At 71.0% G+C, this 57,671-nt stretch carries 47 protein-coding genes; 17 read left to right on the top strand and 30 right to left on the bottom strand.

The window, feature by feature from the left end; all coding sequences use genetic code 11:
• Positions 1-159: 159 nt before the first annotated feature.
• The 3 genes from ONA70_RS05555 to ONA70_RS05545 are packed head-to-tail and all read left to right on the top strand — an operon-like array spanning position 160 to position 3,757.
• On the top strand, positions 160-1,305 hold the full coding sequence (locus ONA70_RS05555; protein ID WP_265005244.1) for an ROK family transcriptional regulator: 1,146 nt from the start codon (positions 160-162) through the stop codon (positions 1,303-1,305).
• Positions 1,306-1,317: 12 nt separating this feature from the next.
• Positions 1,318-2,787 (top strand): M81 family metallopeptidase, encoded by a 1,470-nt coding sequence (locus ONA70_RS05550; RefSeq protein ID WP_265005243.1) that lies wholly within the window; start codon positions 1,318-1,320, stop codon positions 2,785-2,787.
• A gap of 4 nt (positions 2,788-2,791) precedes the next feature.
• On the top strand, positions 2,792-3,757 hold the full coding sequence (locus ONA70_RS05545) for an ROK family protein (RefSeq protein WP_265005242.1): 966 nt from the start codon (positions 2,792-2,794) through the stop codon (positions 3,755-3,757).
• Between the two features lie 101 nt (positions 3,758-3,858).
• Here the strand turns inward: ONA70_RS05545 and ONA70_RS05540 are convergent, their stop codons facing one another.
• The 8 genes from ONA70_RS05540 to ONA70_RS05505 all read right to left on the bottom strand — a co-directional run bounded on the left by ONA70_RS05540 (position 3,859) and on the right by ONA70_RS05505 (position 13,991).
• Positions 3,859-4,857, bottom strand: a complete 999-nt coding sequence (locus ONA70_RS05540) for an LLM class flavin-dependent oxidoreductase (protein ID WP_265005241.1) — start codon at positions 4,855-4,857, stop codon at positions 3,859-3,861.
• On the bottom strand, positions 4,857-7,286 hold the full coding sequence (locus ONA70_RS05535; RefSeq protein WP_265005240.1) for a DUF885 family protein: 2,430 nt from the start codon (positions 7,284-7,286) through the stop codon (positions 4,857-4,859). Before ONA70_RS05535 ends, ONA70_RS05540 begins: the two co-directional genes overlap by 1 nt.
• Positions 7,287-7,314: 28 nt before the next feature.
• On the bottom strand, positions 7,315-8,316 hold the full coding sequence (locus ONA70_RS05530) for an ABC transporter ATP-binding protein (protein ID WP_265005239.1): 1,002 nt from the start codon (positions 8,314-8,316) through the stop codon (positions 7,315-7,317).
• Positions 8,313-9,287 (bottom strand): ABC transporter ATP-binding protein, encoded by a 975-nt coding sequence (locus tag ONA70_RS05525; protein WP_265005238.1) that lies wholly within the window; start codon positions 9,285-9,287, stop codon positions 8,313-8,315. The genes ONA70_RS05530 and ONA70_RS05525 overlap by 4 nt, the downstream gene beginning before the upstream one ends.
• 1 nt (position 9,288) lies before the next feature.
• Entirely contained in the window at positions 9,289-10,176 is an 888-nt protein-coding gene (locus ONA70_RS05520; RefSeq protein WP_265005237.1) for an ABC transporter permease, read from the bottom strand.
• A complete protein-coding gene (locus ONA70_RS05515) occupies positions 10,173-11,258 on the bottom strand; it encodes an ABC transporter permease (RefSeq protein WP_265005236.1) in 1,086 nt (361 codons plus the stop codon). Before ONA70_RS05515 ends, ONA70_RS05520 begins: the two co-directional genes overlap by 4 nt.
• Positions 11,245-12,825 (bottom strand): ABC transporter substrate-binding protein, encoded by a 1,581-nt coding sequence (locus ONA70_RS05510; RefSeq protein WP_265005235.1) that lies wholly within the window; start codon positions 12,823-12,825, stop codon positions 11,245-11,247. The genes ONA70_RS05515 and ONA70_RS05510 overlap by 14 nt, the downstream gene beginning before the upstream one ends.
• Before the next feature lie 128 nt (positions 12,826-12,953).
• A complete protein-coding gene (locus ONA70_RS05505; RefSeq protein ID WP_265005234.1) occupies positions 12,954-13,991 on the bottom strand; it encodes a LacI family DNA-binding transcriptional regulator in 1,038 nt (345 codons plus the stop codon).
• A gap of 164 nt (positions 13,992-14,155) precedes the next feature.
• Here ONA70_RS05505 and ONA70_RS05500 point away from each other — a divergent pair, with 164 nt between their 5' ends.
• Positions 14,156-15,415 carry an amidohydrolase family protein gene (locus ONA70_RS05500; RefSeq protein WP_265005233.1) on the top strand — a complete coding sequence of 420 codons (1,260 nt, stop codon included), beginning with the start codon at positions 14,156-14,158 and terminating at the stop codon, positions 15,413-15,415.
• Positions 15,416-15,463: 48 nt separating this feature from the next.
• Here ONA70_RS05500 and ONA70_RS05495 read toward each other — a convergent pair whose 3' ends face one another.
• From ONA70_RS05495 to ONA70_RS05485, 3 genes are read right to left on the bottom strand one after another with little or no spacing between them, the layout of a single operon-like run.
• Complete coding sequence (locus tag ONA70_RS05495) at positions 15,464-16,465, bottom strand: LLM class flavin-dependent oxidoreductase (RefSeq protein WP_265005232.1); 1,002 nt, start codon at positions 16,463-16,465, stop codon at positions 15,464-15,466.
• A gap of 20 nt (positions 16,466-16,485) precedes the next feature.
• Positions 16,486-16,830, bottom strand: coding sequence for a TIGR04076 family protein (locus ONA70_RS05490; RefSeq protein ID WP_265005231.1), 345 nt, complete (start codon positions 16,828-16,830; stop codon positions 16,486-16,488).
• Between the two features lie 28 nt (positions 16,831-16,858).
• On the bottom strand, positions 16,859-17,395 hold the full coding sequence (locus ONA70_RS05485; RefSeq protein ID WP_265005230.1) for a cupin domain-containing protein: 537 nt from the start codon (positions 17,393-17,395) through the stop codon (positions 16,859-16,861).
• Between the two features lie 222 nt (positions 17,396-17,617).
• Between ONA70_RS05485 and ONA70_RS05480 the strand changes: the two genes are divergently transcribed.
• Both ONA70_RS05480 and ONA70_RS05475 read left to right on the top strand, forming a co-directional pair.
• Entirely contained in the window at positions 17,618-17,905 is a 288-nt protein-coding gene (locus ONA70_RS05480) for a DUF3311 domain-containing protein (RefSeq protein ID WP_265005229.1), read from the top strand.
• Complete coding sequence (locus tag ONA70_RS05475; RefSeq protein WP_265005228.1) at positions 17,902-19,419, top strand: sodium:solute symporter family protein; 1,518 nt, start codon at positions 17,902-17,904, stop codon at positions 19,417-19,419. Before ONA70_RS05480 ends, ONA70_RS05475 begins: the two co-directional genes overlap by 4 nt.
• 303 nt (positions 19,420-19,722) lie before the next feature.
• On the opposite strand, the gene ONA70_RS05470 is transcribed toward ONA70_RS05475, so the two are convergent.
• Complete coding sequence (locus tag ONA70_RS05470) at positions 19,723-20,730, bottom strand: hypothetical protein (RefSeq protein WP_265005227.1); 1,008 nt, start codon at positions 20,728-20,730, stop codon at positions 19,723-19,725.
• A complete protein-coding gene (locus ONA70_RS05465; protein WP_265005226.1) occupies positions 20,625-21,131 on the bottom strand; it encodes a hypothetical protein in 507 nt (168 codons plus the stop codon). The genes ONA70_RS05470 and ONA70_RS05465 overlap by 106 nt, the downstream gene beginning before the upstream one ends.
• 413 nt (positions 21,132-21,544) lie before the next feature.
• Between ONA70_RS05465 and ONA70_RS05460 the strand changes: the two genes are divergently transcribed.
• The 3 genes from ONA70_RS05460 to ONA70_RS05450 all read left to right on the top strand — a co-directional run bounded on the left by ONA70_RS05460 (position 21,545) and on the right by ONA70_RS05450 (position 26,447).
• Complete coding sequence (locus tag ONA70_RS05460) at positions 21,545-24,025, top strand: M14 family metallopeptidase (RefSeq protein WP_265005225.1); 2,481 nt, start codon at positions 21,545-21,547, stop codon at positions 24,023-24,025.
• A 148-nt stretch (positions 24,026-24,173) separates the two neighbouring features.
• On the top strand, positions 24,174-24,833 hold the full coding sequence (locus ONA70_RS05455) for a TMEM175 family protein (protein WP_265005224.1): 660 nt from the start codon (positions 24,174-24,176) through the stop codon (positions 24,831-24,833).
• A gap of 156 nt (positions 24,834-24,989) precedes the next feature.
• Positions 24,990-26,447, top strand: a complete 1,458-nt coding sequence (locus tag ONA70_RS05450) for an acyl-CoA synthetase (RefSeq protein WP_265005223.1) — start codon at positions 24,990-24,992, stop codon at positions 26,445-26,447.
• 78 nt (positions 26,448-26,525) lie between these two features.
• Here ONA70_RS05450 and ONA70_RS05445 read toward each other — a convergent pair whose 3' ends face one another.
• The 5 genes from ONA70_RS05445 to ONA70_RS05425 form a co-directional block, all read right to left on the bottom strand.
• On the bottom strand, positions 26,526-27,671 hold the full coding sequence (locus ONA70_RS05445; protein WP_265005222.1) for an ROK family protein: 1,146 nt from the start codon (positions 27,669-27,671) through the stop codon (positions 26,526-26,528).
• 320 nt (positions 27,672-27,991) lie between these two features.
• Positions 27,992-29,299, bottom strand: a complete 1,308-nt coding sequence (locus tag ONA70_RS05440) for a sugar phosphate isomerase/epimerase family protein (protein ID WP_265005221.1) — start codon at positions 29,297-29,299, stop codon at positions 27,992-27,994.
• Positions 29,300-29,385: 86 nt separating this feature from the next.
• The gene (locus tag ONA70_RS05435) at positions 29,386-32,916 is read right to left on the bottom strand and encodes a ThuA domain-containing protein (RefSeq protein ID WP_265005220.1); all 3,531 of its coding nucleotides are present in this window, start codon (positions 32,914-32,916) and stop codon (positions 29,386-29,388) included.
• Between the two features lie 446 nt (positions 32,917-33,362).
• The gene (locus tag ONA70_RS05430; RefSeq protein WP_265005219.1) at positions 33,363-34,853 is read right to left on the bottom strand and encodes a CoA-acylating methylmalonate-semialdehyde dehydrogenase; all 1,491 of its coding nucleotides are present in this window, start codon (positions 34,851-34,853) and stop codon (positions 33,363-33,365) included.
• Positions 34,850-36,139: an aspartate aminotransferase family protein gene (locus tag ONA70_RS05425; protein WP_265005218.1), complete on the bottom strand. Its 1,290-nt coding sequence runs from the start codon at positions 36,137-36,139 to the stop codon at positions 34,850-34,852. Before ONA70_RS05425 ends, ONA70_RS05430 begins: the two co-directional genes overlap by 4 nt.
• Positions 36,140-36,264: 125 nt before the next feature.
• Between ONA70_RS05425 and ONA70_RS05420 the strand changes: the two genes are divergently transcribed.
• The 5 genes from ONA70_RS05420 (at position 36,265) to ONA70_RS05400 (ending at position 42,851) form a co-directional block, all read left to right on the top strand.
• On the top strand, positions 36,265-37,869 hold the full coding sequence (locus tag ONA70_RS05420; protein ID WP_265005217.1) for a PucR family transcriptional regulator: 1,605 nt from the start codon (positions 36,265-36,267) through the stop codon (positions 37,867-37,869).
• 181 nt (positions 37,870-38,050) lie between these two features.
• The gene (locus ONA70_RS05415) at positions 38,051-39,604 is read left to right on the top strand and encodes an NCS1 family nucleobase:cation symporter-1 (protein ID WP_265005216.1); all 1,554 of its coding nucleotides are present in this window, start codon (positions 38,051-38,053) and stop codon (positions 39,602-39,604) included.
• Entirely contained in the window at positions 39,604-40,446 is an 843-nt protein-coding gene (locus tag ONA70_RS05410) for a nitrilase-related carbon-nitrogen hydrolase (RefSeq protein WP_265005215.1), read from the top strand. Before ONA70_RS05415 ends, ONA70_RS05410 begins: the two co-directional genes overlap by 1 nt.
• Positions 40,443-41,846, top strand: coding sequence for a dihydropyrimidinase (gene hydA, locus ONA70_RS05405; RefSeq protein ID WP_265005214.1), 1,404 nt, complete (start codon positions 40,443-40,445; stop codon positions 41,844-41,846). Before ONA70_RS05410 ends, hydA begins: the two co-directional genes overlap by 4 nt.
• Before the next feature lie 12 nt (positions 41,847-41,858).
• The gene (locus tag ONA70_RS05400; protein WP_265005213.1) at positions 41,859-42,851 is read left to right on the top strand and encodes a TIGR03842 family LLM class F420-dependent oxidoreductase; all 993 of its coding nucleotides are present in this window, start codon (positions 41,859-41,861) and stop codon (positions 42,849-42,851) included.
• Between the two features lie 22 nt (positions 42,852-42,873).
• On the opposite strand, the gene ONA70_RS05395 is transcribed toward ONA70_RS05400, so the two are convergent.
• Entirely contained in the window at positions 42,874-43,167 is a 294-nt protein-coding gene (locus tag ONA70_RS05395) for a hypothetical protein (protein WP_265005212.1), read from the bottom strand.
• A gap of 652 nt (positions 43,168-43,819) precedes the next feature.
• On the opposite strand from ONA70_RS05395, the gene ONA70_RS05390 reads away from it, so the two are divergent.
• Positions 43,820-44,464 (top strand): helix-turn-helix transcriptional regulator, encoded by a 645-nt coding sequence (locus ONA70_RS05390; protein WP_265005211.1) that lies wholly within the window; start codon positions 43,820-43,822, stop codon positions 44,462-44,464.
• A gap of 18 nt (positions 44,465-44,482) precedes the next feature.
• Here ONA70_RS05390 and ONA70_RS05385 read toward each other — a convergent pair whose 3' ends face one another.
• From ONA70_RS05385 to ONA70_RS05365, 5 genes are all read right to left on the bottom strand, one after another.
• On the bottom strand, positions 44,483-45,736 hold the full coding sequence (locus ONA70_RS05385; protein WP_265005210.1) for an NAD(P)/FAD-dependent oxidoreductase: 1,254 nt from the start codon (positions 45,734-45,736) through the stop codon (positions 44,483-44,485).
• Positions 45,737-45,754: 18 nt separating this feature from the next.
• Positions 45,755-46,348: a GTP cyclohydrolase I FolE gene (folE, locus tag ONA70_RS05380; RefSeq protein ID WP_406601147.1), complete on the bottom strand. Its 594-nt coding sequence runs from the start codon at positions 46,346-46,348 to the stop codon at positions 45,755-45,757.
• 155 nt (positions 46,349-46,503) lie between these two features.
• Complete coding sequence (locus ONA70_RS05375; RefSeq protein WP_265005209.1) at positions 46,504-47,184, bottom strand: ankyrin repeat domain-containing protein; 681 nt, start codon at positions 47,182-47,184, stop codon at positions 46,504-46,506.
• Positions 47,181-47,813 carry a response regulator gene (locus ONA70_RS05370; RefSeq protein ID WP_265005208.1) on the bottom strand — a complete coding sequence of 211 codons (633 nt, stop codon included), beginning with the start codon at positions 47,811-47,813 and terminating at the stop codon, positions 47,181-47,183. The genes ONA70_RS05375 and ONA70_RS05370 overlap by 4 nt, the downstream gene beginning before the upstream one ends.
• On the bottom strand, positions 47,810-48,937 hold the full coding sequence (locus tag ONA70_RS05365) for a sensor histidine kinase (RefSeq protein WP_265005207.1): 1,128 nt from the start codon (positions 48,935-48,937) through the stop codon (positions 47,810-47,812). The genes ONA70_RS05370 and ONA70_RS05365 overlap by 4 nt, the downstream gene beginning before the upstream one ends.
• A gap of 188 nt (positions 48,938-49,125) precedes the next feature.
• Between ONA70_RS05365 and ONA70_RS05360 the strand changes: the two genes are divergently transcribed.
• A complete protein-coding gene (locus ONA70_RS05360) occupies positions 49,126-49,674 on the top strand; it encodes a GlcG/HbpS family heme-binding protein (protein ID WP_265005206.1) in 549 nt (182 codons plus the stop codon).
• Between the two features lie 97 nt (positions 49,675-49,771).
• Here ONA70_RS05360 and ONA70_RS05355 read toward each other — a convergent pair whose 3' ends face one another.
• From ONA70_RS05355 to ONA70_RS05345, 3 genes are all read right to left on the bottom strand, one after another.
• Complete coding sequence (locus tag ONA70_RS05355) at positions 49,772-51,514, bottom strand: N-acetylmuramoyl-L-alanine amidase (protein WP_265005205.1); 1,743 nt, start codon at positions 51,512-51,514, stop codon at positions 49,772-49,774.
• A 261-nt stretch (positions 51,515-51,775) separates the two neighbouring features.
• Positions 51,776-52,279, bottom strand: coding sequence for a hypothetical protein (locus ONA70_RS05350; RefSeq protein ID WP_265005204.1), 504 nt, complete (start codon positions 52,277-52,279; stop codon positions 51,776-51,778).
• Positions 52,280-52,420: 141 nt separating this feature from the next.
• On the bottom strand, positions 52,421-53,263 hold the full coding sequence (locus tag ONA70_RS05345) for an SGNH/GDSL hydrolase family protein (protein ID WP_265005203.1): 843 nt from the start codon (positions 53,261-53,263) through the stop codon (positions 52,421-52,423).
• A gap of 266 nt (positions 53,264-53,529) precedes the next feature.
• Between ONA70_RS05345 and ONA70_RS05340 the strand changes: the two genes are divergently transcribed.
• Positions 53,530-54,543, top strand: coding sequence for a LysR family transcriptional regulator (locus ONA70_RS05340; RefSeq protein WP_265005202.1), 1,014 nt, complete (start codon positions 53,530-53,532; stop codon positions 54,541-54,543).
• On the opposite strand, the gene ONA70_RS05335 is transcribed toward ONA70_RS05340, so the two are convergent.
• Genes ONA70_RS05335 through ONA70_RS05325 form a run of 3 tightly spaced genes read right to left on the bottom strand, consistent with a single transcriptional unit; the run spans position 54,426 to position 57,585 of the window.
• The gene (locus ONA70_RS05335; RefSeq protein ID WP_265005201.1) at positions 54,426-55,223 is read right to left on the bottom strand and encodes a serine hydrolase; all 798 of its coding nucleotides are present in this window, start codon (positions 55,221-55,223) and stop codon (positions 54,426-54,428) included. The genes ONA70_RS05340 and ONA70_RS05335 overlap by 118 nt on opposite strands.
• The gene (locus ONA70_RS05330) at positions 55,220-56,821 is read right to left on the bottom strand and encodes an N-acyl-D-amino-acid deacylase family protein (RefSeq protein WP_265005200.1); all 1,602 of its coding nucleotides are present in this window, start codon (positions 56,819-56,821) and stop codon (positions 55,220-55,222) included. The genes ONA70_RS05335 and ONA70_RS05330 overlap by 4 nt, the downstream gene beginning before the upstream one ends.
• Positions 56,821-57,585 carry an amino acid ABC transporter ATP-binding protein gene (locus ONA70_RS05325; protein ID WP_319956153.1) on the bottom strand — a complete coding sequence of 255 codons (765 nt, stop codon included), beginning with the start codon at positions 57,583-57,585 and terminating at the stop codon, positions 56,821-56,823. Before ONA70_RS05325 ends, ONA70_RS05330 begins: the two co-directional genes overlap by 1 nt.
• Positions 57,586-57,671: the final 86 nt, after the last annotated feature.

Below are 57,671 nucleotides of genomic sequence, written 5' to 3'. Positions count from 1 at the left end.
ACGAAAATTAACCTCTTTGTTCGGCGACTTTCGTCGGGGTACGATCAAAGTCGGCGAAGCATCGAACGATGCTCTTCGCGTGGACTCCGGAGCGCAACCAGGCTTTGGCACTGCGACACTGGGCGGCGCCGGAGGACCGCCCGAACAAGGAGAGACATCTTGGAACCACCGATCTCCGCCACCCTGCGCGACCAGACGCTCAGCCTGCTGGCCAGCGGCGCGGCAACCTCGCGCGCCGACCTGATCGAGGCGTTGCAGGTCGCCCCCTCGACCGTCACCACGGTGGTGCGCCGGCTGCTCGAGGAGGGCGTCATCCTGGAGGAGGGGGTGGGCCGGTCCACCGGTGGGCGACGGCCGCGGATCCTGCGCCTGCGGGAGACGAAGGGGGTCCTCGCCGTCGCGGAGCTGGGCGGCAGGCACGCCCGGGTGGGGTTGTGCGCGCCCGGCAGAGAGCTGGTGGCCACCGAGGAGGTGGCGATCGACATCGCCGCCGGCCCGGAAGAGGTCTTCGAGGTCGTCGCCGCGGCCTTCGCGCGGCTCCAGGCGGCGTCCGCGCCCGGCCAGGAGCTACTCGGGGTCGGCGTCGCCCTACCGGGTCCGGTCGCGTTCCCCGACGGGCGGCTGGTCGGCCCGGCCCGGATGCCCGGCTGGAGCGGCTTCGACGCCAGGCCCCACCTCGCCGAGCGGTTCCAGGTGCCGGTGGTCGTCGAGAACGACGCCAAGGCGGCGGCGATCGGCGAGTACGTCACCCGGGGCCAGGAGTCCGGCGACATGATCTACGTCAAGGCCGGCACCGGCATCGGCGCCTGCCTGGTCAGCGATGGTCAGGTCTTCCGCGGCGGCCGTGGCCTCAGCGGCGACGTCACCCACGTACGCGTGGCGGACAGCGGTGAGCGGGTCTGCTCCTGCGGCAGCCGCGGCTGCCTGGAGACCGTTGCCAGCGGCGCCGCCCTGGCCCGCCAGTTGGCCGAGCAGGGCTCCTCGGCCACCACGGTCCGGGACATCATGGCGGCGGCCAGCGACGCCGACCCGACCGTGGTGACGATGGTCCGCCAGGCCGGCCGGCTGCTCGGGGTGGCGCTCTCCGGCCTGGTCAACTTCCTCAACCCCGACGCCGTCGTCATCGGCGGCGCACTGTCCAGCCTCGACGTCTACGTGGCCGCGACCCGGGGAATGCTCTACGAGCGCTGCCTACCGTCCATGACCCAGTCCCTGACCATCGAAGCCAGCGTCGCGGGCCCGGATGCGGCCCTGGTCGGCCTCGGGCACCTGCTGCGCACGACGGCCGACGTACGACTTTCCTGAGGAGCAACACCCGTGCCCCGTCCCCTCCGCGTCGCCATCGGCGGCATCCACATCGAGTCCAGCACGTTCTCCCCCCACCTGAGCACCGCCGACGACTTCGAGGTCACTCGGGGGGACGCGCTGCTGGCGCGATACGACTGGCTCTCCCCCGCCCAGCCCTGGGCGGCCGACGTCGAGTGGATCCCGCTGGTGCACGCCCGCGCCCTGCCCGGCGGGGCGGTGGACCCGGCGACCTACCAGGCCTGGGCCACCGAGATGGTGGAGAAGCTCGGCGTCGCCGGCCCGCTGGACGGCATGCTGCTGGACATCCACGGCGCGATGAGCGTCGTCGGGCACGACGACGCGGAGGGCGACCTGGTCACCGCCATCCGATCGGTGATCGGTCCGGAGCCGTTCATCTCCGCCGCGATGGATCTGCACGGCAACGTCTCGCAGGTGCTCTTCGACGCCTGCGACCTGCTCACCTGCTACCGCACCGCCCCGCACGTCGACGTGTGGGAGACCCGCGAGCGCGCCGCCCGGAACCTGGTCGAGGCGCTGCGCCGGCAGCAGCGTCCGCACAAGGCCCTGGTCCACGTGCCGATCCTGCTGCCGGGCGAGATGACCAGCACCCGCGAGGAACCGGCCCGGGGCCTCTACGCGAGGATTCCCGAGGTCGAGGCCCGGGACGGCATCGTGGACGCGGCGATCTGGATCGGGTTCGCCTGGGCCGACCAGCCACGCTGCCGCGGCGCGGTGGTCGTCACCGGCACCGATGCCACCACCACCGCCGAGGCGGCCCGTGAGCTCGGCGGGCACTTCTGGGCGGCCCGCGACGAGTTCGCCTTCGTCGCCCCCACCGGCTCGATGGACGAGTGCCTCGACACCGCCCTGGCCGCGGTCGCCGATCCGGCCCGGCGACCGTTCTTCATCAGCGACTCGGGCGACAACCCTGGCGCCGGCGGCGCCGACGACGTCACCTTCGCCCTCGAGCGGATGCTGGCCCGCCCCGAGATCCGCGACGGCTCGCACCGTGCCGTGTTCGCCTCGCTGGTCGACCCGCAGGCCGTCGCGCAGATCGCCGACCAGCCGCTCGGCTCTCCGGTCCGGGTGACGGTCGGCGGGCGGATCGACTCCCGGGACCCGGGCCCACTCCCCCTCGACGGAATCCTGGAGGCGGTCGCCGACGATCCCGACGGCGGGCGGTGCGTCAGCGTACGGGTGGGCGGGTTGAGCGTCTTCGTCACCTCCCGCCGGATGCAGTACCGCCTGCTGGACTCGTACGCCCGGCTGGGGATCGCGGTCGACGCGGTGGATCTCGTCGTGGTGAAGATCGGCTATCTCGAGCCCGAACTGTTCGACGCGGCCGGCGACTGGCTGCTCGCGCTGACGCCGGGCGGCGTCGACCAGGACCTGGTGCGGCTGCCGTACCAGAATGTGGTGCGCCCGGTGTTTCCCCTGGACCGCGACTTCACCGCGGACCTCACCGTGGTGACCGGGTGATCGCGTGACCCAGCCCGAAGGCCGGTGCGTCCTCGCCGTCGACGTCGGGGGGACGACCATCAAGGGGGCCGTGGTCGACGCGGACGGCCAGTTCCGGCATTCGCTCGTCGTGCCCTCCCGGGCGGACGACGACCCGGTCGAGGCGGTCCGGGCCCTGTGCCGCCAGTTGCGCGACGACGCGGTCGCGCTGGGCCCCACCCCCGCCGCGATCGGCGTGGTCACGCCGGGCCTCGTCGACGAGGTCGACGGGGTGGTGCGGTACGCCGCCAACCTTCGCTTCCGCGACGTGCCGCTGCGCGCCCTCGTCGGAGACGACCTCGGACTGCCGGTGGCGGTCGGACACGACGCGCGGGCGGCCGGCGTCGCCGAGGCGGTGGCCGGAGCGGCCACCGGACTGGACAACTTCCTGCTGCTGCCGCTGGGCACCGGCATCGCCGCGGCGGTGGTGGTGCACGGCGCGCCGGTGCCGGGCGCGACCTGCTCGGCCGGCGAGGTCGGCCACATGCCGGTCTACCCCGGTGGCGAGCCGTGCAGTTGCGGCCAGCGGGGATGCCTGGAGGTGTACGCCTCCGCCGGCGGTCTGGCCCGCCGCTACGCCCGGCTCGGCGGAACACCCGGGCTGGACAGCCGAGCCATCGCCGACGCGGTGGCCACCGACCCGGTGGCCCGCGCCGTCTGGGACGACGCGACCCAGGCCCTGGGCACCGCCCTGGCCACGCTCACCCTGACCCTCGACCCGGCCCGCATCGTGCTCGGCGGTGGGCTCGCCGAGGCGGGCGCGCAGTTCCTCGACCCGGTACGCGCCGCCCTGCACGCGGCTCTCGCCTGGCGGACCCCGCCCCCGGTGCTGCGCTCCGCCTTCGGCGCCCAGGCCGCCCAGGTCGGCGCGGCCATCATGGCCCGACGGGAGGCCGGCCTGCCCGTACCGGACGGCTGGGGCGCACCCGAGCTGGTGCCGGGCGTGGTGTGACGGCGACGGGCGGCAGCCCGCGCGTCGCGGTCACTCGCCGCCGGGCGGCCGCCCGGTCGTGATGTCACCGCTGCTGTTCCGTGGGGGCGCGCACGGGCAGGTCATGTTCCACCTGTCGCGAGGGCCGGCAACACCTCGCTGCCCAGCACATCGAGCGCCTCGCGCACGTCCGGACCCAGCGGTGGCCCGAACGACAGGTGAGTGGCGCCCATGGCCCGTAGGGACCGGCAGCGCTGGACCACCTGCGCCACGCTCCCGGTGATGCCGAGCGCCAGCATCTTCTCGTCGACGAGCCGTGCGGCGGCGGCGAGACCCTCGCGCTCCAGGACGGTGGTGAGCGGGCCGAAGTCCTCGACGGCGAGGCCGGCCCGGGCCAGCAGGTACGGCGCGAAGGACGGTCCGTAGTAGGCGATCTTGGCCGCCAGTGCGAGCCGGGCGGCGTCGGGGTCGTCCGCGACCGACACCCAGAAGCAGGCGGGGATGTCGACGTCGGACGGTTGCCGGCCGGCTTCCCGCACGCCACGCATCACCTGCGCGCGTGCCTGCGTGAAGTGCTCCGGCGGGTACAGCAACGGCAGCACCCCGTCGGCCAGCCGGCCCGCCATGTGCAACATCTTCGGACTCATCCCGCCGACGTACACCGGTACCCGGTCGGTCAGCGAGAAGCGCAGCTGCGACAGGGGCCCGAACCAGTCCGGCAGCTTGCCGTCGACGTCGCCGCCGCCGAGCAAGGTTCGGGCGACCCGGACCGTCTCCGCCGTCTTCGTCAGTGGCCGTGGCCGCTCCAGCCCCGCCCAGGCGAGGAACTCGGCCGAGCCGGCCGCGACGCCGAGCAGGAACCGGCCACCGGTGGCCTCCTGCATGGTCCCTGCCATCATCACGATCTCGGCCACGTGCACGGAGTACGGGTTCATGATCCCGACGCCGAGCTTCAGCCGTTCCGTCTTCGCGGCGAGCACCCCGAGCAGCACCGGCGCGGAGCGCAGGAACAGGTCGTTGGAAACCCACAGCTGGTCGAAGCCGTACCGCTCGGCACGCTGCGCGAGGTCGACGAGGGTGGCGACGTCGAGGTCGTTGTTGACCCGTAGCGAGTAGGTCATCAGCTGACGGCCTCCGCGTCGACCTCGACCTCGACGAGGAAGCCGGGCCCGATCAGCGAGCCGACGACGTAGGTGCTGTTCGCCGGTGCCACGTCGCCGAGCACCTCCGCGTGCGCGCGTGCCGCTTCCTGCCAGTCCGCTTCGGGCGCGAGCAGCAGGCGCGTGCGCAGCACGGAGGTCCGCGCGCCGCCGAGTTTCTCCACCGCCGCCACTGCCCGGCGCAGGCACTCGACGGTCTGGGCGTACGTGTCGCCGGGGTGCAGCGCCGCGCCGTCCGGGCCGTGCGCGGTGGTGCCGCTGACCGCGATGCTGGTGCCCTGCCGGGCGGCGCGGGAGTAACCGGCCGCCTCCTCCCAGCCGGTACCGTCGCGGAACCGTGGCCCGGGCGCGGCCGTGCCGACGCCAGCGGACGCGGTGTCGGGTTCGGGCGTGCTGCCCTGGGCCGGATCGGTGTACTCCTCGATCCGTACCACCCGCCCGTGCCGCACCTCGACCCGCATCATGGCGTCGACGGCGAGCTCGGCGCCGGTGCTGCGCTCGCGGCCGCGGAACACGCAGCGCTGGACGTAGCCGTCCGGCACAACGTCGATGCGCACGTCGGTGGCGTGGAAGCCGTCGTAGTGCGCGGCGATCCGGCGCACCGCGTCGAGGCTTTCCGCCTTGTCCCGTTCGATGCCGTCGAAGTTGTGCCACACCCGGACGTCGTCGGCGTAGAGCTCGTCGACGCGGTCGACGTCACCGGTCGTGATGGCGGTGAGGAGTTCCTCGGCGAGGCGCCGCATGTCGACGGCGGCGTCGGCGCGCGCGTCGGCGCGCGTGAGGTCGCCGGGGTCGCCCAGCATCTGCAGCCGCTGCACCGCGATGGGCAGGTTGCCGTCGGCCCACAGGGCGTCGTGGAAGGCGCGCAGGTCGAACCCGTCGCGGTCCCGCCGCGCCGCGTCCGCCAGCAGGCGCAGCACCTGTACCTTGCCGACCTGGTACGACAGCCCCTGCCCGGGCGTGGCCGCGAAGAAGGCGGCCTCCTGCCGGGCGGTTTCGAGGTCGACCGGTACGAGGTCCCGCAGCATCGCGGCGGCGGTGTCGATGTCGATGTCGCCGAGCGCCAGCTTGACGTCCACCGCCACGCGGATCGCCCGCAACCGCATGAAGTTGTAGACGATGGCGCGGGTCAGCGGCGCGTCGTCGAACAGCCCGGCCTGCAGCACCATCTCCTCGTGGTAGAACGCGATCCCCTCGTTCGGCACGGAGTCGTAGAACTGCCGGTGGGCCGGTTCGGGGTGCCGCCAGGTCAGCGCGAGCTGCTGGTAGTGCACCCCCTCGTGGATGATGCCGGCCCTCGGGTCGGCCGCGTTGGCGCGGTAGAAGTACGGCAGGTCAGGACCGGGCGGCGGCACGTAGCTGACGCCGTCGCGGTCGAGTCGGTGCTCGTCGGTGAGGTCGTCGGTGACGCCGAGCCAGCGCAGCGGCGCCAGGTGGGCGGGAAGCGGCAGGTTGCGGTAGTGCCGCAGGGTGGCCGGCTGCGAGAGCAGGTTGCGGTCCTCGTAGAAGGCGCGTACCTGATGCTCGGCGACCCGCTCCGACTCGGACTGCTCCTGCGCGCTCGCCGGCGGAGCCGGCCATCGCGGGGGCCCGGACCGGGCCTGTTCGAACAGCTCGAACGCTTCGGCGCGGTCTCGCTCCTGCGCGGCGAGCGCAAGGATCTCCGCGGTCGAGTACGGCAGCAGCGCGACGCGGTGGAGGAAGAATCCGAAGGCCTCCGGGCCGACCGGCTGATGCGGCGAGAACGTCGGCAGCCGGTCGATCAGCCAGGACCGCCATTCGGCGAGCGCCTGTGCGGCCTCCGCGGCGGCAGACCGGGCGGCGTCGCGCCATTCGGCGGCGAGCAGCGGCGCCAACAGGTCGATGGCGGTGCGAAGCTGCTGCGGCGCGTCGGCGCTGTCACCCAGCGCGAGTTCGGTGAATTCGCGGATGCCGGTTCCGGCGAGGTTGCCCCGGGCGGTGTCCAGGGTGGCGGGGATCCACCGGAGCCGCTCGACGATGTCGGCGCTGCGCGCGGCGTCGAACGGGTCGGGCGACAGCAGCGCGTCGAAGATGTGGCCGACGGTCTGGTCGAGGTAGAACCACGGGTCGCGCTGCCAGCTACGGACGATCTCCAGTTCCCAGCGCACCCGTGCGGTCGCCGACGCGAGCAGCCGTCGCGGTACCTCCACCCGCGGGTCGTCCGATCCGGCGACGGCGCCGCACCGGCGCTCGATGTCGGTCACGAAGCGCAGGTCGTCGGCGACGGTCGCGGCATCCCACAGCGGGCGCCAGCCAGCGGGCCGGGGGACCCGGGGGATGTCGTCGCGGGTACGCGGTGCGCGAGCCAGCCGCCAGGCCCAGAACTGCTGCGTCAGACCGGCCAGAACCGATGTCGCCGCTGCGCTCACGCCGTGCCTCCCTTACCTCTGGTGACCGTTACTTCTGCGCCGGCGACGCCGCCGGGTCCAGTTCCCCGAGCGGACGCGCCGGTTCGCCGGCGTTCTGCAGCACGCACGCGGCCGCCCGATCCCCGGACAGGGCGACGAGCGGCGGATCGTGGCGCACGCACTCCGGCCGCGCGAGGGGGCAGCGCGGGTGGAAACGGCAGCCGGTCGGGGGCCGCGCCGGGTCGGGAACGTCGCCCGGCAACTCGACCGGCAGGACGCCGGCCCCGTCGGCGCGCGGCACGGCGGCGATCAGCGCACGGGTGTACGGGTGCGCCGGCGCCGACCAGAGCTGCTGGGTGGGTCCGACCTCGACGACGCGACCGAGGTACATGACCGCGGTGCGGTCGGCGATCTGCCGTACCACGGACAGGTCGTGCGAGATGAACACCATGCCCATGTCGAGTTCGCGGACGAGCGCGACGAGCAGGTTGGCCACGGACGCCTGCGCCGATGCGTCCAGTGCGCTGATCGGTTCGTCGGCGATGATGCAGCTCGGGTCGGTCGCCAGTGCCCGCGCGATGGCGATGCGCTGGCGCTGGCCGCCGCTGAACTCGTGCGGGTAGCGGCTGGCCGCGTCCGCCGCCAGTCCGACGCGCTCGAGCAGCTCGCCGGTTCGGCGTACCGTCTCGGCGCGGGCGACCCCGCCGAGGAGGTACCCGTCGGCGATCTGCTCGCCGACGCGCCGCCGCGGGTTCAGCGACGCGTAGGGGTCCTGGAAGACCATCTGCAGCCCGCGCAGTTGCCGAGGTCGCCTGCGCCGGCCGAGCGGGGCGACCGGGTGGCCGGCGAAGCGGATCTCGCCGGCGGCCGCGGGCAGCAGCCCCACCACGGCGCGCCCCAGCGTCGACTTGCCGCAGCCGGACTCGCCGACCAGGCCGAGGATCTCGCCGCGGTTCAGCCGCAGGTCGACGCCGTCGACGGCGCGTACGGTCGGACCGCCACGCCGGTGGTACTCGACCGCCAGTCCGGTCGCTTCCAACAGGACGCTCACGCGGCGCCTCCCAGCGGATCGGGTGGGCAGGCCGAGGTGTGTGCCTCGCCGACGAGGACCGGCGCCGGGCGTTCGGTCCGGCAACTCGGGAGCGCGAACCCGCAGCGGGGGTGGAACGGGCACCCCTCGGGTACCCGGCCCAGCGGCGGAGGGCTGCCCGGGACGGGTCGCAGCGCCGCCGCCCCGCCCTCGGGATGCGGCAGCGCGTCGAGCAGCCCTCGCGTGTACGGGTGCCGGGGCTGGTTCAGCACGTCCTGCCGCGGGCCGGTCTCGGCGAGCCGGCCGCCGTACATGACGCAGATCCGGTCGGTCACGGCGGACATCACGCCGAGGTCGTGGGTGATCACCACGACGGCGAGGTCCTGCTCGCGGCGGAGCCGGTCGAGCAGCCGCAGGATGCCCGCCTGCACGGTGACGTCGAGCGCCGTGGTGGGCTCGTCGGCCAGCAGCAGGCGTGGCTGGCAGGCCAGCGCCACCGCGATGGCGATGCGCTGGCGCATGCCGCCGGAGAACTGCGCGGGATGGGCCGACAACGCCCGTTCCGGGTCGGGTATCCGGACCGTGGCGAGCAGCTCGGTGGCGCGGCCGCGCGCCTCGGACCTGCCGAGTCCGAGGTGGTGGCGCATGTGCTCGGTCAGCTGCGTCTCGACCGTGAGCATCGGATGCAGGCTGGTCGACGGATCCTGCGACACCATGGCGATGTGCCGCCCACGCACGGAGCGCAGCTGCTTGGCGGACATCGACAGCAGGTCGCGCCCGTCGAACACCGCGCGTCCGCTGGTACGGGCGGCGTGTGGCAGCAGGCCGAGCAGGGCCATGGCCGTCATGGTCTTGCCGCTGCCGCTCTCGCCCGCGAGCCCGAAGATCTCGCCGGCGTCGACGTGGAACGAGACGTCGTCGACGGCCTTCTGCGGCCCGCGCCGGGTGGCGAGCCAGACGGTGAGGTTCTCGACCTCGAGGAGTGCGCCCATGTCAGTCCCTGATGGCGCGCGCGGTGCGCGGGTCAAGGGCGTCACGCAGGGTGTCGCCGACGAAGTTGAACGCGAGGACGACCGTGAGGATGGCGAGGCCCGGGAAGAGCCCGATCCACCACCGGTCGAAGTTGGCGGCGCCGGCGGCGACCATGGCGCCCCATTCGGCGGCCGGCGGCTGGGCGCCGAGTCCCAGGAAGGACAGGCCCGACAGCAGCAGGACGGCGTTGCCGACGTCGAGGGCGGCCATCACGAGCACCGGTCCGGCGATGTTGGGTCGCAGGTCGACGAGCATCGTCCGCAACGCGGACGAGCCGAGCAGCCGGCTGGCGGCCACGTATTCGGAGTTGCGGGCGGACAGCACGAGGCCGCGGACCAGGCGCGCGTACGAGGGCCAGGACACCACGACCACCGCCAGCACGGCGTTGCGGAGTTGCGGCCCGAGTGCCGCGGCGACCGCCATCGCCAGGATGATGCCGGGGAAGGCGAACACCAGGTCGGCCAGGCGCATCAGGATGCTGTCCACCCACCCGCCGAAGAAGCCGGCGATCGTGCCGACGACGGCGCCGAGCACCGTGGCGAGCACGACCAGCAGGCAGGCCAGTGGCAGCGAGATCCGGGAACCGTAGACGACCCGGCTGAACACGTCGCGACCGAGTTCGTCGGTGCCGAAGAGGTATTCGCCGGAGGGCGCCTGCAGCTTCGGCGCGAGTTGGTCGAGCGGCCCGTGCGGCGCCAGCAGCGGGGCGAGGAGGGCGACCAGCACCCACAGCACGACGAGTGCGGCGCCGACGATCGCGAGCGGCTGCCGCCAGGGTGACCGGACGGCGGCGCGGTCGCGGCGAGTGCTGACGGGCAGGTCCACCCGTGCGGGGTCGGTGACGGTCATGTCAGCCGGATCCTCGGGTCGATGACCCCGTAGAGGAGGTCGACGAGCAGGTTCATGACGATGTAGACGGCCGCGACCACGACGCTGACGCCCATGATGGCCGGCAGGTCGAGGTTGACCGCACTGCGGTACGCGTACTGGCCGAGGCCGGGCCAGGAGAAGATGTTCTCGACGAGGACCGCCCCGGACAGCAGGCTGCCGAAGGCGACACCGGCCACGGTGATGATGGCGACCAGGGCGGGACGCAGCACGTGGCGCACGATGACGACCCGTTCGGGCAGCCCCTTGGCCCGGGCCGCCCGCACGTAGTCGTTGCCGAGGATCTCCAGCATCGACGCGCGGGTGAAGCGCATCAGCATGCCGACGGTGTAGACGGCCAGCACGAGCGACGGAAGCACGAGGTGCAGTGCGGCCGACGAGCAGACGTCCCACTGCCCGGCCAGGGCCGCGTCGACGGTGTAGAAGCCGGTGACGTGGGGTGGGGCGTTCATGCCGGGGTCGAGCCGCCCGCCGCCGGGCAGCAGGCCGAACTTGAAGAAGAGCAGGTAGAACGCCACGAGCGCGACCCAGAACGTCGGCATCGACACCCCGCCGAGGCTCACCACCCGGAGCACCTGGTCGGGCCAGCGGTCCCGGGTGATCGCCGCGAGGACACCGAAGGCGACGCCGACCAGCAGCGACAGCACGATCGCGAAGAGCGCGAGCTCGATGGTCGCCGGCACGTACTCGGCGAGGTCCTGCGCGACCGCCCGGTGGCTCTGCTGGGACTCGCCGAGGTTGCCGCGCAGCACGTTGCCGAGATAGGTCAGGTACTGCACGGGCAGGGGCTTGTCCAGGCCGTACTTGCTGCGGAACGCGTCGACGGCGGCGGGGTCGGCGATGGCCCGTTGGCCGAGGTTCGCCGCGGCCGGGTCACCGGGAACCAGTTGGGTCAGGATGAACGAGACCAGCGTGATGCCGACGCACAGCAGCGCGGCGGCGCCGATACGCCGGGCGAGGAACCGCAGCACGCCCCGCCCGGAGCGGGCCGGCCGTTGCCGGCCCGCTGCGGACGAAGCGGCGGTCTGGTCAGCCGAGCTCACGGATGTTGACCAGCCAGACGGCGTTGGACTGCAGGTTCTTGACCGACTTCGCGCTGACGAGGATCTGCGCCGACTGGATCAGCGGCATGATCGGCCCCGACTTGTTCATCGACTGCTGGATCTGCATGTAGAGCGGGGCGCGCTGGTCGTCGTTGATCGTCGTGGCGGCCTGCTGGCCCAGCGTCTCCAACTGCGGGTCGGCGCCCTTGGCCCAGCCGGCGCGTAGACCGACGAGCTGGCCGGGCAGGAAGTTGAGGTAGTCGCTCGGGTCGGGGTAGTCCGGGCCCCACTGCCACAGCCCCATCTCCTCCTTGCCGGCCCGGTAGGTGTCCAGCGCGGCCTGCACGGACGCGGGGGCGAGGTTCACCGTGATGCCGACATCCTTGAGGTTGGCCTGCACCCGAGCGGCGAGGTCCCCGAAGTTGAGCCCGTTGACCTGGACGTCGCTGGGGTAGCTGAGCGACACGGTGGGGTTCGACAGGCCGGATGCCGCCAACGCCGCCTTCGCCCGGTCCACGTCGCGGGTGACCGCGTCACCGCTCGACAGGGACCCGAGGAACATCGACGGCACGATGCCCGGCGTCTGGACTGCTCCCTCGCCGGCGAGGTCGACCAGGCCCTTGTAGTCGATGCCGTACCGGACGGCCTCCTGGAACTTCGGGTTGCTCGTGGTCTTGGAGATCGCCGGGTTGTTGTTGGTGAACAGGAAGAACACGTTGGGCGAGGCGCCGCTGACGACCTGGAGTTGGTCGAGGCCCTTCGCCTGGTCCGGCGAGAGGTCGACCGCGATCTGCGACTCGCCCTTGACGACGTTGAGCCGCTGCACGTTGGCCTGCACGTTGCGGATGACGACCTTGGCGTACTTCGGCTTCGGACCCCAGTACTTCTCGTTCGCGGTCAGCACCACCTGGGTGGTGGTGCTGTAGCTGTCGAGGACGTACGGCCCGCTGCCCTGCGACTTGGCGTTGAGGAAGGCCTCCGCGGTGTCGGACTTGTCCGCGCCGACGGCGTCGCTGCCGCCGTTCTGCTTGACCACCTTGGAGTTCAGGATGCCCAGTGCCGGGTTCGGCACGATGAACGGCACCGCGGCGTTGGGCTTGTCGCTGGTGATCACCACGGTGTTCGCGTCCGGGGCGGTGACCGTGAGGCCGTCCATCAGGAAGGACGGGTTGCCCTTGAGGTTCTTCACCCGGTTGAGGGAGAAGACGACGTCGGCCGAGGTCACCGGCGAACCGTCGGAGAACTTCGCGTCGGTACGGAGCTTGAACGTGTAGGTCTTGCCGTCCGCGGACGGCGTGTAGGACTCGGCGAGGTCGGGAACAGGCTTCTTCACGTCGCTGCCCTTGAAGGTGAGCAGCGTGTCGTACATCGCGTGGTGGATCATCAACCCGGTCGGCTCGAAGGTGCGGCCGGGGTCGGCGGTCTTGAGTTGGAACGCGTTGTCGATGACGAGGGTGCCGCCAGCCTGCTGGCTGTTCGACGAGGAGGTCGAGCCGCCGCCGCACGCCGCGAGCGAGCCCGCCAGCGCCAGGGCAACTGCGAGCGCCCCGGCAGACCGGATCTTCATGCGGGCCTCCAAAGGGCCGGACTACAGAAGGATTGCCGGGCGGGTGTCCGGGCCGCCGTGAGCAAACGTTTCCACAACTTGCGCCACCGCCGGAGCCGCTGTCAAGAGCCCTCTCGCCGGCCGGGACGTCACGATTTGGCGACGACGCAGGAATCGCGGACCACCAGCTGCGCGCCGACCCGGTACTCGGTCCACGCGGCGGCGTCGGCGTCCGCCTTCGCGGCGATCCGTTCGAGCAGGATGTTCACCGCGAGCTCACCCATCCGGGCGGCGTTGTTGTTCATCACCGTGATCGCCGGGTCCCACCACCGCAGCAGATCCGCGTCCTCGTAGCAGAGCACGCTCAGGTCGTCGGGAATCCGTACCCGGCGCTCGCGCAGCGCCGGCAGCAGCCCGAAGGCCGCCTCGTGGTTGGTCACCAGCACGGCGGTGGGCCGCCGTCGCCCGGGAAGGGCGAGCAGTCGCGCGACGGCCTCCGCGCCCGAGGCCGGCTCCAGTGGCCCCTGAAAGATCAGCTCGTCCCGGCAGGGCACGCCGGCCTCGTCGAGGGCGAGCCGGTAGCCGGCGAACCGTTCGTAGCCCGAGGTCACCGTCGATGGACCGGCCACCAGGGCGATCCGCCGATGGGAGAGGCCCAGCAGGTGGCGGGTGGCCTCACGAGCGCCTTCGAGGTCGGCTCCCAGCACGCAGTCTCCGGCGGGGTTCCGAGGCTGCCGGGCGAGATGGACGGTGGGGATGCCGGTGCGCCGCAACTGCTCGATGGCGGCGGGATCGGATCCCACCACCATGACGCCGTCGACGTTGTGGTCGCGCAGCGTCTCCACGTACGCCCGCTCCTCCTCGGCGTCGCCTCCCGTGATGCACAGGACCAGGTGGTACCCGGCGACCTTCAGCCGGTTGTGCACGACCTCGGCGATGGTGTGGAACGACGCGTTCACCAGGTTGGTGACGACCAGGCCCACCAGCCGCGAGTGGCTCGTGCGTAGGCCGCGGGCGAGGGCGTTGGGGCGATAGCCGAGGTCCTCGGCGACCCGGCGGACCCGTTGCCGGGTGGTGTCGCTGACCCGCCCCGACCCGGACAACGCCCGGGAGGCCGTGCTGAGGGAAACCCCGCTCACCGCCGCGACCTGGCGAAGGTCCACCACCACGCCGTCCTCTCCCGGCACCGCGCCATGATTCCACGGCTATGGCGCGCCTCGGTGCCGCTGGCTATGCTGCTTCCGCGCCCGCTGCGCAAACGTTCCCACATTTTGCGCTCGGAGGCGAATGTGGGTGGGGGGTTCGACGCGTACGCGGGTTCGACGGCCACACGACGCTGAGGGGTGCGGACATGGACCACGGGTCACCGGGCTCCGCCGTACTGGTCAACTGCACCGTCGTCGACGGCCGAGCCGCCGACGGAGCCGCGCCGCTGAGCGACGCCGCGGTCTTGGTCAAGGGTGACCGCATCGCTGCGGTGGGCCCGGCCTCAAAGGTGATCCCGATGGCACGCGACCACGGGGACGCGTCACTCATCGACCTGGCCGGCGGCTACCTCACCCCCGGGTTGGTGAACATGCACACCCACCTGTCGCTGTCCCTGCCCGGTCAGGGCGGGGACGAGGTGAAGAGCATGAACGCGCACGAGCTGGCCCTCTACATGGCCGACGGAGCCCGGCGCACCTTGCTCAGCGGAGTGACCACGGTCCGCTGCGTCGCCGAGAAGGACCATGCCGACTTCGCGCTACGCCGCGCGATCCAGGCGGGGCGGGTGCTCGGGCCGCGCATCTTCACCGCCGGCCGAGCCCTGGTGTGCACCGGCGGACACGGCCATGAGGGCGGCGACACCCTGGAGTGCGACGGCGCGGACGGGTTCCGCCGCGGGGTACGCAGCCAGATCAGGGCGGGTGCCGACCTGATCAAGGTGATGATCTCCGGCGGCATCGCCGGCGAGCACGAGGCCATCCACACGCCGCAACTGTTCGCCGACGAGATGACCGCGGTGATCGAGACGGCGCACGCGTGGGGCCGGCGAGTCACCGCGCATGCCGGACCGGCATCCGTCATCGGCGAAGCGGTACGGCTCGGTCTGGACTGCGTGGAACACGGCTACCAACTGACCCCCGAAATCGCCGCCGACATGGCCGAGCGGGGCACCGCACTCGTGCCCACCCTGCTGGTCACCCGATGCAAGGAGTTCTTCGACGAGCTGGGCGTCCCGGACTGGATGCAGCAGCGATCGCTCGATGCCGGCCCGCGCCATCTGGAGAGCTATGTCATGGCGGTGAAGGCCGGGGTGGAGGTGCTGCTCGGCAGCGACATGCCCCCGTTCTGGAGCTTCGAAGGCACCAGCGCCTCGGTCCGGGAGCTGGAGTACATGTCCGAGGCCGGCATCGGCCCGGCCCGCGCCCTGTACGCCGGCACCCTCGGCCCGGCCCGGTGGCTGGGCGCCGAGGCCGACCTCGGCACGGTAGAGCCCGGCCGGTACGCCGACATGATCGTCATGGACGCCGACCCGTCCCGGGACACCTCGGCGTTCCGTGGGGTGCGCTGGATCATGAAGGGCGGCCGGGTGGTTCGCGACGACCGCGCGGGATGGAGTGCGGGGTGATCGCCGGTTAGCCGGCCTCCTGCCGGGCAGCCACCGCGGCAGCGGTGGCTAGCGACGGAGCATGGGCAGCACCGCGCTGCCGAGCAGGTCCACCCCGCGTTGGTCCTCGAGCCCGTGCGGGGTGCCGAACTCGACCCGGCGCACCCCGGCGTCGATAAGGGCCTGCGCCTGGGCGGCCACCTGCTCGGGGGTGCCGGAGAAGGCGAACAGGTCGAGCACGTCGTCGGGTACGAGGCGGCCGGCCGCCTCGTGGTCGCCGGCGTCGACGAGGGCTTTCACCCGGCCCAACAGGTCGTTCGGAAGCTCGACCGTGGGGTCCAGGTCGGCGACGACCGCGAGGTACATGGCGACCTCGGTGCGCGCCCTGGACCGGGCGGCCGGGCCGTCGCGATCGACGACGGTGACCGCGCCGAACACGATCCCGACGTCGTCGACGCGCCGGCCGACCCGCTCGGCGCCGACCCGTACCCGGTCGCGGATGACGGGGACCATGGCGGGGTTGGCGCTCCCACCGACCTTGATCTCGTCGGCGATCCGGCCGGCGAGCGCGGCGCCTTTCGGGCCCCAGGCGCCGATCAGCAGTGGCGGATCGGGGCGGTGGACCGGGTAGCGCAGGACGGTGTCCGGCGCGAGGCGGAACACCTGCCCGGCGAAGCCGCCGGTGTCGCCGCGCAGCAGCCGGTAGACGACCTGCGCGGCCTCCTCGAGCGTGGCCAGCGGCCGGGCCTGGTCGATGCCGACGGCACCCAGCCAGGTGCCGCGCGCGAGCCCGAGGTACGCGCGCCCGTGCGAGGCCAGGTCGAGCGCGGCGACCTGGCCGGCGATCTCGTAGGGCGCCATCGAGTAGGGGTTGAGACAGGCCGCGCCGAGCCGGACGCGCCCGGTCGCGGCGGCCATCTCCAGCAGCGGGAAGATCGGCGGCTGGTACATCAGGTCACTGAACACGGTCAGCACGTCGAAGCCGGCCCGCTCCGCGCTGCGCGCCAATCGTGCGTAGTCGCCGGCCCGCTTGTCGCTCTGCAGGCCCAGGCCGACCTCTGCTGCGCTCACTTCACTCCTCGGCTCCACTGTCAGGTCAGGTCGGCGGAGTTCATCCGGCGCCGGCAGGCGCGCTCCACCCGCATGATCAACCGCTCCTCCGGATCCGGACAGGCGAACAACGAATCCTGGGCCAGCCAGTCGCCGGCGGCGAGGTCCCGCTGTTTGGCGGCGAGGAACGGCAGCACCGACGCCAGCGCGTACACGCAGAAGTGGCGGCCCTCGGGCAGCCGAAGGTGGGCGCTGTTGGTGACCTCGAACCAGTCGCCGACCTGCATGCCGCACACCGAGCGGCCCTCGATCCGGTCCACGCGGACCCGCAGGTCATAGAGCTCCATGTCCCCGTCGGGCCCGGTGTCCGGCTCGTTGTCGGCCATGTGGCTTCCCCTCTCGCTGTGCCGCGGCTCAGGGCGTCGGCGGGTTGATGGCCAGCACGATCTCGGTGGTGGTGTCCGAGGTGTTGCGGTACCGGTGTGGCTGGCGGGAATCGAGGGTGATGCTCTCGCCGGCGGCGACGGTGTACGTCGCCCGGTCGACCTCGACGGTCAGCGTGCCCGCCACCACGAACGCGCATTCCAGGGACGGGTGGCTCCACGACTCCTCGCTGGAGACCTCGCCGGGGGCGAGGGTCGCGTGCAGCACCTCGAGCTGGCCGTTGCCGGGGGTGAGCCGCTCGTACCGGATCTGCCCGTTGGGGGCCCCGAGGGTCATCCGCTCCCCCGGCCGGCTGATCCAGACCGACAGGGGTGCGGGATCGGCGAAGAGCGAGGCGACCGACTCGCCGAACACCGTGGCGAGCCGGCGCAGGGTCGCCAGACTGGGCTCGGTCACGCCCCGCTCGATCTGGCTGAGCAGCGTCGCGGACACGCCCGCCTCGGCGGCCAGGGTGCGCAGGCTCAGGCCGCGCGCGGTACGCAGCTCGTGCAACCGGTCGCCGATCACCCGTGCGCCCCTTCCCCGTCTCGCGGCCCGCACATGCAGGCTCACTGCATGCCTGGCACTGGACCGTAAGCGCCCCGCGACGTGGCGTCAACCAGGGAACTTAGGAAATCCGCGGGTCTTGACGAGGCCACCGGGTGGGCCTAGCGTCGCGGCTCATCGTGCAGTAGCGCTGCACAGGCGGCTGACGGCGGCCGAACCGCCGCTCGGACTTTCAGGAGAGTCATGGCATCGCTCGATCCCCCCGAGCAAGCCCCGGCGCGTCGATCCACGGTCCACCGGTGGCTGCTCGTGATCCCGTTCATCTGGCAGGTCGCCCTCGTGCCCGTCGTCAACGACGTCAAGCTGGCGCCGATGCACATCCCGTTCCCGATGCTCTGGCAGATGCTCGGGATCGTCGCCACGACGATCATCATCGGCCTGGTGTTCCGCCTCGACCGGGCCGCCGGGGTCGACGACGAGGAGCGGCAGTTCGCCACGGCGACCGAGCCGAGAGTGGGTGAGCGGGCATGACCCTCGCGATCGTGCTGGTGATCGTGCTGAGCACGGTGGTCGGCGCCGTCGGGTACGGCCGGCGGGCCGCCCGCGCCGCCAACGTCACCGAATGGGCCGTCGGCGGCCGACGGCTCAGCACGTTGGTCTTCTGGTTCATCAACGCCGGCGAGGTGTACACCACCTTCGCGGTGCTCGGCATCTCCGGCTACGCGTGGGCGCTCGGCGCGCCGGCGTACCTGGCCTTCTGCTCCGTGTCCCTGAGCTACGCGCTCGGCTACTGGCTGATGCCCAAGATCTGGCGGGCCGGCCGGAAGCACGGGCTGATCACGCAGGGCGACTTCTTCGCGGCCCGGTTCGACGCCCCGTGGCTCGGTGTGGTCGCCGGTGTCGTCGGCATCGCGGCCCTCGTCGTGTACGTGCAGATTCAGCTGGTCAGCCTCAGTCTGATCGTGCAGCTGGCACTGGGCCGTACCATGTCGGCGACGGCAGCGGTGATCATCGCGGCGGTGGTGATGCTCGCCTTCGTCTACCTGGCCGGCCTGCGCTCCGCCGCCTTCGCCGCGGCGGTCAAGGACATCCTGATGGTCCTCGTCGTCGTGCTGCTGTCCGCGACGGTGGCGGCGAAGGTCGGCGCGGCGTCCATGTTCGACGTGTTCAAACTCGCCGAGCAGGCCCACCCTGGCATCGGCAAGCTGCCCGGCGTCGACCCCACGTCACCCACGGGACCGGTCTGGCTGATGACCTCGGCGATGAACGTGGCCCTGGGCAACTGGGTGTTTCCGCACCTGTTCCAGATGTCCTACGCCGCGAAGAGTGGCCAGGCGATCCGCCGCAACGCGGTCTGGCAGCCGCTGTACTCGCTCGCCTACTTCTTCATCATCCTGCTGGGCTTCGCCGCACTCCTGGCCGGCACCAAACCGGCGGACGGCAACCTCAACGCGGCCCTGCTGCAGTTCGTCACCGACCGGTACCCGGCGTGGGTGATCGGCCTCGTCGCCGGCACCGGCTTCCTGCTCGCCCTTGCCCCCGGCTCGGTCCTGCTGCTGACCTCCGGCTCCGTGTTCACCCGCAACGTCGTGGCGCCGCTGCACAAGAACCTCAACGAGCGTACGGCCCTGCTGCTGTCCAGGGTCTCGATGATCGGCTTCGCCGCCATCGCGGTGTGGTTGACCCTCGGGCGCAGCGAGTCGCTGGTCGACATCCTGCTCTACGCGTACTCGGCGATCGGGATGCTCGCGCCCGCGGTCTTCCTCGCCTTCCTGTGGCGGCGGGTGACCGCCATCGGCGTCCTGGCCGGCATCACGACCGGGTTCATCGCGCTGCTCGCCCCGTTCGCGAAGACCTTCTGGGCGACCCACCTGCCCGACTGGGAGCCCGGCCTGATCGCCATGGCGATCAACCTGGTCGTCACCGTGCTGGTCAGTCTGGTCACGCCACGTCCGGGCGACCGGGCCGTCGCGGTCGGGCACGCCCTGCGAGCCGAGGACGTCGCCGCACCCGGCCCGGCACAGCCCGCCACCATCCATGGCTAGCGGAACGGCGCGAGGGTGCATGACCGCGCCGGGTCCGGATCAGACCCAGCCGCGTCGACTGGCCTCGACGCCGGCGGAAATGGACTCCATCGACGCCACCTGCCCGCCTCCTCACGCTTCCCGGCCGGACCAGGCACGCGAAGCGAACGCCGATCGCCTGGTGACGGCCGAGACGCATTATGTCAGCAGGTGGCGGGCGACCTGGCCGGCGCGATCCTGATCGGGATGTGGGCGAGGGGCCCGGTCCGGTGGGACCGGGCCCCTCGCCCGGGCGGTGGATCGGCGGCGTGGGTTGTCAGGCTGTCATCGCTCGATGCCGAACGCCCTTTCGACGGTCTGCTCGACCCGGTGGCCGTTGGCGTCGGTCGCGGTGGCCCGCAGGCTCACGTAGCCCGACGAGTCGGCCACCGTCGGCGTCGTAAAGGCGGCCCCGTACGTACCGGCCGTGCCGGTCGGCGTCAGCGTGAGCGCCGTCCACGTCCTGCCGTCGTCGTACGAGGCCCACACCTTGACGTCGACGACGTCCGCGCCGCCGGCCAGCCAGGGCCGGGCGTTGACGGTCATCGTCTGCGGGACCCGGGGCTTGACCCGGTTGTCCAGACCGGCGTCGACGTCGTAGGTGACCTGCGGCATCGAGATCGGCGCGTGGGCCGCGGTGCTGCCGCCGGCCGCGAAGCTCCACGTCGTGGTCGACCGCGTCGCGAAGCCCCATCCGGGCAGTGATCGAGAGGCCTCGAGCACGGCCTCGTACTTCGCGTTGCCGCTCGGGATCCGGAAGAAGCTGTACCAGTAACTGCCCTGCCCGATCTCGGTGCCGTCACGGGTGAGCTTCATCGAGTAGGTGTCGCGGTAGTCGGCGAACTCGGTGTGGGTGGGATCGCCGTCGGCGAACGGGCGGGCCGCGAGGGTCAGGGTCGCCTGGTTGTTCCAGCTCTGGAAGCCCTGCTCGAACCACGCCGACTGGCTCGAGTCGATCCTCGGGTTGTTGACGACCTTGAACCAGTCCACCGTGCGGTGGCTCCCGGGCTGGTACGTGCGCCAGGTCTGCTCGTAGTTGAGGAACCCGGTGTCGCCGAGGGCGACGGCGCTCTGCACCTGCAGCTTCGGGTCGGCGGTCACCCACTGCTCCTGCACCGCCCCGAGCCGGGTCGGCACCTCGCTGGTCACCCAGTAGTAGCTGCCGGCGCGGCGCTTCCAGAAGACGCTCACTCCGGTGGTGACGTCGCGGGACGCGGCGAGGCGGGCCAGCGCCCCGCCGTCCTCGCCGTAGAGGGCGAAGGCAGGGGTGGCCTGCGAACCCGCCTGCGCCACCAGGCGGTCCTCGCGTCGTCGTAGCCGCTGTCGACGAGACCCTCGACGTCGAAGAGTGCCAGGTCCACGGCGTTGCTCGTGACGGCCTCGTTGGCCGCGAGCGGTACGACGTACGTCGCCTGGTCGGTGTGGGTGATCTCCGCGGTCCCGCGGGACGGCCCGGTCGGGTCGAGCCTGATCGCCGGGTGGTCGTCGCCGGGCCGGGCCGTCAGGGTAACGACGTCCCCGGTGACCAGCGTCAACCGGTGCTGGATGACGTGCTGTCCGGTGATGTCCTGCTTGGTCGGGGGCTTACCTGTCGCCGGGGCCGATGCGCTCGCGGGCGCGGCGCTCACCGTCGCCGCGAGCACGGTCATCGCGATCGTCGCCTGCGCCCACGGGCGTCTGTTGCGTGCTGACATCCTGTTCCTCTCGATCCACGCCGCCGCCGAGGAGGCGGTACGCGGTCCGAGGACCTCCGACCCGACAGCGTCCGGAACAGGCGAAAGCGCGTCACCTTCTGGAAGGTGTCCGGTTGAGGAAACGCCACCGAAGGCGCTCCACATGCGCGCCGAGGTGGGGTCGGCCGAGCGTCGCGCGGTGCCTCAAGTAATGCTCAAATCCGGTGCACGCGATCCACCGATGCCGATAACGCACATACGCTCACCGCAGCCGGCTCGCTCACGGCCCTTCCGATCCCTCTCACGACGGCGGCCATCGTCGTACCCAGGCGCACCGATCGCGAGCTCGGTGCCATCGTCCTGAATGGACTCGCTCGACCCACCCAAGGGCCGCCATCACCTCAACCACACGCCGCCAACGAAAGGAGGGAAGAATGCGACGCAGACAACTGCGCATCGCGCTTCTCGCGCTGCCCGCCCTGGTGGGGAGCGTCCTCATGGCGACCGCTCCGGCGGGCGCGGATCCCGCGGACTCGACAGCACCGGTGGGCTCAGGGCGATCCCAGCTCGAGAGCCCGGACCAGGTACGCCTCGTACGCATCCAGCTGAGCGGCGCCGACATGCTGGACAAGGTCGTCGCCGCCGGCTTCGACCTCGAGCACGGCCTCAGGCGCGTGCCGACCGGCATCGAAGCCGAGGCGGTGCTGACCGCCGGCCAGATCGCCGAACTCGAGGCGATGGGCGTCGAAATCCTCGGCGACGACGAGGGCTTCGCATGGAGCGACGAGGCCGACCCCGTCAGCCCGGCCCGCCGCGCGCAGGCGGTCCAGCCGCTCAGCCACGAGGCGACGGTACGGATCGTCCGCGCCGACTGGTTCACCACGAAGGGCCAGGGTTTCCTCTACGTCGAGGCGCGGACCACCGAAGGACAGCAGACGAACCCGATCGTCACGATGCAGCTCGAGAACGACTCGGGCGCGGGCACGTCGTTCGGCTCCGCCCGGACGATGAGCCGGTTCGTCGACTCCGGTCAGTACATGTTCCACCGGAACCTGTTCAAGCTCGACGCACGCCCGAACCAGATCCGGGTCACGAGCTCGACCGGCGGCGTCGGCACCGGCTACGTCTCCAACTGGCTGGAGGACGGCGCCCCGCCGCTGACGGCGAACCCGGCCTACAAGTGGGACTTCGTCGACGGCTACCGGCACCCGCAGCAGCTCTACCGCCGCGCCGAGGAGATCGCCCGCCAGTACCCGGACATTGCCGAGATCGTCTACCTGCCGAACAAGACCAACGGCTACCAGCGCAAGGCACAGGCCACGATCGGCGGCACCGGGCAGGCCGCGGTGGTCGCCAGCTCGGCGGCGTGGGGCCACGAGGGTGGCAACGACGTCACCGTCGAGTTCGTGGACCGGCCGGGGACCAACCTTCCGCTCGCGGTCGAGGTGGCGGGCAAGGCGGTCCGCGTCCTCCTCGCCAAGGACGCCTCCGGTGGGCTCGCGAGTACGGCCGCCCAGGTGGCGACGGCGCTGCGGACCCAGTCCCAGGGCCTGATCGACCGGGCGCACCCGTATCGCACCAACGCGGGCACCGGCATCGTCGCGCCGACGTCCGGTCCGGTCGCGCTGACCGACTTCCTCGACCAGAAGCGCGCCGGCGCACCGGAGGGCGACGTGCCACGCGGCCCGGCCACGATCCCCGTCCTGCGGATCGGCAAGCACCGCGACGGCCGGAACCCGGGCGTGCTGATCCAGGCGCAGGACCACGCCCGTGAGTGGGTGCCGGCGACGACGTCGCTGGAGGCGGCCGAGCGCCTGGTGCACAACTACAAGTCGGACTGGGAGACGAAGAAGATCGTCGACAACACCGACGTCTTCCTCATCCTGTCGAACAACCCCGACGGGGCGAACTACAGCTTCTACAACTTCGCCTCGCAGCGCCGGAACATGACGAACCACTGCGCGGACGACAACGCCGATCCGGCCCGGCGCAACTCCTGGGGCGTCGACCTGAACCGGAACTACCGGGTCGGGTCGGGCCACGACGGCTACGCGGGCGGGTCGACCAGCTGCGTCAGCGACACCTACCAGGGGCCGGAGAAGCTGTCCGAGCCCGAGTCGAAGAACATCATCTGGCTGGTCGAGAAGTACCGGAACATCAAGTTCATGATGTCGGTGCACTCCAACGGCGGCCAGCTGTTCTGGCAGCCGGGCGCCTACATCGCGGACGGGCGGATCACCACGCCGCGGCCGCCGCTGGGTGACGAGGCGTTCTACTGGCAGTCGGCCTCCCGGATCCTGTCTCAGGTGAAGGCGCACCGGCAGACCGTCGTCACGCCGGAGAACGTCGGCGGTTCGTCGGACGTCCTCTACTCCTCGGCGGGCAACGTGCGCGAGGACCTGTACCACAACTACGGGATCTACGCCTTCGGCTGGGAGGTCGGCGGCTCGGTCTACAACCCGGCCACCGGCACCTGGCAGGGCGGCTCGTTCCAGCCGCCGTGGGTGGGGACGCCGGACCTCGTCAGCGGCCACTCCGAGACGATGGAGTACGCCAACGGGATCATGGAGATGTTCCGGATCGCGGCGGAGTGGGGCAAGGACAACAAGAAGCCGACGTCCTCGCTCGTCCCCGGTGGCGGGAAGTACGCCGGGCCCGTCGACGTACGCTTCGAGACGAGCGAGCCGGCCACCATCTACTACACCACGGACGGCAGCCGGCCCACCCTCGAGTCGCCGCGCTACCAAGCGACCGAGTTCCGTGAGCCCGGGCAGGTGTTCCACGTGACCGAGACGACGACGTTCCGCTGGTTCTCGGTCGACAGCGCCGGCAACATCGAGCAGAACTACGACCCGGCGAGCAACGACACCCGTAACAACTACCGCCAGGCGACGATCACGGTCGCCGCGCAGTAGGCGTCCGCCAGGCCGCTCATCTCGTGGTCATCGCCTCGTCGGTGGGGCTCCGCCCGCACCGGCGAGGCGATGATCGCGCATCCTCGACCTGGGAGACACGACGCGAAACGGCCGAACCGAAGGGTGTCCGATTCGTCAGAATCAGGGCATGAGCGAGGAACCAGCCGGCGCCGGCCCAGGGCAACGTCCCGACCTCCACCGGCGCCGTGAGCGTACGCTGCAGCGGACAACCGCGTTCACCGACGCGGGCGTGGCGATCGCCCTGACCCTGCTGGTGCTTCCGCTGGTCGACTTCGCCGATCAGAGCACGGCCCGGAAGTCGGTGGCGCAACTGTTCGCCGAGCATGTCGGGGATGTCCTCTCCTTCGCGGTGTCATTCCTGGTCATCGCCTTGTTCTGGCGAACGCATCGGCACCTCTACGAACAACTCGTCGATTACGACGAGTCCCTGCTCATCCTCAACACGATGTGGCTGATGGCGGTGGTCTTCCTGCCGTTTCCCACCGCGCGGCTCTTCGTCGAGACGCGCCTGCGTACCGACTCCGCGGTCCTCTATCTGTGCAACATGCTGGTCATCAGCCTCCTCGCGCTCGCTCAGGTCTGGTGGGTCGTCCGCCACCCCGACCTTCGTGCACCGTCGAGTCCGCTGACCTCCCGGGCGCTGGCGCCGCCCGTCGCCCTCTCGGTGACCTTTGCCGTCGCGGCCCTGGCCGCGATCGCCTCACCGGCTGCCGGCCTGTGGGTACTCGCCTGCCTGCCGCTGGCGCAGTACCTCGCCATCCGACTCTCCAGGCCGGCCACCGGGTGAACTGCCGTCCCCCAGCCACCGCAGGGTGGTCGACACGACGATCACTCCGGACGCTTGTCGTCTGTAGACGAGGCGCGGCTCTGCCGGTAGCTTTCGCATCCGAACACCCGCCGCCTCACGACAGTGACCGGCGCCGATCAGTCCGGAGGTGGATCGATGGCCACCCGACGCACACCGCTGCTGCCGGCGCTGTCCGGGGCGTTCGGTGACGACGCCGACGCGATCCGCGTCGGGGACCAGCGGGCGTCCCGGGAGGCGGTGCTCTCCGCCGCCACGGCCCTCGCCGACCGTATCGCCGGCAGCGAGGCGGTGGCGGTCTGGGCGACGGCCAGCATGGAAACGGTGGTGGCCGTGGTGGCCGGTCTGCTCGCCGGGGTGCCGGTCGTACCGGTGCCGCCGGATTCGGGCCCGATCGAGCGGGACTACGTGCTGCGCGACTCCGGCGCCTCGCTGCTGCTCGTCCCCCCGGCCAGCGCGGGCGGCGCCCCGCTGGCGGATGCGCCGGTCCCCGTCGCCACCGTCGATCTGGCTGCCCGCTCGGCAACCGGCTATCCCGAAGCCGCGCCGGAGCGCACCGCGCTGATCCTCTACACCTCTGGCACCACCGGCGCGCCGAAGGGGGCCCTGATCCCCCGGCAGGCGATCGCCGCCGACCTGGACGCCCTCGCCGACGCCTGGTCGTGGACGCCCGACGATCTGCTGGTGCACGGTCTCCCCCTGTTCCACGTGCACGGCCTCGTGCTGGGTGTGCTGGGAGCGCTGCGGGTCGGGTCCCGGCTGGCACACACCGGCCGGCCCAGGCCCGACGCGTACGCCGCCGCCGGCGGCAGCCTGTACTTCGGCGTGCCGACCGTCTGGTCGAGGATCTGCGCCGACCCGTCAGCCGCCCGGGCCCTGTCGTCGGCCCGGCTGCTGGTCTCCGGCAGCGCACCGCTGCCCCTGCCCGTCTTCGAACAGCTCGCCGAGCTCACCGGACAACCGCCCGTGGAGCGCTACGGGATGACCGAAACGCTGATCACGGTCAGCAGCCGCGCGGACGGCGAGCGGCGGCCCGGGTTCGTCGGCACGCGGCTCGCCGGGGTGCAGAGCAGGCTGGTCGGTGAGGACGGCAGCCCGGTCGCGCCCGACGGCGAGTCCCCGGGCGAACTGCAGATACGCGGGCCGATGATGTTCCGTGGATACCTCAACCGGCCGGACGCCAACCGGGAGTCGTTCACCTCGGACGGCTGGTTCCGCACCGGCGACATCGCCACCATCGACGGCGACGGCTGGCACCGGATCATCGGCCGCGCCTCGATCGATATGATCAAGAGCGGCGGGTACCGGATCGGGGCGGGCGAGGTGGAAAACGCGCTGCTCGCCCACCCCGCGGTCCGGGAAGCCGCGGTGATCGGCGCGCCTCACCCCGACCTCGGGCAACAGGTGGTCGCCTACGTGGTCGCCGACGCGGCGACCGAGGCCCAGCTCATCGAGTTCGTCGCCGCCAGGATCTCCGCGCACAAGCGCCCGCGGCAGATCCACCTGGTCGAGCAGCTGCCCCGCAACGCGATGGGGAAGGTGCAGAAGAAGCTGCTCGCCGGCCGAACCCTCGGCCCGCCGACCGACCTGGGCTAGCCTGATCTGCCCATACCGGCGCTGCGGGCGCCGAGGTGATCGCGGAACTCGCCGACTCGCTGCCGCCGCCCGAGCCGGTCACCGAGGAAGGCGGTAAACCTGGTCGCTCACGAGTCTGGCGGCACCGATGACGCCAGCCCGTTGGCCCGCGTCGCTCATCGTGATCGGAAGATTCCTGGTGGCGAGGGGCAACGAGCGGCGATAGATCACGCTCCGCATCTCGGCGAGCAGGATGTGACCCAGCTTCGTCAGTCCGCCACCGAGCACGATGAGGCTCGGGTTGAAGAACGACACCAAGCCGGTCAGCACCTCGCCCACGCGTCGGCCTCCGTCGCGCACCAACTGCATCGCCGCGGCGTCGCCGGCGCTGACTGCCTGGCCCACCTCGGCCGCGGTCAGTGTTCCGTTGCGTTCGAGAAGTTCGCGAAGAAGGGGTGAGCGACCCGACCGGGCTGCGGCGAGAGCTTCGCGGCCCAGTGCGGCCCCGCCGAAGGACGCTTCCAGGCATCCCGTGTTGCCGCACAAGCAGGGGACATCGCATTCAGGGACTCGGATGTGCCCGATGTCCCCGGCGCATCCGTCCATGCCGCGGTAGAGCTGGCCGTTCGCCACGACGCCACAACCGATGCCAGTGCCGATCTTGACGAACAGGAAGTTGTCGACGGTGCTGGCTACCCCTGCCAGCTGCTCACCCAGGGCCATGACATTGACGTCGTTGTCCATCGCCACCGGGCAGTCGAACTGCCCGGCGAGGCGATCGCGGACGGGGTAACGGTCCCACTTGGGCATGATCGGTGGTGACACCGCGATCCCGCGACCGAAGTCGACCGGGCCGGGCACGCCGAGGCCGACCCCGAGCGGCTTGTCCACCCCTGAGCCCAGGAGGAGCTTGCGGCTCAGCTTCGTCGCGAGGTCGAGCACCGGTTCCGGGCCCTGGCGTACGTCGCACTCCGTTCGGTGCAGCGCAAGCACCTGTAGGCGACCGTCGGTCACCGCGACAGACACCGAGGTCGCGCCGATCGCGATGCCAACGAATCGCACACTGCCGGAAATATCTATGGTTGCGGAGCGGCCGCCGCGGAATCCTGCTGGCCCGATCTCCTCGACGAGGCGAAGTGCGGTGAGCCGATCGAGCTCGGCAGCGATCGCCGTACGTGACACGTCGAGATGCTCGGCCAGCTGGATACGGGATTGCGGACCGGCATCACGCAGTCGCGTCAGCACTCTGGCCGGCAGAGGCGCTTCGGCTCGACCTGGCCCCGAGGTTGCCGCCCGGTAGGTATTCCACCAGCGACCCCGTCGGCTGTCGTGGGCGCTCGAACGCCGCCTCAGACGCTGGTCGGTGCTGTCGCGGTCATCCGCCGGCATCGAGGGACGCCCCCGCACAGGCAGTCGTGGCCGGCTGAGAGCGCTGCCGGCAGGACAGCCTGCCGGCGCCGATCACACGCGAACGACAACACCGCGCCGGCGACAGTCGATCGGAGCCATCCCGGGGCACCGCCCCGCTCGCGCCGTTCAGCGCGCGAGCGGGGCGGCGAGCCGGCTCAGCCACGGAGTGCGGCCATGTTGCCGGCGCTGATCCTCGCGAAGCGCAGCGATCGGCCCGGATCGGCGTTGCCGCCCGGGGCGTTGTCCTGCTCGTAGTTGGGGTTGTGGTAGCCGTTGGCGCCGATGTTCCGGAAGAACGACTGGAAGTTGATGTCGCTGCGCGGGTCGCCGAAGGGAATCATGGTGTAGCCGTCGCCGACGCCGTCCGGCTGTGTGGTGGCGTCACCGTCCTTGGCGTGGAACAGCGCGTAGCGCTTCGTCTGCTTCGCCACCTGGGCGGTCGGGTCGAAGATGTCCTCCACCCGCCGGCCGTTTTCGTCGTAGCGCCAGCGCCACTGGTGCTGCGCGACGTGCGCCCAGTAGATGTCCATCTCGATGACGACCAGTTCAGGATCCGTGACGTCGAGGTAGTGCTGCATGAGCCGCTTGCCGGACTCCGCGCGCACCACGGTCGGTGCGATCGGCGCGCCGGTGACGCGGTCCTCGGTGACGGTGACCAGCGGGCCGTCCTGCAGGAAGTGGTACGCCGGCGAGTGGTTGTGGGTGTACATGTGAATGCCCGACTGGAGACTGATCCGGTTCAGCGCCTCCCACTTCTCCCCCGCGACCGTCCACGGCTCGATGTTGCGGTTGTTGGCGCTCGTCGGGTCGCCGCCGGTGCCCATGTAGGGCATGCCGAGGATCGCCGCGAACTCCAGTTCGGTCTGCAGCCGGTTGTAGTCCTCGGTCGACATGGCGCCGCCGGGGCTGTTCGGGCCGTCCCACGTGTTGGGGACGAACCCGTGGTTGCCGATCGCCTGGAGGCCGTACGCGTCGAGGAAGCCGCGCAGCGTGCGCGCGTAGGCCAGGTAGGCCGCCCGGGACTCGGATGTGGTCACCCCGCCCGGCGCGGGGTTGGGCGCGGCGCCGCCGGGGTTCGCGGCGTGTTGCCCGTAGCCGGCGAACTCGATCTGCTTGAACCCGCAGCCGGCCAGGAACTCGAACAGCTCCACCCAACCGCCGGGCAGCGGCACCAGCGGGCCGAGGTCGTTCGGGTCCTGGGGGAAGGTCGGGCCGCCCAGGTAGCCCATCGTCGGGGAGACGCCCATCGCGGCGCTGGCCGCGATGCCGACCCGGGTGGGCACGTCGCGCTGGCTGTACGTGATGTTGCCCAGCTTGCCGTCCGGGATGAGCCGCCCGTTCGCCGCACTCGCCAGGCTCGGCGAGAACACCGCTGCCGGGCCGAACGGGCTGAGCGCCGCGGCGGCTGCCGCGCCGGCACCGGCCATGAGTCGCCGCCGGCTGATCCTGCTGTCAAAGGCCATCGTGGTTCCTTTCTGGAAGCAGTCGATCGAAGGTGGGACGGGGGTGCGCCCGCGTGGTCGCGCGGGCGCACCCGTCCGCGGTGGGGCTAGGGGCCGCTCACCCCCTGGCCGCCGAACTCGGTCCAGTTGAGGTTGAACAGGTTGCCGCCGGTCTGACCGCCGGTGACCGACCGGAACACGAGGTAGATCTTGTGCAGGCCACCCGGATCCGTGATCGGGAACGTCTGGCTCTGCCAGGTCGCCGTGTTGCCGGTCGAGGTGAGCGCCGCGGTGGTCAGGATCGGTCCGTTGACCGCGTCGAGGTGGACTTCCACCGCGGCCATCGGGCCGCCCGCCGGCACCTGCGTCGACGTGCTCGCCACCCGGAAGGTGAGTGAGTTGATGTTCGTCAGGTTGAAGGGGCCGTTGAGCGCGATCCAGTCGCCGCTGCCGAGGCTGCCGCGGTGCTGGCTGCCGCCCGCCGGGTCGTTCGTCGTGGCGACGTTCGTCCCGGACTCTTCGACGGCGAACTCGACCTCCTGCAGCTTCTGGCGGACGTTGGTCTGGCTCACCGTGGTCAGCGCCGGCACCCCGCCCGGTCCGCCCAGGTCGGTGTAGGAGGCGCTGATGACGCCGAAGACGTTACCGCCGTGCGACACGTCGTTGGCGTCGGTCGGCAGGACCCCCGTGCAGCCGTTGACGGTCTGCTCGGCGTGCCCGTGGGTGTCGTGGCCGAGCACGAACGTCACCTCGACGCGGCTGCAGTCGATCGTGCCGTCCTCCGGGTCGGTGACCGTCACCGAGAACGGGATGCTGTCGCCGAAGGCGTACGTGCCGCCCTCCACCGGGGTGTTGATGGTCACCTTGGGGGCGGTGTTGCCCACCGTGATGGTGGTGTTCGCGGACGCGGACTTGCCGCTGGAGTCCAGCACGGTCAGCCGCGCCGTGTACTGGCCGGCAGTGGTGTAGGTGAACTGCGGGTCGGGGTCGGTGGAGTCGACGACGCCGTCGCCGGTGAAGTCCCACTCGAACCGGATCGAGTCACTCGGGTCGGGGTCGCGCGAGCCGGCGCTGGAGAACTGCACGGTCAGCGGCGCGGACCCGTTGGTCGGTGACGCGGCGAGCACCGGGATCGGCGCGCGCTGGCCCTTGACGTAGTCCCACCGGTACAGGCCGGCGTCGTTGTTGACGTTGAAGAAGCCGTCGCCGTAGCCGAGGAGGTAGAAGTGTCCCTTCCCGTCGAACTGCATGTCCATCGGGTTGTCGCACTCGAACGGTTTGTTGGTGTCCGGCACCCGCCGCGCGTTGAGGCCGGCGCAGTCCAGCAGGTCGTTGATCTTGAAGATCCGGTTCTGCGAGTCGAGCCGGACCTCGCGCAGCGTGTCCCGGGTGAACTCGCCGAAGAAGACCGCGTTGTCGTAGTACGGCGGCAGCTTCGTCGGGTCCGCGTTGTTCGGGTCGAAGTGGTACTTCGCCGAGCCCTGCGGGCCCACGCCGCCGGTGCCCAGCTCCGGGAACAGCCGCGGGCAGGTCGTGGCGCCCGAGCCGTTGTAGTACGCCAGGCACGGCGTACCGATCGGGTTGGTGGCCCGGTTCTCCGGCGTGTACGAGTACCAGATGTCCGGGTTGGTGATCGGCGGGCCGTATTCGAGCCCCGGCTCGACGCTGGGTCCGCCGTTGAGGTTCCAGCGCGAGTTGTTCTGCGGTCCGCGGGTCGGGTTGTCACACTCGAACGTCTGGGCCGGGTTGTCGAGTGGGGTGGAGGTGTTGAAGTCCCACCGGTAGTAGGGCAGGTCGGTCTTGTAGCACAGCGGCCACCCGTAGTTCGCCGGCTTGCGGACGATCTCCAACCGGCCGGTGCCCGCCGGGCCGCGGAAGTTCTGCGGCGTCTGCGAGTCGGGTGAGTAGTCGGTGATGTAGGCGACGTCGTTCTCGTCGACCTGGATCCGGAACGGGTTCCGGAAGCCCATCGCGTAGATCTCCGGGCGGGTCTTCTCCGCGCCGACCGGGAACAGGTTGCCCGTCGGGACGGTGTACGCCCCGCCGAAGTGGTTGGCCTCGCCGGACGCGATGTCGCCGCCCTTGACCGTGATCCGCAGGATCTTGCCGCGCAGGTCGTTGGTGTTCTGCGCGGAGCGCCGGGCGTCCACGAACGGGGCGTTGTACTGCCCGCTCGTGGTGAGCTGGTCGTTGAACGGGCCGAAGCCGCCGGAGTTGCCGCCGCCGGCCGGCGTGTCGTCGCCGGTGACCAGCCACAGGTTGCCGTGCTTGTCGAAGTCGATGTCGCCGGCCACGTGGCAGCAGGCACCGCGGTTGACCGGCACGCGCATGATCTCCTGCTCGGACGCCACGTCGAGGTGGGCCGGAGTGTCCGCCGTCGCGTCCACGAACTTGAAGCGGGAGAGCTGGAAGTAACCGACCCAGGGGTCCCACACCGCCGGCGAGTCGCCGGTGTTCGGGGCGTTCGCCGCCGGCGTCGTCTGCGTGACGATCTCACCGGTGGACAGCTTCACGTCCTTGACGGTCGGCGGGGCGTAGTAGAGGTAGACCCAGTGGTTGGTCGCGAAGTTGTCGTCGATGCCCGGCCCGTACAGGCCGTCCTCGCTGGCCGTGTAGACCGGGATCTGGGCCAGCACGGTGGTGGTGTTGGACTTGGGGTCGTGCAGGCGAACGCCGCCGCGGCGGTCGGTCTGGATGACCCGGCTGTCGGGCAGGACGTCGAAGCCGATCGGCTCGTTGGTGTTCGGCGGGAGCGCGACGGCGGTCTGCTGGTAGTTGGCGAGCACGGTCGCGCCGCAGTCGGAGTAGACCTGGTCGGCCTGCCCCGCCGCCCACTTGATCGCGCCGCCCAGGTGGGAGCGCAGGTTCGTCTCGCCGAAGCCGGCGGCGGTGTTGCCGAGCGCCGTGTAGAACGACCGGCCGCCCTGCCAGTCCTTGCACCAGGTGACCGGGTGGTCGGCGCCCATCGTGCCGCCCGTGATGCCGGTGACGGTGCCACCCCACGGCTGCTGCGCGAAGGTGTCCTCGACGACGGTGGCCAGGACGTGGCTCTTGCCGCGGACGTTGGACTGGAAGTTGTACCAGGCGTCGCTGCGGGTCCAGTACTCCGGCAGGTTCTTCGACGCGTCATGAACGCGGTCGGCGACCTTGATGGTGCCGGGCTGGACGTCGGTCCGGCCGGAGGCGCGGGTCCCGAGCACATCGGACAGGAACTGCCAGCCGGGCTGGGCCTCGATCGCCGAGCCGATGCCGACGAAACCGCCGCCCGCCCGGTAGTACGACTCGAACGCGGCCTGCTGGTCGGCGTTGAGCAGGTCGCCGGAGGTGTTGAGGAAGACGACCGCGCGGAACTTCTTCAGGTACGCGAGGTCGAACTTGCGGGCATCGTTGGTCGTCTGGACGCTGAACCGCAGCTGGTCGCCGAGTTCTCTGATGGCTTCGACGCCGGCGGTGGTCGCCGCCGGGTCGCCGCCCGTGGACTTGGTGAAGACCAGGACCCGGTACTGGATGCCGTCGCTGCCGGGGGCGGGTGCCGCGGCCGCGGGGGCGGACGCGGACGCCGTGCCGGCGAGCGTGGCGCCGACGAGCGCCAGCACGCCGGCGAAGGCGGTGAGGCGACGGCCGAGAGGTCTGCGCATGGAACCTCCTCGCAAAGGGCATGACCGACTGGCGGACCGTCGCGAAGAGACGGCCCGGGAACGGTGCGGTCGGGAACCGTGTGAACGGGAGCGGTGTGATCGACGCCGTGGGCCGGTACGGCCGGACAGACGGCGTTCGGGGGATAATCGGTCGCTCTGGTGGTGTGGGGTGCGCCGAGCTGCGCCTCAGTGTCGCCGGGGATGCCGCTCGGCAGGGGGTTTACCGGTTCGCGGTCTTCGGCGTGACTCTATATCTGCATGTCCGCCAAAGAAAGAGTCTGTTGCGCGGAAGTTTCCTTCCAGATCACCCGGCTTTTGTTCGCGCCGTCGGAAAGTGCAGTCGCACGTGACGGAAGAGGGCAATGCGTGACGGGGTCCTGGCGCCTCAGCGCCAGGACCCCGTTCGCAAGGCGGTGCCGTACCGCCGACCGGCGCCGTTCGGATGGTCAGGTGTTCTGTGGGAAGCCGAGATTCACCCCGCCGTGGGACGGATCGAGCCACCTGCTGGTGACCACCTTGGCCCTGGTGAAGAAGTGCACTCCGTGCGGCCCGTACGCGTGCGAGTCACCGAACAGGGAGTCCTTCCACCCGCCGAACGAGTAGTACGAGACCGGAACCGGGATCGCCACGTTGACGCCGACCATGCCGACCTCGATCTCGTTCTGGAACCGTCGGGCGGCGCCGCCGTCGTTGGTGAAGATGGCGGTGCCGTTGCCGTACGGGTTGGCGTTCACCAGTTCGACCGCGGCGTCATAGCTGGGCACCCGCACCACCGAGAGCACCGGGCCGAAGATCTCGTCCGTGTAGATGGACATGTCCGTCCCGACGTGGTCGAAGAGGGTCGGCCCGAGCCAGAAGCCGGCGTCCGCACCGTCGATCGGGTGGCCGCGTCCGTCGACCACCAGCTTGGCGCCCGCCGACCGGCCGGCGTCCAGGTACGACCGCACCTTGTCGCGGTGCGCCCCGGTGACCAGTGGTCCCATCTCGCAACCCGGGCGGCGGCCGTCACCGACGTGCAGTCCGCCGATCCGGTCGCTGATCTTGCTGACCAGCTCGTCGCCGACCGGGTCCACCGCCACGACGACGGAGATCGCCATGCAGCGTTCGCCGGCCGAGCCGAAACCGGCCGAGACGGCGGCGTCGGCGGCCAGGTCGAGGTCGGCGTCGGGCAGTACGACCATGTGGTTCTTCGCGCCGCCGAGGGCCTGCACCCGCTTGCCGTTGCGCGTCCCGGTCTCGTAGACGTAACGGGCGATCGGCGTGGAGCCGACGAAGGAGATCGCCTTGACGTCCCGATGCTCGAGGAGCCGGTCGACCGCCTCCTTGTCGCCGTGTACGACGTTGAGCACGCCGTCCGGCAGTCCGGCCTCGGCGCAGAGCTCCGCCAGGAAGTTCGAGGCGGACGGGTCCTTCTCGCTCGGCTTCAGCACCACGGTGTTGCCGCAGGCGATGGCGTTGGGCACGAACCACAGCGGCACCATCGCCGGGAAGTTGAACGGGGAGATCACCCCGACGACGCCGAGGGGTTGGCGGATGGAATAGACGTCCACCTTGGTGGAGGCGTTCTCGCTGAACCCGCCCTTGAGCAGGTGCGGGATGCCACACGCGAACTCCACCGCCTCCAGCGCCCGCTGGATCTCGCCCGCCGCGTCGGAGAGCACCTTCCCGTGCTCGGCGGTGATGATCTCGGCGAGGTCGGACCTGCGGGCGTTGAGCAGTTCCCGGAACGCGAACATCACGTTCGCGCGTTGCGCCAGCGACGCGTGGCGCCAGCGGGAGAAGGCCTCGCGGGCGGCGGTGACCGCCTCGTCGACGTCCGAGGCGCTGGCGAAGTCGACCCTGCCGGTGAGCTGACCGGTCGCCGGGTCGTACACCTCACCCGCGCGCTGCGCGATGCCGGTCCATTGTTTTCCGCCGATCCAGTGGGTGATCCTCATGCCGACACCGCCCCGATCGCCTCCGCCAGGATGCCCAGCGCCTCCTCGGCCTCGTCCTCGGTGAGGGTCATCGGCGGCGCCAGCCGGATGACGTTGCCGTACAGGCCGCCCTTGCCGACCAGCAGCCCGCGGCTGCGCGTCTCCTCCAACAGCGCGGTTGCCGCCGTGGGGTGGGGTTCGCCGGCCGGGCCGACCGTCTCGAGGGCGACCATCAGGCCCTTGCCGCGTACGTCGCCGATCAGCGGATGCGTCGCGGCGACCTCGCGGAGGCCGTGGATCAGGCGGTTGCCCAGCTTGGCGGCGTTCGCCTGGAGGTCGTGCGCAAGCAGATAGTTCAGGGTGGCCAGGGCTCCGGCGGTCGAGATCGGGTTGCCGCCGAAGGTGGAGATCGAGTTGGCCTGGAGGCTGTCCATGAGCTCCGCACGGGCCACCACCCCACCGATGGCCAGGCCGTTGCCGAGTCCCTTGGCGAAGGTCATCGCGTCCGGCACCACGCCGTGCGCCTGGATGCCCCAGAAGTGCTCGCCGGTACGGCCCCAGCCGGTCTGGACCTCGTCGGAGACGAGAAGGATTCCGTACTCGTCGAGCACCTTCTTGAACTCGCGGAACAAGCCGTCCGGCGGGGAGGCGAACCCGCCCACGCCCTGAATCGGCTCGACGATCATGCACGCCACGTCTCCGGCGGTCGAGGTCTCGATCACCTCCCGCAGGTCGGCGACGCACGCCTTGACGTAGTCGGCGTCCGGCAGATCCCTGAACGGGCTGCGGTACCGGTAACCACCGTGCACCCAGCTCACCCGGACGGGGCTGAGCGCGCTGGCCGACCAGCCGCGGATGCCGGTTATCGCGACGGTGGCGAACGCGCGGCCGTGGTACGAGTTGCGCAGCGCGAGCACCTGCCCACTGCGGCGGTACTGCGTGGCGAGCATCAACGCCGTCTCGTTGGCCTCCGTACCCGAGTTCGTGAAGAACACCTTGGCGTCCGGGATCCCGGACAGCTGCGCGATCTTCTCGGCGAGCTCCACCTGCGACTCGATCAGGTACAGCGTGGAGGAGTGCAGCACGCCGGTGTCGACCTGCGCGCGGACCGCGTCGCTGATCTCGGCGACGTCGTAGCCGATCGAGTTGGTGAGGATGCCGCCGAAGAAGTCGAGGTACGTGCGGCCCTCGCGGTCGGTCACCCGGCGGCCGTGTGCGCTGGCGATCTCGATCGGTTCCTCGTAGTAGAGGGCCAGCCATTTCGGCAGCACGGACCGGTGTCGATGCAGCAGCTCCCGATGCGCCATCGCGTCCTCCGTATCTCGTCCCTGAGCCGAGTGTCGCGAGACGTCGGCGTTCGCCGCCACCGACAACCTGTACGGGTCGGCATCGGTGGCACTACGTTGTGTGCATCCGTCGCAGGGGAGCCGCCATGTACCCCACGGTCGCCGAAGCCATCGCGTTACCCGTGGTCCGGCGCGGCCGGCCCCGCGTCGTCGCCGGGTCCGCCGGCATGCAGGGCCCCGTCCGCTGGGTGCACGTGGCGGAGGTCGCCGACATCGCCCAGCTGCTGCGCGGTGGCGAGCTCGTCCTGACCACCGGCATCGCGCTGCCGGACGACGAGGGGGCCCTGACGAGGTACGTGGAGGACCTGGCCACGGTCGGCGCGGCGGGACTCGTGGTGGAGCTGGTCCGGCGGTGGAGCGACCACGTGCCGGAGGCGCTCGCGGCGGCGGCGGACCGACACCGGCTGCCGTTGATCACGCTGGCGCGGGAGACGCAGTTCGTGTCCGTCACGGAGGCCGTCGTGGCGTTGATCGTGGACGCGCAGCTCGCCGAGCTGCGGGCCGCTGAGCAGGTGCACGAGACGTTCACCGCGCTCACGGTCGCCGGCGCGGAGCCGGCCGAGGTGTTGCGTGAGGTCGCGAGGATCTCCGGGCTGCCGGTCGTGCTGGAGACGCTCGGGCACGACGTGCTCGCGTACGACGCGGCGGGGCAGGACCCGATCGAGTTGCTGACCGACTGGGGGCAGCGGTCCCGGTCGGTGGCGGTGTCCCAGCGGACCGCCTACGACGAGGAGACCGGTTGGCTGATCACCACGGTGGGCGCGCAGGGCGCCGACTGGGGACGGTTGGTGCTGCTCTCGCCGGGCCCTCCCCCGCACCGTCACGTGGTGGTCGCGGAGCGGGCCGCGTCGGCGCTGGCGGTGCACCGGCTCGTGGCCCGGGACCGGGAGAGCCTGGAGCGGCAGACGCACCGGATGCTGCTCGCGCAGCTGCTCGGCCAGGCGCTGCCCCCTCCTGACCTGGCCGCACGGGCGGCCGCGTTGGGCGTGGTGCTGGAGCGGCGGCAACTGGTGGGGGTGGCGATCCGGCCGGCGAGCATCGCGCCGCGTGCCCCCGCACTGGCCACCCAGGAGGTGTTGCGGGATCTCGCGGAGGCCACCGCCCTGGCCGCGCGGCGGGTGAGCGTGCCGGCGCTGGTGGGCGTGGTGGACGACACCAGCGTACGCGCGTTGTTGTCGTTGCCGCCGCAGCCGGACCCGGACGCGGTCCTGCGGCGCCTGGCCAGGGAGGTGCACCGCTCGGCCGCCGGTGCAGTCGTGGTGGCGGTCGGCACGACCGTGTCGCACGTGTCCGAGGTACGGCGCAGTCTGGGCGAGGCCGCGCACGTCGCCGGTGCCGCGCTCCGCTCCCCCGGCACCCAGCTCTACCACCGGTTGGACGACGTACGACTGCGCGGCCTGCTGCACCTGCTGCGTGAGGACGAGCGCGTGCGGGCGTTCGCCCAGCGGGAACTGGGGCCTCTGTTGGCGCGCGATGACAGCCAGGGCAGCCGGCTGGTGGAACTGTTGCGCTGCTTCTGCGAGCAGGGCGGGAACAAGTCGGCGGCGGCCACCGCCGCGCACCTGTCGCGTACGGCGTACTACCAGCAGCTCTCGCGGATCTCGCAGGTGCTCGGGGTGTCGCTGGAGGACCCGGAGTCGATGCTGTCGCTGTACGTCGCGCTGCTGGTGTACGAACTCGACGACCCGTGACCCGGGCCGGGGTGGACAGACTGTGCCTTGATCATGGCAAGCGTGGACACTTTGCCACTGCCCGTGGCGGGTCCGTGACACCCACCATTCCGAGATAAAGATCGTGCTGATCCGCCCCCGCCCGCGGCACCCAATTCGGCCGATCGGCCAGTGTTGCGGCAGCGTGACAGTGAGGTGAGCGATGGCTGTTGAACCCCTCCCTCCCACCGAGACCAGAGCGGCCGACCCGGGTGCCCAGATCACCCATCCGGACGGCCGGATCGAGTTGCGTGACTTTTCCACGATCAGCGACAGCCGGTACTTCAACCACGAGCTCGCTCCGGTGCCCATCGAGAAGCGCACCTGGAGCACCTACAACTTCGCGGCGCTGTGGATCGGCATGGCGCACAACATCCCCAGCTATCTGCTCGCCGCCGGGCTGATCCAGCTCGGCATGAACTGGGTGCAGGCGTTCCTCACGATCACGCTGGGCAACCTGCTCGTCCTGATCCCGATGCTGTTGAACAGCCACGCGGGCACGAAGTACGGGATCCCGTTCCCGGTCTTCGCCCGGGCGTTCTACGGGGTTCGTGGCGCCAACCTCGCGGCCCTGTTGCGCGCCTTCATCGCGTGCGGCTGGTTCGGCATCCAGACCTGGATCGGCGGCGAGGCCATCTACGCGATCGCCGGCAAGCTGCTGGGCTCCTGGTGGGTCGACGCGGCGACGGTCATGGACCACCCGTGGACGCTGTGGGCCTCGTTCTTCCTGTTCTGGGCGATCGAGATGGCGATCATCTGGCGGGGCATGGACACCCTGCGGCGCTTCGAGAACTGGGCCGCGCCGTTCGTCATCGTGATCGCCGTCGCCCTGCTGATCTGGGTGCTGGTCGAGGCGGGCGGGCTCGGCCCGATCCTGTCCGAGCCGTCGAAGCTGGGCTGGGGCGCCGGCTTCTGGAAGCTGTTCGCGCCGTCGCTGATGGCGATGGTCGCGTTCTGGGCGACCCTGTCGCTGAACATCCCCGACTTCACCCGGTTCGGCGGCAGCCAGCGCCAGCAGGCGTACGGCCAGATCCTCGGCCTGCCGACCACGATGTCGTTCTTCGCCATCCTGTCGATCATGATCACCTCGGGCACGGCCGTCATCTACGGCGAGGCGATCTGGGATCCCATCCAGCTGGCGGCGAAGTTCGAGAACCCGCTGGTCGTCGCGCTCGGCCTGTTCACGGTCGTGGTCGCCACGCTGTCGGTGAACGTCGCGGCGAACACCGTCAGCCCGGCATACGACTTCTCCAACGCCGCGCCCCGGCTGGTCAGCTTCCGGACCGGAGGTCTGATCACCGGCGTGCTCGGCATCCTGATCCAGCCGTGGCGCCTGGTGCAGGACCCCAACATCTACATCTTCGTCTGGCTCGGGTTCTACGGAGGCCTGCTCGGCGCGGTCGCCGGCGTCCTCATCGCCGGGTACTGGGTCCGCAGCCGCACCCGCCTGCGGCTGTCCGCCCTCTACCGCCCCGAGGGCAGGTACTGGTTCGCCGGCGGCTGGAACTGGACCGCCATCGCCGCGACCCTCGTCGGCGCGCTCCTCGCGGTCGGTGGCGCCTACTCCGCGCCCGGCAAGGGGCCGTTCCCGTCCGACGGGCTCATCCCCTTCCTCAAGCCGCTCTACGACTACAGCTGGGCCGCCGGTCTCATCGGCGCCTTCCTTGTCTACCTGGCGCTGACCATGCCGCGCGCCAGCCACCCAAAGGAGAATTGATGAGCAACATCATCCGAGCCGGGCTGGTGCAGCAGAAATGGACCGGTGACAAGGAGTCCATGATCGCGAACGCGGTCGACGCGATCCGCCGCGCCGCCTCGCAGGGCGCGCAGGTCGTCTGCCTGCAGGAGCTGTTCTACGGCCCGTACTTCTGCCAGGTCCAGGACGCGGACTACTACTCGTACACGGAGGCGATCCCGGACGGGCCCACGACGGCGCTGATGCGGGAGGTCGCCGAGCAGCACGGGGTGGTCCTGATCGTGCCGATGTACGAGCAGGAGCAGCCAGGCGTCTACTACAACACCGCGGCGGTGATCGACGCCGACGGCACCTACCTCGGCAAGCATCGCAAGAACCACATCCCGCAGGTGAAGGGGTTCTGGGAGAAGTTCTACTTCCGGCCCGGGAACCTCGGCTATCCGGTGTTCGACACCGCCGTGGGCCGCATCGGCGTCTACATCTGCTACGAGCGGCACTTCCCGGAGGGCTGGCGGGCACTGGGGCTGGCCGGCGCGAAGATCGTGTTCAACCCCTCCGCCACCAGCCGGGGCCTGTCGGAGTACCTCTGGCGGTTGGAGCAGCCGGCGGCCGCCGTGGCCAACGAGTACTACGTCGGCACCATCAATAGGGTCGGGGTGGAGCCGCTGGGCGACAACGACTTCTACGGCCAGTCCTACTTCGTCGACCCGCGTGGCCAGTTGGTCGGTGAGGCGGCATCGGACACCGAGGAGGAGATCGTCGTCCGCGACCTCGACATGGACAAGCTGGCCGAGGTCCGTGACCTGTGGGCGTTCTACCGCGACCGCCGCCCGGAAACCTACGAATCGCTGGTGACGCCGTGAGCATCGTCATCCGTAACGGAACAGTGGTCAACGCGACCGGGGCGTACCCGGCCGACGTACTCGTGGAGGGCGAGCGGATCGCCGCGCTCGCCGCGGCGGATTCCGGTCTGGCTCACCAGTGGGCGTCCGGCGCCGAGCGGGTGATCGACGCCGCCGGAAAGTACGTGGTGCCGGGTGGCATCGACGGCCACACCCACATGGAGATGCCGTTCGGTGGCACGTTCTCGGCGGACACCTTCGAAACCGGAACGATCGCGGCGGCCTGGGGCGGCACGACCACCATCATCGACTTCGCGGTGCAGGCCAAGGGAACGTCGTTGCTGTCGGCGCTGGACAAGTGGCACGGCAAGGCCGACGGCAACTGCGCCGTCGACTACGGGTTCCACATGATCGTGTCGGACGTCAACGACACGTCCCTGAAGGAAATGGAGTCGTGCATCGACGCGGGCGTGAACACCTTCAAGATGTTCATGGCCTATCCGGGAGTCTTCTACGCCACCGACGGCGAGATCCTGCGGGCCATGCAGAAGGCCCGGGACACCGGGTCGATGATCCTGATGCACGCGGAGAACGGCATCGCCATCGACCAGCTCATCGCCGAGGCGCTGGCCAGCGGGCGCGTCGACCCGGTGCAGCACGGGCTCACCCGGCCGGCCGAGCTGGAGGGGGAGGCCACCTCGCGGGCGATCACCCTCGCGAAGGTCACCGGCTCACCGCTGTACATCGTGCACCTGTCCGCCGCGCACGCCCTCGACGCGGTCACCCAGGCCCGCGACACGGGCCAGAACGTGTTCGCCGAAACCTGCCCGCAGTACCTGTTCCTGTCCCTGGAGGACCTGGCCCGGCCCGACTTCGAGGGCGCGAAGTACGTCGCCTCTCCCCCGCTGCGCCCGAAGGAGCACCAGGCCCAACTGTGGCGGGGCCTGCGCACCAACGACCTGTCGTTGGTGTCCACCGACCACTGCCCCTTCTGCTTCAAGGACCAGAAGGAGCTGGGCCGGGGCGACTTCTCCAAGATCCCGAACGGGATGCCGGGCGTCGAGCACCGGATGGACCTGCTCTACCAGGGCGTCGTGCGCGGCGAGATCACCCTGCCGCGCTGGGTGGAGATCAGCTCCACCACGCCCGCCCGGATGTTCGGCCTCTACCCGCGCAAGGGCGTCATCGCCCCGGGCGCGGACGCGGACATCACCGTGTACGACCCGACGGCTCGCCAGACCATCTCCGCCGGCACCCATCACATGAACGTGGACTATTCCGCGTACGAGGGCATGGAGCTCACCGGGAAGGTCAGCACCGTGCTGTCCCGCGGTCGGGTCGTCGTCGACGACAACACCTTCCACGGCGCGGCAGGGCACGGCCGGTTCCTGAAGCGCGACCTCTGCCAATACCTGGTCTGACAAGGAGAAGCCGTGGACTTCGGTGTGGTACTGCAGACCGACCCGCCCGCTCGCGACGTCGTGGCGGGCCTCACCGCGGCCGAGGACAACGGGTTCCGCTACGGATGGACGTTCGACTCCTGTGTGCTGTGGCAGGAGCCGTTCGTCATCTACTCGCAGGTCCTCGCCGCGACCAAGCACCTGATCGTCGGACCGATGGTGACCAACCCGAGCACCCGCGACTGGTCGGTCACCGCGTCGCTGTTCGCCACGCTCAACGAGATGTTCGGCAACCGCACCGTGTGCGGGATCGGCCGCGGCGACTCGGCCCGGCGAGTCATCGGCCAGCCGCCGGCGAGCCTGGCCACGCTGAGACAGGCCATGCACGTGATCAAGCAGCTGGCCGAAGGCAACGAGGTCGAACACCACGGCACGCCGGTGCGCATCCCGTGGGTGCGGGACGGCCGGCTGGAAGTCTGGATGGCCGCGTACGGCCCGAAGGCGTTGCGGCTGGTCGGCGAGCAGGCCGACGGCTTCATCCTGCAGACGGCCGACCCCGAGATCGCCCGCTGGACGGTCGGCTCGGTACGCGAGGCGGCCACCGCCGCAGGCCGAGATCCCGGCTCGATCACGATGTGCGTGGCCGCACCCGCCTACGTCGGCACCAACCTCGCGCACCAGCGCGATCAGCTGCGCTGGTTCGGTGGCATGGTCGGCAACCACGTCGCCGATCTGGTCGCCCGGTACGGCGACTCCGGGGCTGTACCGAAGGCGCTCACCGACTACATCAAGGGCCGCGAGGGCTACGACTACGCGCATCACGGCCGTGCCGGCAACCCGTCCACCTCCTTCGTGCCCGATGAGATCGTCGACCGGTTCTGTCTCGTCGGCCCCGAGTCGGCCCACGTCGACCGGCTACAGGAGCTCAAGGAGATCGGGGTGGACAACTTCGCCCTCTATCTCATGCACGACGACAAGGAGAAGACCCTCTCCGCGTACGGCAAGGACGTGATCACCCACCTCTGATCTCCCCGCCGACGTGCTCCCGTCAGGGCCGTTTGATCGGCCCGCAGAAGCGCTTCGGCGTGAAGGGCCGACCGGGTGCCGCGGCGGCCCGCCACACCGGGTTCAGCTGGATCGCCAGGGCGGGCGCATGCCAGGCTTCCCCCAGCCGCTGGAGCAGGCCGTACTCGGAACGGGTGTGAGTGATGTTCCCGCCGGCAAGGAAGTTGATCAACTCGTGGTAGGCGGACTCCCGGCCGATGATGCCGCCGTGGAAGGCCGGCACCTCGGCCACCGGAATCGTGATCGGCTGGCCCGGTGGGGCCTCGGCCGCGGTCACCGTGGGGAGGAAGGCGACCACCCGTACCCCCGGAAGCGGGCACAGCGCCTGGTAGCGGTAGAAGGGCGCCCCGTCGAGCAGCGAACGTCATCGGGACGACCGCGGCGAACAGGAACCAGGACAGCGACACCGCCGACGCCGCGATCGAGTACGCGGCGAAGGGCAGGACGATCACCGCGCTGAGCGCCGCCACGCCGAGGTTGCGCAGCAGCAACGAACGGTACGACGGCCGGGGCGCCGGCCAGGACAGGCTGACCAGTGCCGCGGACAGCGCGGCCCGCAGCGCGATCAGGCCCACCAGGCCGAAGCCGAACATCAGCCACGAGTTGTGGTAGACCAGCAGCCAGCGCATGTCGTGGTAGGAGTCGTACGGCCAGACCGCCGTGGCCTGCGGGGCCAGGCCTTCTGCGGTGACAAACCCGATCAGCACCAGCGCGAGGACCTCGGCCATCGGGACCGCCGCGGCGATCGCGAGAAGCGCCGCCAACCGGCGGTGGGTCGGTCGCACGAGTCCTCCTTCGGCACCCGCGGCTCTGCGTCGACTCTCCCGCGTACCAGCGGTTCCGCACGGCCGAACCGCCGAATCGGCCCGCCGTCACACACCACGTCAACGGAAATTTCAACAAGATCTGCTGGTGATAAAGTTGTGCGCATGGCAACGCCCCCCTGGCAGGCGGTGACCGCCCTCGTTGACCAGGTACGACGGGCCCTGTACGACTACGTCCGCAGCCAGGACCACCCGGTGACCCGGGACGAAGCCGCCGAGGCGCAGCTGATCTCCCGCAATCTGGCGGCGTTCCACCTCGACAAGCTGGTCGACGCCGGGCTGCTACAGGCGCGGTACGAGGCACCGGCCGACCAGCCGCGCGGCCGGGGCCGAACACCGAAGGTGTACGAGGCGACGCCCGGCTGCATCACGCTGACCATCCCCGAGCGCCGCTACGAGCTGATCGGCGAGATCCTGGCCCAGGCCGTCGCCGAGGAGCCCACGGATGCCCGGTCGGCGGCGCTCCGGCTCGCTGCGGAGCGCGGCGCGGCGATCGGCCGTCAGGTCGCCGCGAGCCGGCCGGTGGTAGCGGTGCTGGCCGAGCTCGGCTTCGAACCGGCCGACGGCGAGGAGCTGATCCGGCTGCGGAACTGCCCCTTCCACGCGCTCGCCGCCCAGCAGACCGAGCTGGTGTGCGGACTGAACGAAGCCTTCATCGCCGGCGTGCTCACCGGGCTCGGCCGGGCGGACCTCCAGGCGCGGCTGGCCCCCGGTCCCGGCGTCTGCTGCGTGCAGATCCGTCCGGCCTGACCTGGCGCGTCGTCTCCGCTAGGCGAGCAGGTCACCCAACGGCACCCGCGGATCGGCGAGCCGGTCCAGGTCGACCGCCCTGCCCCGGTGACCCGCGCGCACCAAGGCCTGGATCTGGTCGGTCACGTCCCAGACGTTCGCGTTCATCCCGGCCAGCACCCGCCCGTCCTTGACCCAGAACGCCAGGAACTCCGGCGCCTTGCCGTCCACCACGGTCGGATCGCCGCGGAACACCACCCGGTCGTAGCCGTGCGGGGCCACCCACCCCGAGTACTCCATGCCCAGGTCGTACTGATCGGAGAAGAAGTACGGCAGCCGGGCGTACTCGACCTGCTGCCCCAGCATGGACCGCGCGGCGGCGGGGCCGCCGTTGAGCGCGTTCGCCCAGTGCTCCACGCGGACGGGCCGGTCGAACAGCGGGTGGTGGGCGTTGGCCACGTCGCCGGCGGCGTAGATGTGCCGGTCGGAGGTGCGCAGCCGGGCGTCGGCGACGATCCCGTCGTCCACCTTCAGGCCCGCCGCCTCGGCCAGTTGCGTGTCGGGCCGGATGCCCACGCCCACCACGACGGTGTCCGCGGCCAGCTCGGTGCCGTCGGTCAGCAGCACGGCGGAGACCTGCCCGGTGCCGCGGATCTGCCGGACCCCGACACCGAAGCGGAAGGTCACGTCGTGGCCCCGGTGCAGGTCCGCGAAGACCCCGGCGACCTCGTCGCCGAGAACCCGCTGCAACGGCAGGTCGGCGATCTCCACCACGGTCACCGCGGCACCGCGCTGGCGGGCGGCCGCCGCGATCTCCAGGCCGATCCAGCCGGCGCCGATCACGACGAGGCGGGTGCTGTCCGTGAGGGCCTCGGCGATCCGGGCCGAGTCCGCCAGCGTGCGCAGATACCGCACGCCGTCCAGGTCGGCGCCGGGGATGTCCAGGCGGCGGGGCGTGGAGCCGGTGGTCAGCAGCAGTTTGTCGTATCCGAGTTGTTCGCCACCGTCGAGGACGACCTGGCGGCGATCGCGGTCGATGGCGGTCACCCGGGTCGCGGTCCGCAGCTCGACGTCGTGCGCGGCGTACCAGCCGGCGTCGTGCACGTACACGTCGGCCGGCGGCGTGGTCCCGAGCAGCAGGCCCTTGGACAGCGGCGGCCGCTCGTAGGGCCGCTCGGGCTCGGCGCCGAGCAGGACCACGCGGCCGGCGAAACCCTCCTCGCGGAGCGTCTGGGCGGCCTTGGCACCGGCGAGGCCGGCGCCGACGATGACGAAGGTGGGGTTGCTTCCCATGCCGCTCTCCAGTTCGGTTCAGTGGGCGCCGGTGAGGGAGAAGAACTCGGCCCTGGACCGGGGGTCGTCCCGCAGGGTGCCGAGCAGGGTGGACGTCACGGTGGTGGCACCGGCTGCCCGTACGCCGCGCAACGTCATGCACAGGTGCTCCGCCTCGATGACCACGCCCACGCCCTTGGGCGCCAGTTCGAGGGCCAGCCAGTCGGCGACCTGCTTGGTCAACCGCTCCTGCACTTGCGGGCCGTGGGCGAAGAGCTCCACCACGCGGGCGAGCTTGGACAGGCCGAGAATGTGGTCACCCGGCAGGTAGCCGATGTGCGCGACACCGACGAACGGCAGCAGGTGGTGTTCGCACACCGACCGGATCGGGATGGCCCGGGCCAGCACCAGTTCGTCGTAGCCCTCGTCGTTGGGGAAGGTGGTCAGGTCGAACGGGCGCGCGGTGAGCAGTTCGGCGTACGCCCGGGCCATCCGGCGAGGTGTCTCGCGCAGGCTCTCCGAGTCCAGGTCGATGTCGAGCGCGGCCAGGAACCGGGCGGCGGCCTGTTCCGCGGCGACCAGGTCGAGCACGGGTCGCTGGTCGACGTGACGCGGGGACGCTGTGATGCTCACGTCTGCCACCTCCGGGCGCGGTGTGCGGGTCGCACGCCGCATCGTCCAATTCTGCCAATGATCGTCGCCGTCAACCGCCATCCTGGACCCCCGGATGCCGAATTTCAATAGCGAGCGCTGACAAAATCTGGCGGCTCCGCTCGGCCAGGAGGGACTCAGCGGGACAGGACCTCGACGATCTGGTGGTATCCGCGGTCACGGGCGTGTTGCAGGGCGCCGACGCCGTCCTTGTCGGGCAGGTGGACGTCCGCGCCGGCGGTCACCAGGATCTCCGCGATCTGCTGGTACGGCTCCGTTCCGTCGCCGAGGATGACGCACTCCAGCAGGGCCGTCCACCCGAGCCTGTTGACGTGGTTGACATCGATGCCGGTAGCGACGACGCGCCTGACGTAGGCGACATGGCCACGCTCGCTCGCCGGGATGATCGAGACTCCGCCGTACCGGTTCACGATGGTGAGGTCCGGCCTCGCGGGCAGCAGGGCCTCGAGCATCGCCACGCTGCCGGTCACGCCCGTCACCAGCCAGGGGGTGTCGTGCTGGTCGTCGAGCGCGTTCGGGTCCGCGCCGGCGTCGACGAGCACGCGGGCGGCCTCGACGTGGTCGTTCGCGGCGGCCAGCAACAGGGCCGTACGCTGCCGCGCGTCGCGCGCCTCCCGGTCGGCGCCGGCGGCCAGTGCGGCGCGTACTCCTGCCGGGTCGCCGGCGCTCGCTGCGGCGAGCAGAGCCTGGTCGGCGGTGGTGGTCATGCGGTCCTCCCGGGGTCGTGCCGTGTCGGGCCGGGTGCAGCCGGCGGCGGCCACGGCGAGGGTGATGGTGAGCAGGGCTCGGCGCTTCACAGCCGGATCAGCTTCCGTTCGACGGCGGCGTGCACCGCCGCGGTACGGGAGTCGACACCGAGCTTGGCGTAGATGTGGACCAGGTGGGTCTTGACGGTGGCCTCGCTGATGAACAGCCGCCGGCTGATCTCCTTGTTGCCGTGGCCGCGGGCGAGCAGGGTGAGGATCTCCACCTCGCGGGTGCTGAGGGTGGGACGTGGGCCGCGCATCCGGTCCATCAGCCGGGCGGCGACCGGCGGGGAGAGGACGGTCTGGCCGGCGGCGGCGGCGCGCACGGCCCGGAAGAGTTCGTCCGGTGGACAGTCCTTGAGCAGGTATCCGATCGCGCCGGCCTCGATCGCGCGCATGATGTCCTCCTCGGTGTCGTACGTGGTCAACACCAGGACGCGCGGCGGTTCCGGCAGGGCGAGCAACTGCTCGGTGGCCGCGACCCCGTCCACTCCGTCGCCGAGTTGCAGGTCCATCAGCACCACGTCGGGGCGCAGGGCGGCAGCCTGTCGGACGGCGTCGTCGGCCGTGGCCACCTCGCCCACCACGGCCAGGTCCGGCCGCCCGCCGAGCAGCGCGCGGAGGCCGGCGCGGACCACCGGATGGTCGTCGACCAGGATCAGCCGCAGCGGCGTGGTCATCGCGCCTCCCGCAGCGGCAGACTCACGGCGAGCGCGGTGCCCTCACCGCTGGCGCTCTCGATGGTGACCGTGCCGCCGAGGTGCGTGATCCGTTCGCGGATTCCGGCGAGCCCGAACCCGCTGGTGACCGCTGGGTCGAACCCGGTCCCGTCGTCGTACACGTCGAGCATCACCTCCTCATCGCCGTAGGTCAGCGTCACCGCGGTCCGGTGCGCGTGTGCGTGGTGGCGGACGTTGGCCAGTGCGCTCTGGGCGACCCGTAGCAGGGCGATCTCGTTGTCGACGCCGAGCGGCACGACCGTGCCCGCCACGGTGAATCGGACGGGCGTGCCGGTGTCGCGCTCGGTCGCGGCGCACAACCGCTGCAGGGCGTCGGTCAACGAGGCGTTGTCGAGCGCCGGCGAGGCCAGCCCACGGACGAAACGGCGCGCCTCGGCCAGGTTCTCCCGGGCGGTCGCCGCGGCCTGCCGTACGTGCCCGCGTGCCCGCCCGGGCTCGGTGTCCCATTCCTGGTCGGCCGCTTGGAGCAGCAGGTTCATGCTCGACAGACCTTGAGCGAGGGTGTCGTGGATCTCCCGGGACAGCCGGGCGCGTTCCGCCAGCGCACCGGCCTCGTGCTGGCTGCGATTCAGTTCGTCCCGAGTGGCCAGCAGGTCGTCGAGCGCGCGTTTCCGGGCCCGGTTCTGCCGATCGAGTTCGAGGAAGACCATGGTGGTGATGGCGGCGATGCCTACCGGCCCGAGCAGCAGGCTGGGGTCGAACCGGTCGGCCAGCCGGATCTGCGCGATCACGACCGCGGCGGTCAACAGCCCCACCAGCGGCCAGACCGCGGGTTGTGGGAGCTGGCGCAGGCCCAGGAAGAACAGCGGGATCGCGCACCAGGCGAAGCTCGGCGCGACGAGCACCAGCGCGAGGAACGCCACGATCACCGCGGCAAAGCGGGCGCGCGGTGCGAACCGCCCCAGTTCGTTCACCGTGTACGCGGCCAGCAGCACTCCGGCCAGCGCCAGCACGCCGATGGTTGCGGCTCCGCCACCGTGGTACGCCACGTAGCGGGACGCGGAGGCGGCCAGCAGGAGCAGAAAGCCCCACCGCATCACCGCGCGCAGCCGGTCCTCCCGCATCACCGCACCTCCCCGCACGCACCCGATCTGATCTTGACGAATGCCCAGCGTACGGCAGGTCTGTGGGGGGGTGAATCAACCATCTGATGTATTCCGGTTGGATCCACCGGGCCATGCCCGCCCCGGGGGTCAGGGCCAGGCTGGGGACGTCACCTCGACTCGAACGTCAAAACAAGAGGAGCACTGGGATGATCAACGTCCGCCGCCGCGCCACGCTCGGCCTGGTCGCCGGCGCCGTGGGTGTGGCCACCGTCACCGGCGTCACCATCAACGCCAACGCCGCCGAGTCCGCAGTCGCGCCCAGCGCCGGCGCGACCGCCGCCCGCAGCGACGTCGTCGCCAACCCGTCGCTCGACATCGACGCGGCGCTGCGCGCGGCCGAGGCGACGCTCAAGGCTGCCGAGAAGGGCGGCCACCGGGTCACCGTCGTGGTGCTCGACCGGTCGGGCGACGTCCAGGTCCAGCTCAAGGGCGACGGCGCGGGCCCGCAGACGGCCGAGTCCGCCAAGCGCAAGGCGTTCACGGCCGCCTCCTTCGGCCAGCCGACCTCCGCGCTCGCCGGCCGGGTGACCGGCCAGGGGGCCACGCTGCGCGACATCCCCGGAACGTTGTTTCTCGCCGGGGGCGTGCCGGTGACCGTCGACGGTCTGGTCGTCGGGGCCATCGGCGTCGGCGGCGCGCCCTCCGGCGACCTCGACGAGCAGTACGCCGCCGCCGGAACAGCCGCTCTTCGCTGACCGAGGTCGGCCGGCGCAGGGCCCGGAATCCCGACAGCCCGGCCCTGCGCCAACCCCTTCCCCGTCACCTCTCTTGGGGCTCCTGCCGGTGCTCTGCTCAGCCGGTCTGGACCGCGGTGACGCTGCTCGCCGGCACCCAGGCCTGGCGGTGGTTAAAGTTGATGCAGTACCACAGGACGCCGGCCTCCACCGTGGTGTACGGCGCGACGTACTGCGATCCCTTCGGTGAGTCGCCGATGACGTAGCTGCGCGACGCGGTGGGCCGGCCGTAGACGCTGACCGCCTTGCCCTTGGTCGTGTCGAGCGTGACCACCGAGCCACGGCCCGGGACCGCCGCGCCCGGGGGCACGGCCAGCCAGGCCTGCGTGCCGGTCGCCGAGTAGCTCGTCGAGGACGTCGTCTCGCCGTACCAGATCTGGTACATCTCGTTGCCGGAGCCGGCCGGGTCGGTGACGTGCTGCGACGAGTAGTAGCTGACGGCCGGCTCGACGTTGTCGGTCACGTCGGTGATGTCGGTGGCGCTGCCCTTGCGCGGCACCTTCGGGTACGCCGTGGACGGCCCGGTGTAGAGGTAGAAGAAGTTGAAGTTGTCCTGTGTCTCGGTGCCGTTGGGCCCGAGCGGCTGCTGGTCACTGGCCGGCTTCAGGGTGAACACCCCGGCCGGGCTGGTGCCACTCGGGAACGGCACACCCTGCTGGTTGATCAGGCCGAGGTAGTAGTTCCACAACCAGTACGGTCCGGGGTCGACGTGGTTGGGCGACGAGCCGAGGGTGGGCGAGGGCGTCGTGCCGTGGCTCATCACGTGGTCGTGGTCCAGCGGTATGCCGTACTTGGTCAGCAGGTACGCGACGAGTTTGGCGGAGCCGAGGTACTCGGTGGCGTTGTACCACTGGTAGCCGGTGGCGTCGTAGCCGGTGTGTTCGATGCCGACGGCCCGCTCGTTGTACCAGTAGTTGCCCGCCTGGTAAGGGATGTCCTTCTCGCGCAGCGTCTGGTACACCGTGCCGTCGGTGTCGACGATGTACTGCATGCTGACCTGGCTGTTCCGGTCCCAGAAGACGTTGATCGCGTCGGTCGCGGTCCCCTCGATGTCGTGCACGGTGACGAACCTGATCGGCAGGTCGGTGGGCCGGTTGGCGCCGGCGTAGGTGCACGGGCTGGACGTGTTGCAGTCGTAGCTCGTCGGCACGATGCAGTTGACCGCGCCGGGGTAGTCCACGTTGGTGTCGGTGGTGCAGCCGGCCGGCAGCGCGGCGACCTGCGGCAGCCGCGCGATCGCCGATCGGTCCGGCCGTACGTTCACCGGGGCCAGCCGGATCATCTCGCCGCTCTGCGCCCGGCCGCTCACGCCGCTGGCCAGCAACTGGTAGACAGCGTCCGCGTAACCGGTGGCCACACCGCGGGTGCGCGCCTGGCTGTATGCCGCGAGCGGGGCGTACCAGTCGGCGAGCCCGCGCGGCGCGAGCCCCTGCCGGCGCGCCTCGTCACGCAGCACCGCGGCACCGCCGGCGATGTTGACCGCCAGGTCGGTCTGCACCCGCACCACGGGCATGTCGAGCAGCCGAGCCGCCCGGTCGAGGCTGTCCCCGTGGTCGTTACGGACCAGGTGCATGCAGCCGTATCCGCCGTCGACACTCGGCGCGCCGCCGTGATCACCGAACCGGCCCTCGAGGTAGCAGATCGCCGTGAGCAGCGCTGCCGGCACCTCGAAGCGCTTCGCGGCGGCGGCGATCGCGGCGGACACCCGGTCCGGCGGCGCCGACCAGGCCGACGCGGGGACTCCCAGCAGCACGAGGCAGGACACCACCGCGACCGCCAGCCATCGTTGCGCTCTTGACATCGCCCACTCCCCTCACCCGCTCACCGCACCGCGTCACACACACGGTCTTCAATGGAAGGCTTATCCCCTTCAACCCACGGCTGTCAATATTTTCCAGGTCGGGGCCATCCATGGTCAGCAATTTTCACCTCGGCGCCCGGGACCCAGCCACGTCCGCCCACCCCCGGACAGCAAGACGCCCTGGCGCGGGACAGCGTCCCCCACCAGGGCGTTTGCCGCTCTACCGGCGCTTTGGCCGGTACACGCGACGCCGATCAGGCGTCAGCAACCACAGGTGTAGTAGAGGATGTCCCAGTGGCTGCCCTCATCGGTGTAGAGGTTGCCCGACGGGGCCCGCCACTGGTAACCCCAACCAGATATGTAGCCGTTGTAGGTGTAGGCACTGGTGATCCAGTTGTAGACGCAGGTGTTCTTGCTGATGTCCACCTTGTAGCCGTTCCAGTGGCTGTACGTTCCGCTGGCGTGCCCGATCTCGGTGCCCCCGGTGATGTTGATGGCGCAGCCGTTGGCCCGCTTGAAGGTGATGATGCCGTCGATGGTGGACTGCCGGATGCCCTCGAACGAGGTGCAGGTCGAGTTGTAGCGGTCGCTGCAGTTGCCGGTGGAACTCCAGGTGATCCCGGCGGCGCGCAACTGGGAGGTGGCGCTGGAGTGGCTGATCGCGAAGGCCGGCGTGCTGAAGCCGAGGGCGGTGACGATCGCCGCGACGCCGGCTAGGAGCAGGGTGAGCATGCGGCGGCGCAAGGCGCTACGGGTCGTTGACATGGCATCTCCTGATTCGCGGTGGGGCAGATGTTTGCGAAGCGGAGGCCGGCCCGTGAAATTTCTACCATAGATCGATGGACATTAATAGATGTGCAGGGGTACCGGCCGGGCACGCCCACCGGCCGGTACCCGTCGGCATCGCTACGCCTTGCCGGCGGCCGTCGCCGCGGTTGCGGACAGGGCGCTCTTGACCAGCGGGGCATAGCCGGCCGACTGGCCCGTGCGGTTCGGGTGGTACGACTCCATGATCGGATCCGACAGGCCGTTGAGCCATTCGACGGAGTCGCAGACGGCGTGCCCGGTGAACGCGGTTCGCGGGTCCACGAACCGGAACGAGTGCGCGACCGCCCGGGCCTTGATGGTCTCGTTGAGCAGATCGGCGGTGTCGTTCAGCGCCGCCTGCTCCCCCGGGCTGATCCGGGCCAGCGACTGGCAGTCGCTCTCGTTGAACAGGCGCGGATATCCGACGATCACCACCCGGGCGTACGGGGCGCGTGAGCGGATCTTGTTGTAGAGCGCGTCCAGGGTGCCGGGCAGAGTGTTGCGGATGTAGTTGTTGGCGTTGTCGATGTCACCCCAGCAGGTGTACGGCCAGGGCTTGGCGCACTGGGTGATGACACTGGAGAAGCCGGCGTCGTTACCGCCGACGGTGAGCGTGACGTAGTTGGTCGAGGAGCTGAGGCTGCCGAGCTGGTTGTTGGAGACATCGGCGACCCTCGCGCCGGAGCAGGCCGCGAACGTGAGGCTGGCGCCGAGCTGATTCGCGTCGAGGACCGGGTACGCGTACGGCGAGCGGTAGCAGCTGGTGCCGTCGGAGTAGTACGTGCGGGTGCCGACGCCCGAGGCGTACGAGTCACCCAGGGCGGTGTAGAGCGGGGCGGCCGCCTGCGCGGGCAGCGCCCACAGCACGGCCGGGGCCAGGCCGGCGAGAACGGCGATCGCGAGCGTGACGAGGCGGTTCCTGCGAGGGACGACGGATGCCATGCTTCCTCCTCAGCTGCCCACCAAGGGGCACATCGACGGGCATCGAAGGCCGGTGGTGCGCAGACTGTGGGCGGCAAGTACTTGCAGACGCAAGAGGTCCGGCGGAAGTTTCCTTCAATCGAACAAGTTGCCGGCGACTACTTGGCAGGGCCACCCGGGACCGTTCGCGGTCGGCGCGGAGCAGCCCGGCCGGTATGCGAGAGTGTGGGTCGGGTGGCGGTCGACGGCTGACCGCACCGCCTCTGAGCAGGGAAGGCAGCCCGCCGATGTTCAACACCGCACGCCTGCAGGTCATCCTGGAGATCGCCCGCCACGGCACCATCGTCGCCGCCGCGGAGCGGCTGCAGCTGACGCCGTCCGCGGTCTCCCATCAGCTCGCCACCTTGGAGCAGGAGGCCGGGGTGGCGCTGGTGGACCGGGGGCCGCGCAGTCTGCGGCTCACGGTCGCCGGCCAGCGCCTGGCGGACTACGCCCAGCAGATCGTCGATCTGATGTCGGCGGCCCGCGACGAGCTGTCCGCACACGGCGAGGGCCGCCGGGGGCTGCTGCGGATCGGGTTCTTCGCCACCGCCGGCACGGAGTTGCTGCCGCGCGCGCTGTCGAGCTTCACCCGGGACCATCCGCAGGTCGAGCTGGCGCTGATCCTCGGGCAGCCGGACGAGCTGCTGCCCCGCCTCCACCAGGGTGAGCTGGACCTGGTGGTGGTGTTCGACCATCCGCTGAGCCCGGCGCGGGAGTCGCCGTACGCGACGGTCGAGCCGCTGATGGTGGATCCACAGCTGGTGGTGCTGCCGGCCGACCATCCGCTCGCCCGCCGGCGCCGGCTACGGCTCGCAGACCTTGCTGCCGAGCCGTGGATCACCACCCTCGGCGTGCAGGGCGAGGTGTCGGTGCTGGAGCTGGCGGCGCGAGCGGAGGGCTTTTCGCCGCGGATCCGCTGCCGCAGTGACCACTACGAGGTGGTGCTGGGCCTGGTACGGGCCGGGGTCGGGGTGGCGCTGGTGCCGTCGCTCGGCCTGCGCAACCCCGGCGCGGTGGCGGTGCGCCAGCTCGCCCACGCCAAGCTGCACCGGGACATCGGCGTGGCGCTGCGCCCCGGCAACTCCAATCCGGTGGTCGGCAGGTTCGTCGAGCGGCTGACCGACGCGGCGGCGACGCTCAGTCAGGAGCTGTCGGAACGGTGGGTTCCGGCGAGCCGGTCGACCGCCGTGCCCCAGCGCCGCAGCTCGGCCACGGCGGCCCGCTCGGCGCCGGGCGGGAACGCGGCGATCACGGCGTAGACGACGGTGTGCCGGCCGGACACGATGCCGGTGTCGGCGCGTACCCCGGTGTCGGTGCCGGTCTTGTTCTCCACCTGGACGCCGTCGCCCGACCAGGGGTCGTGGCCGACCGAGTCGGCGACCATCGTGCGGTCGGTGTTCCCGGCGAGCCAGTCACGCAGCAGCTGGCACGCCTGCCGGCTCTGCCAGGCCCCGCTCGCCACCTCGGCGAGGAAGGCGCAGAGTTCGCGGGCGGTCCCGGTGGCGAAGGTCTCCGGCACGCCGGGGCCGCGCTCGGCGCGGATCCGGTCGTGCACGGTGGTGTCCCGCAGCCCGACGCGGCGGGCCAGTTCCTGCACGGCGTCCAGGGTCACCAGCCGCAGCAGGGCGTTGGTGGCGGCGTTGTCGCTGACCGCGGCGACCGCGGTGGCCAGGTCGGCGACCGTCCACCGCCGGGGCGAGAGTCGGCCGATCAGCCCGGTGCCGCCGACCTCCCGGTCCGCGTCGAGCAGCTCGACCGGCCGGTCCGGGGCGAGCGTCGCGTCGGCGAGGCGGCGGGCCACCTCGCCGAGGAGCAGCACCTTGCCGACGCTGGCCACCGGCAGGACCAGGTCGGGGTCGGTCGAGAGGGTGCGGCCGTCGTCCAGCCGCCGCACCATCGCCCCGACCCGCACGGCCGGGCCACCGCGCGGCGCGCTCATCGCCGCCCCGGCACGGCCAGCACCCGGCCGGGCCGCGCGTCGGTGACCGTACCGCGGTCCACCACGACCCGGCCGCTGACCGTCACGCACCGCACGCCGTGCGGCGGCGCCAGCGGATCGTCGTACGTGGCGCCGTCGGCGACCCGCCGCGGGTCGAGGACCACCAGGTCCGCGGTGTACCCGTCGGCGAGCAGGCCCCGGTCTCGCAGGCCGAAGCGGCGGGCGGGCATCGCCGTCATCTTGTGCACCGCCTCCGCCAGATCCAGCAGTCCCACGTCCCGAACATAGTGGCCGAGCACCCGAGCGAAGCTGCCCGCCCACCGCGGGTGTGGTCGGCCCCCCTTCGGTACGCCGTCCGAGCAGAGCATGGTCAGCGGGCTGGCCAGCACCCGGCGTACGTCGTCCTCGTGCATGGAGTGGCTGAGGATGGTGACGTCGCCGTGTTCGGCGGCGAGCAGGTCGCAGGCGTAGTCGACCGGGTCGACGCGGCGCGCGGCGGCCAGGTCGGCGATGGTGTGGCCCTGTGCGTCGGGGTGGTTCGGGGCGGACGCGACGCGGATCAGGTCCCAGCCGCCGTTACCGACGGTGTTCTCCCAGCCGGGCACGCCGGCGACCAGGTCGTGGCGGATCCGGTCGCGGACCGCCGGTTCGGCGATGGCGGTGAGCATCGCCGGCACCCCGTCGGCGATCACCCACGGCGGCAGCATCGCGTGCAGGGCCGTGCTGCCGGCGGTGTACGGATAGACGTCGCAGGTGACGTCGAGCCCGTCGGCGCGCGCCCGGTCGATTCGGGCGAGGGTGCGCACGGTGGCGCCCCAGGCGCGCCGGCCTGCCGTCTTGTGGTGGGAGACCTGCAGCGCCGCCCCGGCCGCGCCGGCGATCCCGATGGCCTCCTCGAGCGCGGATTCGACCTGGGACATCTCGTCGCGCAGGTGGGTCACGTACGGCTTGCCGTGCGCGGCCGCCACCCGGGCCAGCGCGATGACCTCGTCGGTGCTGGCGTTGACGCCCGGGGAGTAGATCAGCCCGGTGGACAGGCCGGCCGCGCCCGCGGCGAGCGCCTCGTCGAGCAGGTGGCACATCTGCCGGATCTCCGCGGCGGTGGCCGCGCGCTGGGCGAAGCCGACCACCGCGGCGCGCAGCGTGCCGTGGCCGACGAGGGCGGCGAGGTGGTTACGGCGGGCCACGCCCTGCGCGTCGGCGAACTCGGCGAACGACGCGTACGCGGACGCGGGTGGGCCGAAGGTCGCGGCGATCAGCTCCCGCACCGGCCCGGCGCGATCGGCCGGGATCGGGAAGGGGCTGATTCCGCAGTTGCCGCAGATCTCGGTGGTGACGCCCTGGCGCAGCGGCGCCTGCCGCAGCACCTCCCGCTGCTCGTCGTCGCCGGCGAGCAGATCGGAGTGGGTGTGCACGTCGATGAAGCCGGGCGCGACGACCAGCCCGGTCGCGTCGACGACGTCGACGGCCGGAGTGCCGCTGCCCGGTGGCAGCAGCACGATCCGCCCCTCGCGGACGCCCACGTCGCCGGGGCGCGCCGGCGAGCCGGTGCCGTCGATCACGTCGCCGCCGGTGATCAGCAGGTCGAGCCGCGCCATCAGAGCACCTTGGACAGGAAGGCTCGGGTACGGTCGTGCCGCGGCGCGGCAAGCACCTCGCGGGGCGGCCCCTGTTCGACGATCAGGCCCTCGTCCATGAAGACGAGGTGGTCGCCGACCTCGCGGGCGAAGCCCATCTCGTGGGTCACCACGATCATGGTCATGCCGCTGGCCGCGAGGTCCTTCATCACCTCCAGCACCTCGCCGACCAGTTCCGGGTCGAGGGCCGAGGTCGGCTCGTCGAAGAGCATCAGCTTCGGCGACATGGCCAGCGAGCGGGCGATGGCGACCCGCTGCTGCTGGCCGCCGGACAGCTGTGCCGGGTAGTGGTGGGCGCGGTCGGCGAGACCGACCCGGTCGAGCAGGCCGGCGGCGCGCCGGCGAGCATCGGCCGTCGGGACGCCCTTCACCGCGACCAGGCCCTCCATCACGTTCTCCAGGGCGGTGCGGTGCGGGAACAGGTGGAAGCGCTGGAAGACCATGCCGATCGACTCGCGCTGGCGGCGCAGCCGCGCGTCCGGCAGCGGACGCAGCCGGCCGCCGCGCTCCTCGTACCCGATCAGTTCGCCGTCGACGTAGACCCGGCCCGCCTGCGGTTCCTCGAGATGGTTGAGGCACCGCAACAGGGTCGACTTGCCGGAGCCGGACGGGCCGACCACGCAGACCACCCGGCCGCGTTCGATGGTCAGGTCGATGCCGCGCAGCACCTCCAGCCGGCCGAAGCTCTTACGCAGGGACCGGCACTGCACCATCGGCGGGGTCATCGCGCGCTCCCGGTGAGGCGGCCCCGCCACCAGCGGGCGGCCGGCCGGGCCGGGCAGCCGCTCCCCCCCGGCCGGGGGGGGGGAGC

The organism is Micromonospora yasonensis (assembly GCF_026013475.1).
Lineage (GTDB): Bacteria > Actinomycetota > Actinomycetes > Mycobacteriales > Micromonosporaceae > Micromonospora > Micromonospora yasonensis.
The sequence above is the reverse complement of the archived record's forward strand: the minus strand, read 5'-3'. Positions and strand labels throughout refer to the sequence as shown.

Bases quoted from the DNA above. Each gene is read 5' to 3' on its own strand.
- ONA70_RS05500 (WP_265005233.1), top strand. From the start codon at position 14,156: ATGGACCACGGGTCACCGGGCTCCGCCGTACTGGTCAACTGCACCGTC.
- ONA70_RS05465 (WP_265005226.1), bottom strand. From the start codon at position 21,131: ATGTCAGCACGCAACAGACGCCCGTGGGCGCAGGCGACGATCGCGATG.
- ONA70_RS05430 (WP_265005219.1), bottom strand. From the start codon at position 34,853: ATGAGGATCACCCACTGGATCGGCGGAAAACAATGGACCGGCATCGCG.
- ONA70_RS05370 (WP_265005208.1), bottom strand. From the start codon at position 47,813: ATGACCACGCCGCTGCGGCTGATCCTGGTCGACGACCATCCGGTGGTC.
- ONA70_RS05390 (WP_265005211.1), top strand. From the start codon at position 43,820: ATGGCAACGCCCCCCTGGCAGGCGGTGACCGCCCTCGTTGACCAGGTA.
- ONA70_RS05420 (WP_265005217.1), top strand. From the start codon at position 36,265: ATGTACCCCACGGTCGCCGAAGCCATCGCGTTACCCGTGGTCCGGCGC.
- ONA70_RS05525 (WP_265005238.1), bottom strand. From the start codon at position 9,287: ATGGGCGCACTCCTCGAGGTCGAGAACCTCACCGTCTGGCTCGCCACC.
- ONA70_RS05415 (WP_265005216.1), top strand. From the start codon at position 38,051: ATGGCTGTTGAACCCCTCCCTCCCACCGAGACCAGAGCGGCCGACCCG.
- ONA70_RS05435 (WP_265005220.1), bottom strand. From the start codon at position 32,916: ATGCGCAGACCTCTCGGCCGTCGCCTCACCGCCTTCGCCGGCGTGCTG.
- ONA70_RS05345 (WP_265005203.1), bottom strand. From the start codon at position 53,263: ATGGCATCCGTCGTCCCTCGCAGGAACCGCCTCGTCACGCTCGCGATC.
- ONA70_RS05350 (WP_265005204.1), bottom strand. From the start codon at position 52,279: ATGTCAACGACCCGTAGCGCCTTGCGCCGCCGCATGCTCACCCTGCTC.
- ONA70_RS05455 (WP_265005224.1), top strand. From the start codon at position 24,174: ATGAGCGAGGAACCAGCCGGCGCCGGCCCAGGGCAACGTCCCGACCTC.
- ONA70_RS05480 (WP_265005229.1), top strand. From the start codon at position 17,618: ATGGCATCGCTCGATCCCCCCGAGCAAGCCCCGGCGCGTCGATCCACG.
- ONA70_RS05425 (WP_265005218.1), bottom strand. From the start codon at position 36,139: ATGGCGCATCGGGAGCTGCTGCATCGACACCGGTCCGTGCTGCCGAAA.
- ONA70_RS05450 (WP_265005223.1), top strand. From the start codon at position 24,990: ATGGCCACCCGACGCACACCGCTGCTGCCGGCGCTGTCCGGGGCGTTC.
- ONA70_RS05335 (WP_265005201.1), bottom strand. From the start codon at position 55,223: ATGAGCGCGCCGCGCGGTGGCCCGGCCGTGCGGGTCGGGGCGATGGTG.
- ONA70_RS05410 (WP_265005215.1), top strand. From the start codon at position 39,604: ATGAGCAACATCATCCGAGCCGGGCTGGTGCAGCAGAAATGGACCGGT.
- ONA70_RS05440 (WP_265005221.1), bottom strand. From the start codon at position 29,299: ATGGCCTTTGACAGCAGGATCAGCCGGCGGCGACTCATGGCCGGTGCC.
- ONA70_RS05340 (WP_265005202.1), top strand. From the start codon at position 53,530: ATGTTCAACACCGCACGCCTGCAGGTCATCCTGGAGATCGCCCGCCAC.
- ONA70_RS05520 (WP_265005237.1), bottom strand. From the start codon at position 10,176: ATGACCGTCACCGACCCCGCACGGGTGGACCTGCCCGTCAGCACTCGC.
- ONA70_RS05490 (WP_265005231.1), bottom strand. From the start codon at position 16,830: ATGGCCGACAACGAGCCGGACACCGGGCCCGACGGGGACATGGAGCTC.
- ONA70_RS05540 (WP_265005241.1), bottom strand. From the start codon at position 4,857: ATGACCTACTCGCTACGGGTCAACAACGACCTCGACGTCGCCACCCTC.
- ONA70_RS05325 (WP_319956153.1), bottom strand. From the start codon at position 57,585: ATGACCCCGCCGATGGTGCAGTGCCGGTCCCTGCGTAAGAGCTTCGGC.
- ONA70_RS05355 (WP_265005205.1), bottom strand. From the start codon at position 51,514: ATGTCAAGAGCGCAACGATGGCTGGCGGTCGCGGTGGTGTCCTGCCTC.
- ONA70_RS05360 (WP_265005206.1), top strand. From the start codon at position 49,126: ATGATCAACGTCCGCCGCCGCGCCACGCTCGGCCTGGTCGCCGGCGCC.
- ONA70_RS05475 (WP_265005228.1), top strand. From the start codon at position 17,902: ATGACCCTCGCGATCGTGCTGGTGATCGTGCTGAGCACGGTGGTCGGC.
- ONA70_RS05510 (WP_265005235.1), bottom strand. From the start codon at position 12,825: ATGAAGATCCGGTCTGCCGGGGCGCTCGCAGTTGCCCTGGCGCTGGCG.
- ONA70_RS05330 (WP_265005200.1), bottom strand. From the start codon at position 56,821: ATGGCGCGGCTCGACCTGCTGATCACCGGCGGCGACGTGATCGACGGC.
- ONA70_RS05365 (WP_265005207.1), bottom strand. From the start codon at position 48,937: ATGCGGGAGGACCGGCTGCGCGCGGTGATGCGGTGGGGCTTTCTGCTC.
- ONA70_RS05385 (WP_265005210.1), bottom strand. From the start codon at position 45,736: ATGGGAAGCAACCCCACCTTCGTCATCGTCGGCGCCGGCCTCGCCGGT.
- ONA70_RS05460 (WP_265005225.1), top strand. From the start codon at position 21,545: ATGCGACGCAGACAACTGCGCATCGCGCTTCTCGCGCTGCCCGCCCTG.